General features: G+C 67.9%; 56 protein-coding genes (2 of these 56 only partly in view). 16 read left to right on the top strand and 40 right to left on the bottom strand.

The genetic code is table 11. The features are described from left to right. The 3 genes in view from hemF to AC57B8_RS24070 are tightly spaced (at most 43 nt apart) and all read right to left on the bottom strand, a layout consistent with a single transcriptional unit that may run on beyond the window. Positions 1 to 796 carry the 5' portion of an oxygen-dependent coproporphyrinogen oxidase gene (hemF, locus tag AC57B8_RS24080; RefSeq protein WP_496480959.1) on the bottom strand. It extends 125 nt beyond the left edge of the window, so the window shows 796 of its 921 coding nt (coding positions 1-796); it begins with the start codon at positions 794 to 796; its stop codon lies beyond the left edge, outside the window. Continuing rightward, positions 796 to 2094 (bottom strand): phosphoribosylamine--glycine ligase, encoded by a 1299-nt coding sequence (purD, locus tag AC57B8_RS24075; protein ID WP_496480958.1) that lies wholly within the window; start codon positions 2092 to 2094, stop codon positions 796 to 798. The genes hemF and purD overlap by 1 nt, the downstream gene beginning before the upstream one ends. A 43-nt stretch (positions 2095 to 2137) precedes the next feature. Then, entirely contained in the window at positions 2138 to 2863 is a 726-nt protein-coding gene (locus tag AC57B8_RS24070) for a YebC/PmpR family DNA-binding transcriptional regulator (RefSeq protein WP_056580425.1), read from the bottom strand. A gap of 118 nt (positions 2864 to 2981) precedes the next feature. Here AC57B8_RS24070 and AC57B8_RS24065 point away from each other — a divergent pair, with 118 nt between their 5' ends. The 4 genes from AC57B8_RS24065 to AC57B8_RS24050 are packed head-to-tail and all read left to right on the top strand — an operon-like array spanning position 2982 to position 6402. After that, entirely contained in the window at positions 2982 to 3773 is a 792-nt protein-coding gene (locus AC57B8_RS24065; protein ID WP_062470103.1) for a class I SAM-dependent methyltransferase, read from the top strand. A gap of 2 nt (positions 3774 to 3775) precedes the next feature. Then, entirely contained in the window at positions 3776 to 4825 is a 1050-nt protein-coding gene (locus AC57B8_RS24060) for a chorismate transformation FkbO/Hyg5 family protein (RefSeq protein ID WP_492734657.1), read from the top strand. Between the two features lie 36 nt (positions 4826 to 4861). Next, positions 4862 to 5659: a lysophospholipid acyltransferase family protein gene (locus AC57B8_RS24055; protein WP_070060819.1), complete on the top strand. Its 798-nt coding sequence runs from the start codon at positions 4862 to 4864 to the stop codon at positions 5657 to 5659. Then, positions 5623 to 6402 (top strand): glycosyltransferase family 2 protein, encoded by a 780-nt coding sequence (locus AC57B8_RS24050; RefSeq protein WP_062470093.1) that lies wholly within the window; start codon positions 5623 to 5625, stop codon positions 6400 to 6402. The genes AC57B8_RS24055 and AC57B8_RS24050 overlap by 37 nt, the downstream gene beginning before the upstream one ends. Before the next feature lie 235 nt (positions 6403 to 6637). On the opposite strand, the gene AC57B8_RS24045 is transcribed toward AC57B8_RS24050, so the two are convergent. The 11 genes from AC57B8_RS24045 to AC57B8_RS23995 form a co-directional block, all read right to left on the bottom strand. Further along, positions 6638 to 8026, bottom strand: a complete 1389-nt coding sequence (locus AC57B8_RS24045; protein ID WP_496480957.1) for an efflux transporter outer membrane subunit — start codon at positions 8024 to 8026, stop codon at positions 6638 to 6640. Next, positions 8019 to 10001 (bottom strand): macrolide ABC transporter ATP-binding protein/permease MacB, encoded by a 1983-nt coding sequence (gene macB, locus AC57B8_RS24040; protein WP_496480956.1) that lies wholly within the window; start codon positions 9999 to 10001, stop codon positions 8019 to 8021. The genes AC57B8_RS24045 and macB overlap by 8 nt, the downstream gene beginning before the upstream one ends. After that, positions 9998 to 11158: a macrolide transporter subunit MacA gene (macA, locus tag AC57B8_RS24035; RefSeq protein WP_496480955.1), complete on the bottom strand. Its 1161-nt coding sequence runs from the start codon at positions 11156 to 11158 to the stop codon at positions 9998 to 10000. The genes macB and macA overlap by 4 nt, the downstream gene beginning before the upstream one ends. Positions 11159 to 11358: 200 nt before the next feature. Next, complete coding sequence (locus AC57B8_RS24030; protein ID WP_496480954.1) at positions 11359 to 11862, bottom strand: disulfide bond formation protein B; 504 nt, start codon at positions 11860 to 11862, stop codon at positions 11359 to 11361. Next, positions 11859 to 12956 carry a sulfate/molybdate ABC transporter ATP-binding protein gene (locus AC57B8_RS24025; RefSeq protein ID WP_062470081.1) on the bottom strand — a complete coding sequence of 366 codons (1098 nt, stop codon included), beginning with the start codon at positions 12954 to 12956 and terminating at the stop codon, positions 11859 to 11861. Before AC57B8_RS24025 ends, AC57B8_RS24030 begins: the two co-directional genes overlap by 4 nt. A 20-nt stretch (positions 12957 to 12976) precedes the next feature. After that, positions 12977 to 13879, bottom strand: a complete 903-nt coding sequence (gene cysW, locus AC57B8_RS24020; protein ID WP_062470078.1) for a sulfate ABC transporter permease subunit CysW — start codon at positions 13877 to 13879, stop codon at positions 12977 to 12979. Position 13880: 1 nt separating this feature from the next. Continuing rightward, complete coding sequence (gene cysT, locus AC57B8_RS24015; protein ID WP_062470075.1) at positions 13881 to 14768, bottom strand: sulfate ABC transporter permease subunit CysT; 888 nt, start codon at positions 14766 to 14768, stop codon at positions 13881 to 13883. Continuing rightward, a complete protein-coding gene (locus AC57B8_RS24010; RefSeq protein ID WP_062470072.1) occupies positions 14769 to 15785 on the bottom strand; it encodes a sulfate ABC transporter substrate-binding protein in 1017 nt (338 codons plus the stop codon). After that, a complete protein-coding gene (locus AC57B8_RS24005) occupies positions 15782 to 16357 on the bottom strand; it encodes an RBBP9/YdeN family alpha/beta hydrolase (RefSeq protein WP_496480953.1) in 576 nt (191 codons plus the stop codon). Before AC57B8_RS24005 ends, AC57B8_RS24010 begins: the two co-directional genes overlap by 4 nt. A 22-nt stretch (positions 16358 to 16379) precedes the next feature. Then, complete coding sequence (locus AC57B8_RS24000) at positions 16380 to 17021, bottom strand: peroxiredoxin (protein ID WP_062470070.1); 642 nt, start codon at positions 17019 to 17021, stop codon at positions 16380 to 16382. A gap of 148 nt (positions 17022 to 17169) precedes the next feature. Next, positions 17170 to 18084 (bottom strand): LysR substrate-binding domain-containing protein, encoded by a 915-nt coding sequence (locus AC57B8_RS23995; RefSeq protein WP_492697077.1) that lies wholly within the window; start codon positions 18082 to 18084, stop codon positions 17170 to 17172. Positions 18085 to 18219: 135 nt separating this feature from the next. Between AC57B8_RS23995 and AC57B8_RS23990 the strand changes: the two genes are divergently transcribed. Continuing rightward, positions 18220 to 18867, top strand: coding sequence for an FMN-dependent NADH-azoreductase (locus tag AC57B8_RS23990; RefSeq protein WP_070060825.1), 648 nt, complete (start codon positions 18220 to 18222; stop codon positions 18865 to 18867). 164 nt (positions 18868 to 19031) lie between these two features. On the opposite strand, the gene AC57B8_RS23985 is transcribed toward AC57B8_RS23990, so the two are convergent. Next, positions 19032 to 19985, bottom strand: coding sequence for a GlxA family transcriptional regulator (locus AC57B8_RS23985; RefSeq protein ID WP_095747618.1), 954 nt, complete (start codon positions 19983 to 19985; stop codon positions 19032 to 19034). Positions 19986 to 20207: 222 nt separating this feature from the next. Between AC57B8_RS23985 and AC57B8_RS23980 the strand changes: the two genes are divergently transcribed. From AC57B8_RS23980 to AC57B8_RS23970, 3 genes are read left to right on the top strand one after another with little or no spacing between them, the layout of a single operon-like run. After that, positions 20208 to 21203: an SLAC1 anion channel family protein gene (locus AC57B8_RS23980; protein ID WP_496480952.1), complete on the top strand. Its 996-nt coding sequence runs from the start codon at positions 20208 to 20210 to the stop codon at positions 21201 to 21203. Position 21204: 1 nt separating this feature from the next. Continuing rightward, positions 21205 to 21804, top strand: coding sequence for a DUF3501 family protein (locus tag AC57B8_RS23975; protein ID WP_496480951.1), 600 nt, complete (start codon positions 21205 to 21207; stop codon positions 21802 to 21804). After that, entirely contained in the window at positions 21801 to 22127 is a 327-nt protein-coding gene (locus AC57B8_RS23970) for an SMR family transporter (RefSeq protein ID WP_492727031.1), read from the top strand. The genes AC57B8_RS23975 and AC57B8_RS23970 overlap by 4 nt, the downstream gene beginning before the upstream one ends. A 122-nt stretch (positions 22128 to 22249) precedes the next feature. On the opposite strand, the gene AC57B8_RS23965 is transcribed toward AC57B8_RS23970, so the two are convergent. The 4 genes from AC57B8_RS23965 to AC57B8_RS23950 are packed head-to-tail and all read right to left on the bottom strand — an operon-like array spanning position 22250 to position 25178. Continuing rightward, positions 22250 to 22807, bottom strand: a complete 558-nt coding sequence (locus tag AC57B8_RS23965; protein WP_492683892.1) for an NAD(P)H-dependent oxidoreductase — start codon at positions 22805 to 22807, stop codon at positions 22250 to 22252. 49 nt (positions 22808 to 22856) lie between these two features. Next, complete coding sequence (locus tag AC57B8_RS23960) at positions 22857 to 23591, bottom strand: amino acid ABC transporter permease (RefSeq protein WP_159276803.1); 735 nt, start codon at positions 23589 to 23591, stop codon at positions 22857 to 22859. Continuing rightward, positions 23588 to 24304, bottom strand: coding sequence for an amino acid ABC transporter permease (locus AC57B8_RS23955; RefSeq protein WP_496480950.1), 717 nt, complete (start codon positions 24302 to 24304; stop codon positions 23588 to 23590). The genes AC57B8_RS23960 and AC57B8_RS23955 overlap by 4 nt, the downstream gene beginning before the upstream one ends. Before the next feature lie 31 nt (positions 24305 to 24335). Next, the gene (locus tag AC57B8_RS23950) at positions 24336 to 25178 is read right to left on the bottom strand and encodes a transporter substrate-binding domain-containing protein (protein ID WP_492742119.1); all 843 of its coding nucleotides are present in this window, start codon (positions 25176 to 25178) and stop codon (positions 24336 to 24338) included. A 226-nt stretch (positions 25179 to 25404) separates the two neighbouring features. On the opposite strand from AC57B8_RS23950, the gene AC57B8_RS23945 reads away from it, so the two are divergent. From AC57B8_RS23945 to AC57B8_RS23930, 4 genes are all read left to right on the top strand, one after another. After that, complete coding sequence (locus AC57B8_RS23945; protein ID WP_496480949.1) at positions 25405 to 26388, top strand: aliphatic sulfonate ABC transporter substrate-binding protein; 984 nt, start codon at positions 25405 to 25407, stop codon at positions 26386 to 26388. A gap of 19 nt (positions 26389 to 26407) precedes the next feature. Next, positions 26408 to 27634, top strand: a complete 1227-nt coding sequence (solA, locus tag AC57B8_RS23940) for an N-methyl-L-tryptophan oxidase (protein ID WP_496480948.1) — start codon at positions 26408 to 26410, stop codon at positions 27632 to 27634. 65 nt (positions 27635 to 27699) lie between these two features. After that, positions 27700 to 28632 (top strand): 2-dehydropantoate 2-reductase, encoded by a 933-nt coding sequence (gene panE, locus AC57B8_RS23935; protein WP_307692921.1) that lies wholly within the window; start codon positions 27700 to 27702, stop codon positions 28630 to 28632. 14 nt (positions 28633 to 28646) lie between these two features. Continuing rightward, entirely contained in the window at positions 28647 to 29348 is a 702-nt protein-coding gene (locus tag AC57B8_RS23930) for an aspartate/glutamate racemase family protein (protein WP_496480947.1), read from the top strand. A gap of 31 nt (positions 29349 to 29379) precedes the next feature. On the opposite strand, the gene AC57B8_RS23925 is transcribed toward AC57B8_RS23930, so the two are convergent. Then, entirely contained in the window at positions 29380 to 30741 is a 1362-nt protein-coding gene (locus AC57B8_RS23925) for an NAD(P)/FAD-dependent oxidoreductase (RefSeq protein WP_496480946.1), read from the bottom strand. Positions 30742 to 30873: 132 nt separating this feature from the next. Here AC57B8_RS23925 and AC57B8_RS23920 point away from each other — a divergent pair, with 132 nt between their 5' ends. Then, positions 30874 to 31842 (top strand): alpha/beta hydrolase family protein, encoded by a 969-nt coding sequence (locus tag AC57B8_RS23920; RefSeq protein WP_496480945.1) that lies wholly within the window; start codon positions 30874 to 30876, stop codon positions 31840 to 31842. 6 nt (positions 31843 to 31848) lie between these two features. Here AC57B8_RS23920 and AC57B8_RS23915 read toward each other — a convergent pair whose 3' ends face one another. From AC57B8_RS23915 to AC57B8_RS23840, 16 genes are all read right to left on the bottom strand, one after another. Next, positions 31849 to 33687, bottom strand: coding sequence for a family 2A encapsulin nanocompartment cargo protein cysteine desulfurase (locus AC57B8_RS23915; RefSeq protein ID WP_496482239.1), 1839 nt, complete (start codon positions 33685 to 33687; stop codon positions 31849 to 31851). 66 nt (positions 33688 to 33753) lie between these two features. Then, positions 33754 to 34686, bottom strand: a complete 933-nt coding sequence (locus AC57B8_RS23910; RefSeq protein ID WP_042579703.1) for a family 2A encapsulin nanocompartment shell protein — start codon at positions 34684 to 34686, stop codon at positions 33754 to 33756. 64 nt (positions 34687 to 34750) lie between these two features. Beyond that, positions 34751 to 35020: a helix-turn-helix domain-containing protein gene (locus AC57B8_RS23905; RefSeq protein ID WP_062470032.1), complete on the bottom strand. Its 270-nt coding sequence runs from the start codon at positions 35018 to 35020 to the stop codon at positions 34751 to 34753. After that, a complete protein-coding gene (epsC, locus tag AC57B8_RS23900; RefSeq protein WP_095745455.1) occupies positions 35017 to 35937 on the bottom strand; it encodes a serine O-acetyltransferase EpsC in 921 nt (306 codons plus the stop codon). Before epsC ends, AC57B8_RS23905 begins: the two co-directional genes overlap by 4 nt. 44 nt (positions 35938 to 35981) lie before the next feature. Further along, positions 35982 to 36464 carry a rhodanese-like domain-containing protein gene (locus AC57B8_RS23895; RefSeq protein WP_496480944.1) on the bottom strand — a complete coding sequence of 161 codons (483 nt, stop codon included), beginning with the start codon at positions 36462 to 36464 and terminating at the stop codon, positions 35982 to 35984. Positions 36465 to 36931: 467 nt separating this feature from the next. Further along, on the bottom strand, positions 36932 to 37147 hold the full coding sequence (locus tag AC57B8_RS23890) for a TOBE domain-containing protein (RefSeq protein ID WP_007829250.1): 216 nt from the start codon (positions 37145 to 37147) through the stop codon (positions 36932 to 36934). A gap of 52 nt (positions 37148 to 37199) precedes the next feature. Further along, the gene (locus AC57B8_RS23885) at positions 37200 to 37796 is read right to left on the bottom strand and encodes a malonic semialdehyde reductase (protein WP_095948670.1); all 597 of its coding nucleotides are present in this window, start codon (positions 37794 to 37796) and stop codon (positions 37200 to 37202) included. Between the two features lie 16 nt (positions 37797 to 37812). After that, complete coding sequence (locus AC57B8_RS23880) at positions 37813 to 39102, bottom strand: O-acetylhomoserine aminocarboxypropyltransferase/cysteine synthase family protein (RefSeq protein WP_496480943.1); 1290 nt, start codon at positions 39100 to 39102, stop codon at positions 37813 to 37815. Positions 39103 to 39138: 36 nt separating this feature from the next. Continuing rightward, the gene (locus AC57B8_RS23875; RefSeq protein WP_095745458.1) at positions 39139 to 39969 is read right to left on the bottom strand and encodes an ATP-binding cassette domain-containing protein; all 831 of its coding nucleotides are present in this window, start codon (positions 39967 to 39969) and stop codon (positions 39139 to 39141) included. A gap of 4 nt (positions 39970 to 39973) precedes the next feature. Further along, positions 39974 to 40933 (bottom strand): aliphatic sulfonate ABC transporter substrate-binding protein, encoded by a 960-nt coding sequence (locus AC57B8_RS23870; protein WP_496480942.1) that lies wholly within the window; start codon positions 40931 to 40933, stop codon positions 39974 to 39976. Between the two features lie 11 nt (positions 40934 to 40944). Next, the gene (ssuC, locus tag AC57B8_RS23865; RefSeq protein ID WP_095948673.1) at positions 40945 to 41805 is read right to left on the bottom strand and encodes an aliphatic sulfonate ABC transporter permease SsuC; all 861 of its coding nucleotides are present in this window, start codon (positions 41803 to 41805) and stop codon (positions 40945 to 40947) included. 8 nt (positions 41806 to 41813) lie between these two features. Then, positions 41814 to 42983, bottom strand: a complete 1170-nt coding sequence (gene ssuD / locus AC57B8_RS23860) for an FMNH2-dependent alkanesulfonate monooxygenase (protein WP_070060840.1) — start codon at positions 42981 to 42983, stop codon at positions 41814 to 41816. Positions 42984 to 43135: 152 nt separating this feature from the next. After that, entirely contained in the window at positions 43136 to 44095 is a 960-nt protein-coding gene (locus AC57B8_RS23855) for an aliphatic sulfonate ABC transporter substrate-binding protein (protein ID WP_492676899.1), read from the bottom strand. 23 nt (positions 44096 to 44118) lie between these two features. Next, the gene (locus AC57B8_RS23850) at positions 44119 to 45150 is read right to left on the bottom strand and encodes a sulfonate ABC transporter substrate-binding protein (protein ID WP_496480941.1); all 1032 of its coding nucleotides are present in this window, start codon (positions 45148 to 45150) and stop codon (positions 44119 to 44121) included. 122 nt (positions 45151 to 45272) lie between these two features. After that, on the bottom strand, positions 45273 to 45857 hold the full coding sequence (gene ssuE, locus AC57B8_RS23845; protein WP_070060842.1) for an NADPH-dependent FMN reductase: 585 nt from the start codon (positions 45855 to 45857) through the stop codon (positions 45273 to 45275). A gap of 99 nt (positions 45858 to 45956) precedes the next feature. Next, positions 45957 to 47006, bottom strand: coding sequence for a sulfate ABC transporter substrate-binding protein (locus tag AC57B8_RS23840; RefSeq protein WP_070060843.1), 1050 nt, complete (start codon positions 47004 to 47006; stop codon positions 45957 to 45959). A 138-nt stretch (positions 47007 to 47144) separates the two neighbouring features. Here AC57B8_RS23840 and AC57B8_RS23835 point away from each other — a divergent pair, with 138 nt between their 5' ends. Genes AC57B8_RS23835 through AC57B8_RS23825 form a run of 3 tightly spaced genes read left to right on the top strand, consistent with a single transcriptional unit; the run spans position 47145 to position 50208 of the window. Further along, positions 47145 to 47420 (top strand): oxidative damage protection protein, encoded by a 276-nt coding sequence (locus AC57B8_RS23835; RefSeq protein WP_013541095.1) that lies wholly within the window; start codon positions 47145 to 47147, stop codon positions 47418 to 47420. 7 nt (positions 47421 to 47427) lie between these two features. Then, entirely contained in the window at positions 47428 to 49236 is a 1809-nt protein-coding gene (mnmC1, locus tag AC57B8_RS23830) for an FAD-dependent 5-carboxymethylaminomethyl-2-thiouridine(34) oxidoreductase MnmC1 (RefSeq protein ID WP_496480940.1), read from the top strand. Between the two features lie 60 nt (positions 49237 to 49296). After that, on the top strand, positions 49297 to 50208 hold the full coding sequence (locus AC57B8_RS23825; RefSeq protein ID WP_223301327.1) for a transglutaminase family protein: 912 nt from the start codon (positions 49297 to 49299) through the stop codon (positions 50206 to 50208). A 30-nt stretch (positions 50209 to 50238) separates the two neighbouring features. On the opposite strand, the gene AC57B8_RS23820 is transcribed toward AC57B8_RS23825, so the two are convergent. The 4 genes from AC57B8_RS23820 to AC57B8_RS23805 form a co-directional block, all read right to left on the bottom strand. Continuing rightward, complete coding sequence (locus AC57B8_RS23820; protein ID WP_496480939.1) at positions 50239 to 51456, bottom strand: glycerophosphodiester phosphodiesterase; 1218 nt, start codon at positions 51454 to 51456, stop codon at positions 50239 to 50241. A gap of 146 nt (positions 51457 to 51602) precedes the next feature. After that, complete coding sequence (locus AC57B8_RS23815) at positions 51603 to 52526, bottom strand: crotonase/enoyl-CoA hydratase family protein (RefSeq protein ID WP_062472565.1); 924 nt, start codon at positions 52524 to 52526, stop codon at positions 51603 to 51605. A gap of 100 nt (positions 52527 to 52626) precedes the next feature. Beyond that, positions 52627 to 54105: a sensor histidine kinase gene (locus AC57B8_RS23810; RefSeq protein ID WP_496480938.1), complete on the bottom strand. Its 1479-nt coding sequence runs from the start codon at positions 54103 to 54105 to the stop codon at positions 52627 to 52629. Then, a protein-coding gene (locus AC57B8_RS23805) for a response regulator transcription factor (protein ID WP_496480937.1) crosses the window boundary here: on the bottom strand, positions 54102 to 54707 show its 3' portion. It continues 126 nt past the right edge of the window; only the last 606 of its 732 coding nucleotides appear in the window; its start codon lies off the right edge, out of view — the gene reads right to left on this strand; it ends in the stop codon at positions 54102 to 54104. Before AC57B8_RS23805 ends, AC57B8_RS23810 begins: the two co-directional genes overlap by 4 nt.

The raw sequence follows: 54707 nt of genomic DNA, 5'->3' as shown, positions 1-54707 counted from the left end.
GCCCACCCGACTGCAGGCCGAAGTGCGTGCCGCGGTCCCACACGAGGTTGAACTCGACATAGCGCCCGCGCCGGTACAGCTGGAATTCGCGTTCGCGCTCGCCGTACGGCATGCCGCGGCGGCGTTCGACGATCGGCAGGTAGGCTTGCAGGAAGGCATCGCCGACCGAACGGATGAGCGCAAAGCCGTTCTCGATGCCGCCCTCGGCGAAGTCGTCGAAGAAGATGCCGCCGATACCGCGCTGCTCGTTGCGGTGCTTGAGGAAGAAGTACTCGTCGCACCAGGTCTTGAAGCGCGGGTACTTGTCGGCGCCGAAGGGTACGAGCGCATCGCGGCACACGGTGTGGAAGTGCACCGCGTCTTCTTCGAAGCCATAGCACGGCGTGAGGTCCATGCCGCCGCCGAACCAGCACACGGGTTCGCCGCCGCCCGCAGGCTGCGCGGCCAGCATGCGCACGTTCATGTGGACGATCGGCACGTAGGGGTTGCGCGGGTGGAACACCAGCGACACGCCCATGGCCTCGAACGGTGCGCCCGAAAGCTCGGGGCGGTTCTGCGTGGCTGAGGGCGGCAGCTTGGCGCCGCGCACCTGCGAGAAGCCGACACCGGCGCGCTCGAACAGCGCGCCGCCTTCGAGGATGCAGGTCAGGCCGCTGCCCTGCAGCGGCTCGCCGGGCTCTTTCTGCCAGGCGTCGCGCACCGCGCTGCCGCCGTCCGCCGCCTCGACCGCCGAGATGATCGATTGCTGCAGTCCGCGCAGGTAGTCGCCGACCGCCTTCGGCTGGGTGGCTGGCATCAGGCGTGGGGCGTGTTGCGCGCGTTGACGGCGCGGTAGCCGATGTCCTTGCGGTACTGCGCACCGTCGAACTGCACGCGCGCCGCGACCTCGTAGGCCCGCTGCTGCGCCTGCTTGACGCTGTCGGCCAGCACGGTCACGCAGAGGACGCGGCCGCCGCTGGTCTTGAGCTCGCCGTTCTCGAGCGTGGTGCCCGCGTGGAACACGACGGCATCGGGCGCCTCGGCCGGGATGCCGCTGATGCGGTCGCCCTTGCGCGGCGACAGCGGGTAGCCGTGCGCGGCCATCACCACGCCCAGCGCCACGCGCCGGTCCCACTGCAGCTCGACCTGGTCGAGCGTGCCGTCGGTGGCGTGCCAGAACACCTCGAACAGGTCGGACTTCAGGCGCATCATGATCGGCTGCGTCTCGGGGTCGCCCATGCGGCAGTTGAATTCGAGCGTCTTGGGCTGGCCGGCCGCGTCGATCATGAGACCGGCATAGAGGAAGCCGGTGAACGGAATGCCGTCCTTTTCCATGCCGCGGATGGTCGGCAGGATGATCTCGCGCATGGCGCGCGCATGCACCTCGGCCGTGACCACCGGTGCGGGCGAGTACGCGCCCATGCCGCCGGTATTCGGGCCTTCGTCGCCATCGAGCAGGCGCTTGTGGTCCTGGCTGGTGGCCAGCGCGGCGACGTTCTTGCCGTCGCACATCACGATGAAGCTGGCTTCTTCGCCTTGCAGAAATTCTTCGATGACGACGCGTGCGCCGCCTTCGTTGTGCGACACGCCGAACTTGTTGTCGACCAGCATGAAGTCGACGGCCTCATGGGCTTCCTGCGCCGTCATGGCAACCACCACGCCCTTGCCGGCGGCCAGGCCATCGGCCTTGACGACGATCGGCGCGCCCTTGGCGTCGATGTACGCATGAGCGGCAGCGGCGTCGGCGAAGGCCTCGTATTCGGCCGTCGGGATCTTGTGGCGCTTCATGAAGGCCTTCGAGAAGGCCTTGGAGCTTTCGAGCTGCGCAGCCGCCTGCGTCGGGCCGAAGATGCGCAGGCCGTGCGCGCGGAACTCGTCCACCACGCCGGCCGCCAGTGGCCCCTCGGGGCCGACCACGGTCAGCGCGATTTTCTCGGCCATCGCCCACTCGCGCAGCGCGGCGGGTTCGGTGATGTCGATGCAGTCGTAGCGTTCGTCGCTCACAGTGCCGCCGTTGCCGGGCGCCACGTAGACGCGGCTGACCCGGTTGCCCTGCGCCAGCCGCCACGCCAATGCGTGCTCGCGGCCCCCTCCTCCAATCACCAGTACCTTCATTCGCGGGCTTTCGTTTGTCGCTGTGGATCCATCATTCATTCGTTCAGTCGGACAGTGCGGCGTTGTGATAAACGTCCTGCACGTCGTCCAGGTCCTCGAGCACGTCGAGGAGCTTCTGCATCCTGGCGGCGTCTTCGCCGGTCACGTCCACGGTGTTCTCGGCGCGCATCGTGATCTCGGCGGCGTCGGGCTTCAGGCCCGCGGCTTCGAGCGCGTTCTTCACGGCCTCGAAGTCGCCGATGGCGGTGAGCACCTCGATGGCGCCGTCGTCGTCGGTGATCACGTCCTCGGCGCCGGCTTCGAGGGCCACTTCCATGACCTTGTCCTCGCTGGTGCCGGGCGCGAAGATGATCTGGCCGCAGTGCTTGAACTGGAAGGCCACCGAGCCTTCGGTGCCCATGTTGCCGCCGTGCTTGGAGAAGGCGTGGCGCACTTCGGCCACGGTACGCACGCGGTTGTCGGTCATGGTGTCGACGATGATCGCCGCGCCGCCGATGCCGTACCCTTCGTAACGAATTTCTTCGTAATTGACGCCTTCGAGGTTGCCCGTGGCCTTGTCGATGTTGCGCTTGACGGTGTCGATGGGCAGGTTGACCGCCTTGGCCTTTTCGACCGCCAGCCGCAGCCGGGGGTTGGCGCTGAGGTCTGCGCCGCCGGCGCGTGCCGCCACCGTGATTTCACGGATGGCGCGGGTCCAGAGCTTGCCCCGTTTCTCATCCTGGCGGCCCTTGCGGTGCTGAATATTTGCCCACTTGCTATGTCCGGCCATGGCTTTCTCTCTCGCTGTCGTGTGTTTTCAAAGCAAGTGTGGAGTTTACTGTCCGGCGCACACAACGCTCCCCCGGCGCCCGGGATTTCGGCCCGGACCTTTTGGTGATAATTGTTCGATGACGCCATCGCCCATTGCCGGTACGGGAAATCCCGACGCCCTGCCGCCGCACGCCCCGCTGCCGCTGTACTACAACACCGAAGCGGAGCACCAGGCGTTCCTGCGGCGCATCTTCGACAGCACGGCCGCGGACTACGACCGCATCGAAGCCGTGCTGGCCTTCGGCACCGGCCCCTCGTACCGGCGCGATGCACTGAAGCAGGCCGGACTCACGGCGGGCGCCCAGGTGCTCGACGTGGGCATCGGCACCGGGCTCGTCGCCCGCGAAGCCCTGAAGCTCATCGGCTCCACCGGCAAGCTCACCGGCGTCGACCCCAGCGTGGGCATGATGGGCCAGGTCCGGCTGCCCGGCGTCGAGCTCATTCAAGGCGTGGCCGAGGCCCTGCCCCGGCCCGACGCCAGCTGCGATTTCGTGAGCATGGGTTACGCCATGCGCCACATCAGCGACGTGGCCGCCGCCTTTTCCGAATTCCATCGCGTGTTGCGCCCCGGCGGGCGCGTGGTGGTGCTCGAGATCACCAAGCCCGAAGGCCGCATCGCCACCGCGCTGCTCAAGGGCTACATGCGCGCCGTGGTGCCGCTGATCGCCCGCGTGGTCGGCCGCCGCAGCGACACCTCGGAGCTGTGGCGCTATTACTGGGACACCATCGAGGCCTGCATCCCGCCCGAGCGCGTCATGCAGGCACTGGGCGCCGCCGGCTTCAGCGACGTGCGCCGGCATGCGAGCCTCGGGGTCTTCTCGGCCTATACCGGCCGCAAACCCGAATCCACCGCCGACGAGGTTCGCTGAACGTGCGCCCCCAGGACGACCGCCTTCATTCCCCCCTGCGCGTGGAGCGCCTCTCGCTGCCGGACAGCCTCGCGCTGGCCACGCACAGCCATGCGCCCTTCGCCGCGCTCGGCTACGGCACGCCGCACGGTGTCGCCTGGATGCCCACGGTCAACGCGCGCGTGCTGTCGCCGCAAGGCGCGATGGCCGATGTGTGGCACGTGGGGCATGCGGGTGACGGCACCCAGGTCCGGTCGGGCACCACCGGCATCGCGCGCTGGCGCACCGATGGGCACTGGCTGCTCGGCGCCATCGACCTCGATGAAGCTGTCGAAGGCCAGGGCCTAACCGAACTCGCGCAGCGCGCCTACCGCGACCTGTTCCGCACGCTCGAGCAGGCCGGCACGCCGCACCTGCAGCGCATCTGGAACTACCTGCCGCGCATCAACGCGGATGGCGGCGGGCTGGAGCGCTACCGTCAGTTCAACCTCGGCCGGCAGGAAGCCTTCTTCGAGGCCGGCCGCGCCGCCTTCGAAGGTGCCCCGGCCGCCTGCGCGCTGGGCATCCGCCAGGGCGCGTTGTCGATCCGTTTTCTCGCGGGACGTGCCGCACCACTGCCGGTCGAGAACCCGCGGCAGGTGTCGGCCTACCGCTATCCCGAAACCTACGGCCCGCGCTCGCCGACCTTCTCGCGCGCCGCGCTCGCGGACATCGGCGACGGCCAGGTCGCGCTCTTCATTTCGGGCACAGCGAGCATCGTCGGGCACGAGACGGTGCACCACGGCGACGTGCGTGAGCAGGCCCGCGAAACGCTGCGCAACCTCGAGGCCGTGATCGCCTCCGCCCATGCGCAGACCACGGCGCGCTTCTCGCTCGATGCGCTCGACTGCGTGGTGTACGTGCGGCATCCGTCGGACACCGACGCCGTTCGCGAGGTGATCGAAGCCGCGCTCGGCGCCCAGTCGCCGATGGCTCGCCATGCGGTGTACCTGGAAGCCGACATCTGCCGCAGCGATCTGCTGGTCGAGATCGAGGCCCATACGGTCGCCGCCGGCAGGCTGCAGGCCGCCTGAGCGGCCCGCCGTTCGCCTGCTCGACCGACACCACCCATGAACGTGCTGCGTCTTCTCACGTCGATCCCGCTCGCGCTGATGCTCTATGCGCTGCTGCTGTTCCTCGGCCTGATCTCGCTGGTCTGGAACTTCGTCGCCATGCTGCTGTACCCGGTGATGCCGGCTGCGCCGGCGCGCGCGCTGGGCCGCATGACCATCGCCTTTGCCTACCGGATGTTCTGGTGGCTCGCCTCGGTCACCGGCATGATGCGCATCGACGCCTCGTGCCTGGACCCGATGCGCAACGAACCCGGCGTGATCTTCGTGGCCAACCACCCGACCATGCTCGATGCGCTGCTGCTGGTGGCGCGGCTGCCGCGCAGCGCCTGCATCATGAAGGCCGAGCTGATGGGCAACATCTTCCTCGGCGCCGGGGCCCGGCTGGCGCGCTACATCAGCAACAAGTCGGCCCGCACGATGGTGCGCCTGGCGGTCAACGACCTGCGCCAGGGCGGCCAGCTCGTGATCTTTCCCGAAGGCACGCGCACGGTGACGCCGCCGCTGAACCCCTTCCGCCCCGGCACCACGCTGATCGCCAAGCTGGCGCAGGCGCCGATCCAGACCGTGTTCATCGACACCGACTCGCCCTACCTCGGCAAGGGCTGGCCGCTGTGGCGCGTGCCGCCGCTGCCCATCGTCTTCACGCTGCGGCTGGGCAAGCGCTTTGCGCCGACGCAGGACAGCGATGCGTTGCAGGTCGAGCTGGAGCACTATTTCCGTCAACACATGGAGCAGCGCGCCACCGACGCGTCCCCCGAATGCCAGCAGACGCCTCGCGCACCCACCTTGTCCTGATCCCCAGCTACAACACGGGCGAGCGCCTGTTCTCGACGGTCGCGGCCGCGCGGGCCCAATGGAACCCGGTGTGGGTGGTGATCGACGGCAGCGACGACGGCACGGGCGAGCGGCTGCAGCAGATGGCGGCCAGCGATCCGGGGCTGCGCGTGTGGGTGCTGCCGCAGAACCAGGGCAAGGGCTCGGCGGTGCTGCACGGCTTGCGGGCCGCGAAGGACGCCGGCTTCACGCACGCGCTCACGATGGATTCCGACGGGCAGCATCCGGCGGACCTGATCCCCTCTTTCATGAACGCCTCGCTGGCGCGGCCCGAGACGATGGTGCTGGGCCGGCCGGTGTTCGACGCCAGCGCGCCGCTGCTGCGGGTGCGTGGGCGGCGAGTGTCCAACGGCTGGACGCAGCTCGAGACGCTGTTCGCGGGGGTTGGAGATTCGCTCTACGGTTTTCGCGTGTACCCGGTGGTCGACCTGATCGCTGTGATGGCGCGGCAACCGTGGATGCGACGCTTCGACTTCGATACCGAGGCGGTCGTGCGGCTGGCCTGGCGCGGGGTCAAGCCGGTGAACATCGATGCGCCTGTGAAATACCTGACGGCTGAAGAAGGCGGGGTGTCGCACTTTCGCTATGGGCGGGACAACGTCCTGCTGACTTGGATGCACACGCGGTTGATGGTGGAGTTTGTTTTGCGGCTGCCTGGGTTGCTCTTTCGCAAGCTGCGGGGGGCGCCGCCGTTTCAGGCTTAGGCCTCTTTTGAGGGGCGCCCGGCAAGCGGTACGGCGCGGTCGGCCCCACTGCGCCGGCCGCTTCGCGGCTGCCCTGCGGTGCTCGCGTTTCGCGGGGTCTCGCAGAACTCGCTTCGCTCAAACAGCTGCGAGCCCTGATCCGCGAAACGCTGCGCTCCTCGGCGGCACAGAGGGGCCGCCCACACCGCACCGCCTGCCGGGCACCTGCTGTGGTGTGAGAGCTCTTCCTCTCTTCCTACTCGACGATGGCCGCGCCGCCCAACGCCTTGTACAGCGTCATCGTGGCGTTGAGCTGGTTCAACCGGTTCTGCGCCACCGACACCTCCGCGGCGCGTCGCTTGTCCTTGGCGTCGAGCACCGGCTGCAGCGCGGTGGCACCGGCGCGGTAACGCACTTCCGACAAGGCCTCGGCGCGTTGCGCCTGTTGCAGCGCCAGGGCCAGCTTCACGCTTTCGTCTTGCAACTGCGTTCGTGACGACAGCGTGTTCTCGACCTCGGACAGCGCGGTGTACAGCGACTGGCGGAAACCGACGACCGCTTCTTCATACTGCGTCTGCGACACGGCGACGGTCAGCCGCGCGGTGTTCCATTGCAGGAAGGGCAACACCAGACCGGCGCCCAGCGTGGCGATCGGGTTCTTCAGCACCTCGCCCAGGGCATTGCTCCCCGCGCCCAGCGAACCCGTGAGGCTCAGCACCGGATAGAAGCTGGTGCGCGTGGCATCGACGTTCGCCAGCGCGGACCGCAGGCGCTGCTCCGCGGCGCGCAGGTCGGGCCGGCGGCCCAGCAGGTTGGCGGGCAGTCCGGCATCGATCACGGGCAAGGCGGTGTCAGGCAGCTGCGACGGTTCTTCCCTGGGGGTGTCGGGCGGCATGTCGAACAGGATGGCCAGCGCGTTGCGCGCCTCGACACGCTGCTGCAGCAGCTGCGTGTGGGCCGCCTCCTGACTCGCGAGGTTCTGGCCGGCCTGCGCGACGTCGAGCCCGGACACGGCGCCTGCCGCGTACTTGGCGCGCACCAGCGCCTGGATGCGCCGTGCATCGGCCATGCCGGCTTCGCTCAGCGCGATGCGGTGGTTCAGGTAGCCGGTCTGCCAATACAGCCCGGCCGTGGTGCCCACCAGCGCCAGCGCCGTGGCCTCGCGGTCGGACTGGGTGGCCTGCAGCTCCCAGTCGGCGACGCTGCGCTGCGCCGACAGGCGACCCCACAGGTCGACTTCGTAGCTCAGGCTCAGCAAGGAGCTCGCGCTCGATGCGGCCACGCCGCCGCGCTTCAGGTCGAAGCTGCGTTGGGTGCCCAGTTGCCCCGTCACGCCCGGCGTGAGGTTGGTGTTCGCCAGGCCGGCCTGCAGCTGCGCCCGCTGCACGCGGATGCCGGCGGCGGCGAGGTTGTTGTTGGTGCGCAGGGCGCTGTCGATCAGGGTGTCGAGCCGCGCATCGTGGAAGGCGGTCCACCAGCGGGCCTGCGGCACGGCTGCTGCGTTCTGCGGCAGGGGCTGTTGCTGCTGCCAGGCCTGCGGCACGCCGAGCGGCCGCTGTTCGCGCCGCTCCGGTTGGAACAGCGTGCAGCCGCTAAGCGCCAGCGCGATAGCGAGCGTCCCCAGGGTCAGGCGCGCGCTACTCACGGGCCAGTGCCTCGATGGGGTCGAGCCGCGCGGCGTTGCGCGCCGGCAGGTACCCGAACAGCACGCCGATGAGCGACGCGCACAAAAAGGCCGACACCACGGCCCCGAGCGAAAAGATCATTTGCCATTGCTTCACGAACAGCGAGAACACAAAGCTGATGCCGTACGACAGCATCACGCCGATGAAACCGCCGACCAGGCACACGAGCACGGCCTCGGTCAGGAACTGCTGCAGCACGTCGCTCTGGCGCGCGCCCACGGCCATGCGGATGCCGATCTCGCGGGTGCGCTCGGTCACCGACACCAGCATGATGTTCATCACGCCGATGCCGCCCACCACGAGCGAGATCACCGCGATCAGCGACAGCAGCAGCGTGAGCGACTGGCTCGTGCGCTCGGCCGTCTTCACGATGCTGTCCATGTTGAAGGTGAAGAAGTCCTTGCCGCCGTGGCGCAGCGTGAGCAGCCGCACGATGCTCTCTTCGGCCGCCTTGGTGGGCTGGTCGTCGCGGATGCGCACGGTGATGCTGTCGAAGTGCTGCTGGCCGAAGAGGCGGCTCGCGCCGGTGCTGTAGGGCAGCCAGATGTTGAGCGACTTGTTCTCGCCGAACATGCTCTTCTTTTCCTGCGCCACGCCGATCACGGTGCATGGCAGGCTGCCCACCAGGATGATCTTGCCGACCGGATCGGTGCCGTCGGGAAAGAGCTTGCGCCGCGTGTTCTGGTCGATCACCACCACCTGCGACTGGTGCCGCACGTCGTTGGCGTCGAAGTCCGTGCCGCTGGCCATCTGGATGTCGCGCACGCTGAAGAAGTTGTCGCTGACGCCGTTCACGTTGCCGTTGACGTCCGCGCTGCGGTAGCGCAGGCGCAGGCTGCGCATGGTGGTGGGCGTGACGCTGTGCACGTAGGGCTGCGCGGCAATCGCCTGCAGGTCGGCCGGCAACAGCGTGCGGATGCTCGCGGCCTTGTCGTCCCCGAAGTCGTGGCCCGGGTAGATGTCGAGGGTATTGGTGCCGATGGCCTTGATGTCGGCCAGCACGAAGCGCTTGGCGCCCTCCCCGATGGCCACGATCGACACCACCGAGGTGATGCCGATGATGATGCCCAGCATGGTCAGCGCCGTGCGCATGCGGTGCGCCATCATCGAGCGCCAGGCCATGCGGAAGGCTTCGGAGAAACGCGCCCAGCCGGTGCTGAAGCGCGCGATGCCCAGCGTGGGGCGGGTCATCGCGGGCGGCGTGGGGGCGTCGTCGCCGACCGTCTGCGCGGGCGCAGCCACGGTCGGCACGTTCGGCCGGTCGCCCACGATCGCGCCGTCGGCGATCTCGATGATGCGTTCGGTGCAGCGTGCCACCTGCATGTCGTGCGTCACGATGATGATCGTGTGCCCCTGCGCATGCAGCTCGCGCAGGATGCCGATGACCTCCTGGCCGCTCTTGCTGTCGAGCGCGCCGGTGGGCTCGTCGGCCAGGATGACCTGCCCGCCGTTCATGAGCGCGCGCGCGATGCTCACGCGCTGCTGCTGGCCGCCCGAGAGCTGGCTCGGCCGGTGCTCGGTGCGGTCTTCCAGGCCCAGGCGCGCGAGCAGTTGCCGCGCCCGCGCGTCGCGCGCCGAGCCCTCGGTGCCGGCATACACGGCGGGCACCTCGACGTTGCCGGTGGCCGTAAGGTGCTGCATGAGGTGGTAGCGCTGGAAGATGAAGCCGAAGTGCTCGCGCCGCAGCGCGGCGAGCGCGTCGCTGTCGAGCGTGCCGATGTCCTGGCCCGACACGGTGTAGGTGCCGGTGCTCGGCCGGTCGAGGCAGCCGAGGATGTTCATGAGCGTCGACTTGCCCGAGCCCGAGGCGCCGACGATGGCCAGCATTTCGCCGTGGCTGACGTCCAGGTCGACGTCCTTCAGCACCTGGACCTCCTGCTCGCCCGAGGGAAAGCTGCGGCCGATGCCGCGCAGGGTCAGTAGCGGCTGCGTCACTGGCGCGGCCTCCGGCTGCCGCTGTCATTGCCGTCGGTTTTCTCCAGCGCCGAGGCGTCGCCGGTGATGACGCTGTCGCCCTCCTTCAGGCCTTCGAGCACCTGGGCCTGGAAGTTGTTGCTGATGCCCACGCGCACCTGCCGCTTTTCCACGCGCTGGTCGGGCAGGAGCACGCGCACTTCGTGGCGGCCATCCTTGTCGCGCGTGCCGAGCGCGGTGAGCGGCACGGTCAGCGCCTGCTTGGCCTCGCCCAGCAGGATGGCGACCTGCGCCGTCATGTCGACGCGCAGCGTGCGCTCGGGGTTGGGCACGTCGAACAGCGCGTTGAAGAAGACGGCGTTGTTGATCTTCTCGGGCGAAGGCTGCACCGCGCGCAGCGTGCCGTGGTAGCGCGTGTCGGGGTCGCCCAGGATGGTGAAGTACACCGGCTGGCCCGCCTTCACGCGCACCACGTCGGCCTCGGACACCTGGGCCTTCACGGTCATGGTCGACAGGTCGGCCAGCTTCATGAGCGTGGGCACCTGGAACGAGGCCACCACGGTCTGGCCTTCGAGCGTGCTGATGGACACCACGTCGCCGTCGATGGGCGCGACGATGCGCGTGTACGACAGGTTGGTCTGCGCCGAGGCCAGGGCCAGCTTCTGCTGGCGGATCTGCGCGTCGAGCGAGACGGCGTCAGCGCGCAGCGCGCGCAGCTCGGTGTCGGCGCCTTCCAGGTCCTGGCGCGCGGCAGCGTCCTGTGCCAGCATCTCGCGCTGTCGCGCCCAGGTGAGCTCGGCCTGCTTCACGCGCACTTCCTTGGCGAGCTTCTGGGCCTGCAGGTTCTCCAACTTGGCCTGCTCCTGCGCGAGCGTGTTCTGCGAGATGACGGGGTCGATCTCGGCCAGCCAGTCGCCCTTCTTCACCGTCTGGCCGAGCACCACCTTCAGCGACTTGAGCTGGCCCGACACCTGCGCGCCCACTTCGACCTGCTTGAGGGCCTGCAGCACGCCGGTGGCGAGCACCGCGTTCTCCAGGTCGCTGCGCTGCACGGTGGCGGTCAGGTAGTCGCTTTTCTTCGGCGGGCTCAGCCAGAAGACGGCCGCGATGGCCAGCACGACGAGCAAGGCCAGGCCGACAAGGAGCTTGCGCGATCGTCGCGAAGGAGTGGTGGGCATGCAGTGAAGAAGTGGGATGAAACGGGCGGCGAGGCCCGGGAAGGGATGCGGTTCATCCTAGCCCCGGTTGCTGAAGGCCTGCTAAAGCATGCGTTTTGACGGGTTTTTTGCACGGGCCTGCGCAGCGACCCGCGAAAACGGCGTGGCCCGCTGCCCTCGAAGGACAGCGGGCCACGCCGCAACAACTACTGAAAAAGAACTCAGCGCACGGTGCGCCGGCGCAAGAGCAAGGTGAGGAGCAACAGCGCCAGCACCGTGAACGCGATGAACGACCAGTTCGCCAGCGTCAGGCCGAACAGCGACCAGTCGATCTTGGAACAGTCGCCGCCGCCGCGGAAGATCATCGGCAGCGCGCGCTTGAGCGGGAAGGTCTCGATCATTCCGTACAGGTCGCGCCCGCACGAGACGACTTCGGGCGGATACCACTGCAGCCAGCTCTGCTGCGCCGCCGTGTAGGCACCGCCCACCGCCGCCGCCAGTGCCAGCACCCCGCCCGTCACCTGCAGGCCGCGGCTGTTGAACAGCGCCGCCAGGCCGGTGAACAGCGCCACCAGCATCAGCGCATAGCGCTGCACGATGCACATCGGGCAGGGTTCGAGCCCGACCACGTGCTGCAGATACAGCCCGAAGGCCAGCATGAGGACACAGGCCAGGCAGATCAGCCCGAGCGCGCGGCGCGGCGCGCCGAAGTACCAATGGATCAAGGAGATACCCAATCTTCTTCTACGAACACCCTGGCCTTGCGGGGGTTGGCGACGACGGTGTCGCCTTCCTTCAAGCCCAGGTCGCGGAACTGTTGCGCAGGGAGTTGCGCTTCGATGATGGTTCCGGAGCCCGGATTATCTGGATTCGTTTCGGTGGGCTCAAGTTCCAGCCGCGCGATCGGTCCGACCACGATCGCGCGCGACAGCGTGGCGACGATGCCGGTGGCGCCTGACACGTAGCGTGTCACATCCAGGTCATGCGGGCGCACGTAGGCCAGCGCCTTGGCGTCGCGCGCGCTGCTGTGCTCGGGCGAGTCGATGCGCATACCGTCCAGTTGCACGGCGCCGTTGTCGGCCCGGCCGTGGAACAGGTTCACGTCGCCCAGGAAGCCGTACACGAACGGGCTCGCGGGCTTGTCCCACACGTCCTGCGGCGAGCCGACCTGCTCGATGCGGCCCTTGTTGATGACGACCACGCGGTCGGCCACTTCAAGCGCTTCTTCCTGGTCGTGCGTGACGAAGATCGAGGTGACGTGCAGCTCGTCGTGCAGCCGGCGCAGCCAGCGGCGCAGCTCCTTGCGCACCTTGGCGTCGAGTGCGCCGAAGGGTTCGTCCAGCAGCAGCACCTTGGGCTCCACCGCCAGCGCGCGGGCCAGCGCAATGCGCTGGCGCTGGCCGCCGGACAGCTGCGACGGGTAGCGGTCGGCCAGCCAGTCGAGCTGCACCAGCTTGAGCAGGTCGGTCACCTTGGCCTTGATCTGCGCGTCGCTCGGGCGCTCCTTGCGCGGCTTCACGCGCAGGCCGAAGGCCACGTTCTCGAACACGGTCATGTGGCGGAACAGCGCGTAGTGCTGGAACACGAAGCCGACCTGGCGTTCGCGCACATGCACGTCGGTCGTGTCTTCGCCCGAGAAATGGATGCTGCCGGTGTCGGCCGTTTCCAGGCCCGCGATGATGCGCAGCAGCGTGGTCTTGCCGCAGCCCGAGGGGCCGAGCAGCGCGACCAGTTCGCCCGACTCGACGTCGAGGTTCACGTTGTTCAGCGCGCGGAAGTCGCCGAACTGCTTGCTGATGTTGCGGATTTCGATGCTCATGGTCTTGTTCTCTCGTCTTCTCAGGCCGCCGAAGGCTCGGGGGGACGCTCGGGCGGCAGCTCGGCGATGGCTTTCATTTCGCGCTCATGGCGCCACTCGATGACCGACTTGATCACCAGGGTGACCAGCGCCAGGATCGCCAGCAGCGAGGCCACCGCAAAGGCGGCCACCGACTGGTATTCGTTGTAGAGCACCTCGACGTGCAGTGGCATCGTGTTGGTCTGGCCACGGATGTGGCCCGACACCACCGACACCGCGCCGAACTCGCCCATGGCGCGCGCGTTGCACAGGATCACGCCGTACAGCAGGCCCCACTTGATGTTAGGCAAGGTCACGCGCCGGAAGGTCTGCCAGCCGGTCGCACCGAGCACGATGGCGGCCTGCTCCTCGTCGGTGCCCTGCGCCTGCATCAGCGGAATGAGTTCGCGCGCAATGAAGGGAAAGGTCACGAACACGGTGGCCAGCACGATGCCGGGCACGGCGAAGATGATCTTGATGTCGTGCTCCGCCAGCCATGGGCCGAACCAGCCCTGCGCGCCGAACACCAGCACGTAGATCAGGCCCGCCACCACCGGCGACACCGCGAACGGCAGGTCGATCAGCGTCGTGAGAAAGGCCTTGCCGCGGAACTCGAACTTGGCGATGGCCCACGCTGCGGCCACGCCGAAGACGAGGTTCATCGGCACCGCGATGGCGGCGGTGATCAGCGTGAGGCGGATCGCGCTCCACGCATCGGGCTCCTTCAGCGCCTCGAGGTAGGCATTGAGGCCCTTGCGCAGCGCCTCGACCGCCACGGCCGCCAGCGGCAGCACGAGGAACAGGAACATGAACGCCAGGGCGATGCCGATCAGCGTCCAGCGGACCCAGGCCGACTCGGTGGTGCCGGCCTGCGCGCGGCGGATGATTTTGGAAGGTGCGCTCATGTCAGGCTCCTGCGCGCTTGCGTTGCCAGGCTTGCAGGCCGTTGATGACCAGCAGCAGGATGAACGACAGCACCAGCATCACCAGCGCGACCGCCGTGGCGCCCGTGTAGTCGTACTGCTCCAGCTTGCCGATGATGATGAGCGGCGTGATCTCGGAAATCATCGGCATGTTGCCGGCGATGAAGATCACGGAGCCGTACTCGCCGATGGCGCGTGCGAAGGCCATCGCAAAGCCCGTCAGCAACGCGGGCGCGATCGACGGAAAGATCACCTTGGTGAAGGTCTGCAGGCGCGTGGCGCCCAGCGAGGTGGCGGCTTCTTCGAGTTCCTTCTCGGCGTCTTCAAGCACCGGCTGCACCGTGCGCACCACGAAGGGCAGCCCGATGAAGATCAGCGCGATCACGATGCCCGCCGGCGTGAACGCCAGCTTGATGCCGTGCGGCTCGAGCAGCTGACCGATCCAGCCGTTGCCCGCCAGCAGCGCCGTGAGAGAGATGCCGGCCACGGCCGTGGGCAGCGCGAACGGCAGGTCGACCAGCGCATCGACGATGCGCTTGCCCGGGAACTTGTAGCGCACCAACACCCAGGCCACGAGCAGGCCGAACACCGCGTTCACCATGGCGGCAATCAGCGAGGCGCCGAAGGTCAGGCGGTACGAGGCCATCACGCGCGGCGCGGTCACCGACACCCAGAAGTGCTCCCAGGTCATCGTGAAGGTCTTGAAGACCAGCGCCGACAGCGGGATCAGCACGATCAGGCACAGATAGAAGACCGTGAAGCCGAGCGTGATGTGGAAACCGGGCAGCACGCGCTTGGCGCCCCCTGCCCGGTTGGCACGTGAAAAAGGCGCTCCCGCTGCCGGGAGCGCCGAAGAAGCAGCGCCGCTCATTTACTTCGCGCCAGGGGTGTACAACTTGTCGAACTGGCCGCCGTCGTTGAAGTGCACCTTCTGCGCTTCGCTCAGGCTGCCGAACAGTTCCTGCACCGTGAACAGCTGCAGCGGCTTGAAGGTCGAGGCGTACTTCTTGAGCACGGTCTGCGAACGCGGGCGCAGCGCATGCTTGGCGGCGATTTCCTGCGCTTCTTCGGAGTACAGCCAGTCGAGGTAGGCCTTGGCCAGCTCGCCCGTGCCCTTCTTCTTGACGGTGCGCTCGACGATGGCGACCGGGTTCTCGGCCACGATGGAGATCGACGGATACACCGAGTCGACCTTGCCGGTGCCGAATTCGCGGTCGATCGAGACCACTTCGGATTCGAAGGTGATCAGCGCGTCGCCGATGTTGCGTTGCAGGAAGGCGGTGGTCGCATCGCGGCCGCCGCGTGCCAGCACCGGCACGTTCTTGAACAGCTTGCCGACGAACTCGGCAGCCTGGGCGTCGGTGCCGCCCTTCTTCTTGATGTAGCCCCAGGCGGCCAGGTAGGCGTAGCGGCCGTTGCCGCCGGTCTTGGGGTTGACGATCACGACCTGCACGCCGGGCTTGACCAGGTCGTCCCAGTCCTTGATGCCCTTGGGGTTGCCGTTGCGCACCAGCAGCAGCATGGTCGAGGTGGTGGGCGATGCGTTCTCGGGGAACTTCTTGTTCCAGTCCTTGGCGACCACGCCGGCGTTGGCCAGGAAGTCGATGTCGGTCGAGGTGTTCATGGTCACCACGTCGGCATCGAGGCCGTCGGCCACGGCGCGCGCCTGGGCGCTGGAGCCGCCGTGCGACTGGTCGATCTTGACGTCCTTGCCCGTGGCCTTCTTGTAGTTCGCCACGAAGGCCGCGTTGTAGTCCTTGTAGAACTCGCGCGCCACGTCGTACGAAGCGTTCAGCAGCCCCGTGCCTTGTGCGAAGGCGGTGCTGCCGGCGAGTGCGGAGGACGCCAGCGCGAGCACGGCGACGAAGGTCTTGATTCTGGAAGTCATGTGGTTGCCAGGTTTTCTGAAAATTCACGTCCCGCCGACCAGGCGGCGGGTTCGTCGGTCAACGATTGCAGCAGGGCCAGGCCGAGCGGCCAGTCTCCGTGCCCCGAATCGATGTTGATGTGCCCCGCATTCTGCATGCGCACGAACTCGCTGCCCCAGGCGCGCGAATAGGCGCCCGCCAGGCGGATCGGGCAATAGGGATCGTTGCTGCTCGCCACCACGATGCTGCGGTACGGCAGCGCCGCGTAGGGCACGGGCGCGAAGTCGGATAGCACCGCGCGGCGCTCGGGGTCGGCCGGCGCCACCAGCAGCGCGCCCTGGATGCGGGCGGCGGCCTCCGGCGGCAGGTGCGCCGTGGCGATGCAGCCCAGGCTGTGCGCCGCGATGACCACCGGGCCTTCGCTTTCGAGCACCAGCTTGGCCAGCGCAGGCACCCAGACGTCGCGCTTGGGCGAAGCCCAGTCGTCCTGCGCCACCCGCGCCGCGCCCGGAATGCGTTCTTCCCACAGGCTCTGCCAATGGCCGGGCCCGGAGTCGCGCCAACCGGGCACGATGACGACACGAGTCTGCATGACGGCGCGGTCCTGCGGCTTCTTACTTGTTGGGCTGCGGCGTGATGCGCAGGTAAGGCTTGACGGCCTTGAAGCCCTTGGGGAAGCGCTCGGCCAGCTCGGCCGGGTCCTGGATGCTCGGCACGATGACGACGTCATCGCCGTCCTTCCAGTTCACAGGCGTGGCGACCTTGTGGCTGTCGGTGAGCTGCAGCGAGTCGATCACGCGCAGGATCTCGTCGAAGTTGCGGCCGGTCGACGCCGGGTAGGTGATGGTGGTGCGGATGACCTTCTTGGGGTCGATGATGTAGACGCTGCGCACCGTGGCCGTGGTCGAGGCGTTCGGGTGGATCAGGTCGTACAGGTCGGCCACCTTGCGGTCGGCGTCCGCAATGATGGGGAAGTTGACGGTGGTGTTCTGCGTCTCGTTGATGTCGCCGATCCACTCCTTGTGCTTGGTGGCCGGGTCGACGCTCAGCGCGATGGGCTTGACGCCGCGCTTGGCGAACTCACCCGACAGCGCCGCCGTCTTGCCGAGTTCGGTGGTGCACACGGGCGTGAAATCGGCCGGGTGCGAGAAGAACACGATCCACGAATCGCCGGCCCACTGGTAGAAGTCGATCGGGCCTTCGCTGGAGTCCTGGGTGAAATTGGGGGCGGTGTCGCCGAGTCGCAGGGTTGCCATGGTCGCTCCAAGGAGGGGGTGAAGCCCTGGATTGTGCGAACCGCTGCTTCAATGGCAAACGAATATCTGTTTGTTTGGATATGACGTTTTTCGCATATAGAACCTGCGCAGGCCCACTATGACGCTATCTTTTAGATAGCAATCTGCCTCAAAACATCCGCATCTGCTCGCTTTGCAGGTGTTCGGACAGGAAGTCGATCAGCCGCCGCACCGCCGGCACCAGCGCCCGCCGCGCCGGAAACACCATGTGCGCCACCACCGGCGACGGCCCCCAGCCGGGCAGCACCCGCACCAGCCGGCCCGCCTCGATGTCGGCGCTGCACATGTAGTCGGGCAGCAGGGTCACGCCGACGCCGCCCAGCGCGCCGAACTGCAGCGTCGCGAGGTCGTCGGCCACGTAGCGCGGCGTGTGCACATGCACGTGGCTGCGGCCTTCCGGGCCTTCGAGGCGCCACTCCGAGCGCCCTTCCCCGTTGACCGACATGGCCGCCGTGGGCAGCTTCGCGAGGTCGGCGGGCGTGTCGACCGGGCCCTGGCTGGCCAGCAGCGTCGGGCTCGCGACCAGCACGCCGCGGCTGTGGCCGAAGGTCTTGGCCACCAGCACCGTGCTGTCCTCGATGGTCGGGCGCACGCGCAGCGCGATGTCGATGCCCTCCTCGATCAGGTCCACCGGCCGGTTGATGACGCGCATGTCGACGCGCACCGCCGGGTGGCGCGCCATGAACACCGGCATCAGCTGCGCCAGCCCGCTGTGCGAGATGGTGACCGGGCAGGTCAGCCGCACCAGCCCGCTCGGCTCGGTCTGCACCTGCGCCACCGCCTCGGCCGCCGCTTGGGCCGCGTCGCGCATCGCCGAGGCATGCCGCAGGTAGATCTCGCCGGCCGGCGTGAGCGACAGGCGGCGCGTGCTGCGTTGCATCAGCTGCACGCCCAGCCGCTCCTCGAGCTCGGCCACGCGCCGAGACAGCCGCGATTTGGGAATGCCCAGCGCCCGGCTGGCGGCGGCAAAGCCGCCCCGCTCGGCCACCTCGGCGAAGAACACCATGTCATTGAGGTCTTGCATGGCTTTATTGTCCTACCAACAGAACGATCTGATCAAATTTTGGCTACTTATCAGCCACTCACATCAAAAATAGAATTCTCCCAACGCCGGCCACTTCTCAGCGCCGACACCTTGCACAGAAAGTGATTGACTGACATGAAGCTGCTCCACATCGACTCCAGCATCCTCGCCGCCGGCTCCACCTCGCGCCAGCTGACCGCCGAAACCGTCGCCGCATGGCGCGCCGCCCACCCCGACACCCAGGTCGAGTACCTCGACCTCGCCGTGGACGCGCCCTCGCACTTCGGCGTCGACGCCCTCGGCATCAAGACCGGCGTGCAGGCCCAGCCGACCGAAGCGCAGTTGCGCGAGAACGCCCTGTCCGAAAAGCTGGTGAGCCAGTTCCTGGCCGCCGACGTCGTCGTGCTCGGCGCCCCGCTGTACAACTTCACCATCCCGACCCAGCTCAAGGCCTGGATCGACCGCCTCGCGCAAGCCGGCCGCACCTTCAAGTACACCGAGAAGGGCCCCGTCGGCCTGGCCGGTGGCAAGACCGTGATCGTGGCTTCGAGCCGCGGCGGCATCTACTCGACCTCCGAAGGCGGCCAGGCGGCCGAGCACCAGGAGAGCTACCTGAAGGTGATCTTCGGCTTCTTCGGCATCACCGACGTGCGCTTCGTGCGCGCCGAAGGCATCGCGATGGGTGACGCGCCCAAGGCCGCCGCCCTGGCCGCCGCCCGCGCCGACATCCTCGTGGCCACGACCGAAGCTGCGAACCAGAAGACCGTCGCGCAAGCCGCCTGAAGCTTCCGCGGCCGGAACGGACTTGTCTGGCTGATGCAAAAGCCAACAGAACCAGTCGCTTAAGAAGCTGGATGTCATTGCCGCTTGGTTGAGCCCATGCAGCGTAGAGCTGTCTGGGCCAATCGAGCGTTCACTGTGCGCTACCTTCTGCAGACCCAAGAGCTTCAGCTGGAGAATCTTTTGCGGTAGTCCGCAGGTCCGACCCCGAGCCGCCGGTGAAACGCCCGGCGAAGACCGTCCCCATTGGCATAGCCTACTTCGTCGGCCAAACCCTTCAACGAAACGTTTGACTCCTCGATGCGCCTGCGCGCTGCGTCGATTCGAACGCTCTCGACATAGTCTGCAGGCGTCATGCCAGCCTCAAGTCGAAAAATCCGCGCAAAGTTCCGCTCACTCATCTTTGCTTGCAGGGCGAGCGCAGGCACGCTGAGGTCGGCCCGGAGGTTGCCCAGGACAAAGTCTTGAATCTCACGAATTGCGGAACGCTCGGCGGTCTGGGCCGCGAGGTGCGCACTGAACTGGGACTGGCCCCCGGGGCGCTTCAGAAACATCACCATCTCGCGAGCCACGCGAAGTGCCAGATCGCGCCCATGATCTTCCTCGACCAGAGCGAGCGCGAGATCCATTCCAGCAGATACGCCCGCCGATGTGTAGAGATTCCCATCTCTCACGAATATTGCGTCAGCGTCAACGTCTGTAGTTGGATAGTCCGCGGCAAGTCGGTCTGCTGCATTCCAGTGCGTGGCCACCTTCTTTCCGCTCAGAAGACCGGCTGCTGCCAACACAAAGGCACCGCTGCAAACCGACCCGATGCGTCGCACCCTCCCACATTGCTGCCGAAGCCACGTCTTGAGCGCTTCGTTGCCCGTCACGCTGTGCACATCTGGACTGCCCGCAACCAGCAACGTGTCGATCGCACCTCGATGGCTGGCAATCGTGGCATCGATCATCAGACGCAGCCCGCTGCTGCTCTTGAGTGCCCCTTCATCTGGGGCGATGACCTGCACGCGGTACGCGCGCGGATCTCCCAGCTGCCTCGAAGCCTCGGCAAAGATGTCAGCCGGGCCGACAACATCAAGCAGCTGAACACGTGGGAAAGCAAGGATGGCGATACGCATCGGGGTGGCTCCGTCATGCGCGCCATGGGCGCGCCGTGCCGGAAGTTTGGCGGGATCTCACGGGATTGGCAATTCAAGCCACGGGGTCTGACCATGATGTAACGAGGTCGGCTGTATCTGCTTGAACATTGGCAGAAAAGAACGGAGGACTGCAGCCCGCGCCCTCGACTGTTGGCGGAAACTTTCGCACATGGCACTTTCCGCCAACATACGGAGCAACAAATGACCGCCGATCTCCTCTCTGCTGAACAGCAGTCCCGCCCTGCAGTAACTGGTTCCATCCGAAATCTTCCTGTCAACCTTTTCGGAGCTGTCATGGGCCTCTCAGGCCTTGCACTGGGTTGGCGCCTGGCCACCCGGTCTCTGGGCTTTGGCGTGCAAGTCGCGGATGCCCTGAGCATCTTTTCCAGCCTCGTTTTTCTGGCCATCACGGTCGCGTATCTTTTCAAGCTGGTGAAGCATCCCGACGCTGTCCTGGCCGAGTTCCGCCACCCCATCGCTGGCAACTTCTTCGGAACAATCACCATCTCGCTGTTGCTGCAGTCGGCCGTACTGGGCCACTACTTCGGGCAGGTGGGACTGGTGTTGTGGATCATTGGCACCGTCACGACACTCCTGGTGAGCTACGTCGTCGTTTCCCGGCTGCTATCCGGCGGGGGTGACCCCTCGCACGCCGTGCCTGCCTGGTTGATTCCCGGTGTTGCCGCGCTGGACATTGCCGTGACCTTCGCCTACACCGATCTACCGGGCTCCGCCGAGACTTTGCGTGTCGCTGCCGGCATTGGCACGGCCCTCGCCTTGGTGATGTTCACGATGATCGTTGTGAGACTCGTGCAGCGAGAGCCGCTCGCTGCGGCCATGACGCCTTCTCTGATGATTCTCGTGGCTCCGTTTGAGGTTGGCTTCCTCGCCTACACCAATCTCACAGGCGAAGTCGACGCCTTCGCCGCAATGCTCTTTTACTTCGGCCTCTTCCTGTTCCTGGTTCTGGCGCCCAAAGTGTTTCGGCCGGGCATTGCATTCGGTCCCGCTTGGTGGGCGATCAGCTTCCCCCTTGCCGCGCTCGTCAACGCTGCACTCAAATATGCGTCCGTGCAGTCATCACAGCCCCTGACGTGGCTTGCGTGGGGCTTGCTGATCCTGCTCACCGCGGCTCTGTCGCTACTGACTGTGCGGACCTTCCATATCGTCTTCAACGGCAAGCTCCTTGCGAACTGAAGTGACCGAAACTCAGCGCTCACCAAGAGGGTCGCAGCCCCTGTCACGCAGGCAGTTTGAGCAGGCACGCGGTACGCACAGCCAACGGCTTCTTGATCTCCGAGCCGCTCGCAGCTTGCCGACAAGGCCGCCATACGCCGTCAGCTTCGAAACCAAGGAGTCGCTTTGGCTGCAGGGCCAGGAAGCCTTGCATGCACAAGGACTCCGAGGAGAAGCGATCGAGAATGAAATCAGCAACTACGTTGCGATGGCTCCTGCACGCAACGAACTGATGGCGCGCATCACATTCGATCCCACGACCGGTCAACAAGAAGTTTCCTCAGCGTCTCGACGTGCCCAACAAACCGATGCCGAGCAGGCAACGGATCTGGTTTTCTGTGGGCATGCTGTAAGAGGCCAACTCAGTAAACGCGCGTTTGAGCACGGCACAGCATCTGAGCTCGTCTTGTATGTCGGATTTCACTTGACGGACCAACAGGCCGCTCACTTCTGCCTGTTCAGCAGCAAGGTGTCCTTTCACGTTGGTCGCTCAAAGCATCGTGTTGCTTCTGTGCCTTTGATCTTGCGCATGCGACTCGCAGCCGAATGGGCCCGATCATGAATGCGATGACCGCATGGGTAGCGCTTTTTGCTGCTGGGGGACTCGAAATCCTATTTGCCGTCGGGCTGAAATCGGCCACGAGATTCGACCGCCCTTGGGTGTTGGCAGGCACGATCGCTTCGCTTCTCGGCAGCCTGTCACTGCTCACCTTCTCGCTGAGGCATTTGCCAGTCGGTTCTGCCTACGCCGTGTGGACAGGCATCGGTGCGGTCGGAACAGCGATTGTGGGCATGGTTCTCCTGGGAGAGTCGGCTTCGGCACTCCGGCTGCTTTGCATTGGGCTGATTGTCATGGGCGTGGTCGGGCTTAAATCGCTCCACTAGCGGTCCCGAAGAAACCCCTCGTTCTGAGGGGCGAGGAATCTTGTGCAACAGCTAGATAGCTCCGACACCGGAACGAAAAAGCCGCCCTTGGGGCGGCTTTTTCATTGGCGCTTGCTCTGCGTTCAGGCTGCAGCGTGCGCCTTGACCCACGCCACGTACTTGTCCATCCAGCCCTGCAGGAATTTCTGCGTGCCTTCGTTGCCGATGTGGCCCTTGTCGTCGAACAGGCCTTCCTTGGCCTGCAGGAACACCTCGGGGCCGCCCATCGTGGGCGCGTCGAGGTACGCCAGGATGTTGCGCAGGTGCTGCTGCGCCAGCGCGGTGCCGATGGCGCCCACCGAAATGCCGAGCACGCCGGTCGGCTTGCCGGCCCAGACGCTCTGGCCATAGGGGCGCGAGGCGTGGTCGATGGCGTTCTTCAGCACGCCGGGGATCGAGCGGTTGTATTCGGGCGTGACGAACAGCACGCCCTGCGCGGCGGCCACTTCGCTCTTCAGGCGCTTCACCTGCGCGGCCTGGTTGCCGTCGTCGTCCTGGTTGTACAGCGGCAGGTCGTCGATGCGCAGGGTTTCGAACGTGAAGTCCGACGGCGCGAGATGCGCCAGCGCCAGGGCCAGCTTGTGGTTGAACGAATCCTTGCGCAGGCTGCCGACGATGACGGCGATCCGGGTCTGTGCCATGAGGTGGAACTCCTTGAAATGGAAAAGGCTGTCGGAATGACCGGGACGATTATGCGAAGCGCTCAAGACCTTTTCCAGAAAAGTTCATGACAACCGGCGCACCCGCCTGCGCGCGGCGCACGACCCCGTGGGCCAGTCGGTCCAGCCCGGTGCACAGCAGCCAGTAGATCGCGCCCACCAGCACGAAGATCTCCGCCGGATAGACCATGGTGCGCGCGTTCACCTGCGAGGCCACGAACGACAGCTCGCCCACGCCCACCACGTACGCCAGCGAGCTGTCCTTCACGAGCGTGACCCACTGGTTGACGAACGACGGCAGCATCATCCGCAGCGCCTGCGGCAGCACGACGTGGCGCAGCGTGCCCCAGCGCGTGAGCCCGAGCGACAGCCCCGCCGCCCACTGCCCCGCACCGATGCCGCGGATGCCCGCATGCACCGCGTGCGCCAGGTAGGCGCCGCCCACCAGCGACAGCGCGCACATCACCGACAGCACGCCCGGCACGCTCACGCCGAGCGCGAACGGCAGCAGGAAGTAGGTCCAGAAGATCAGCATCAGCACCGGGATCGCGCGCAGGAACGCCAGCCCCAGCGTCAGCACGCGCTTGAGCGGCCCCCGCGCCATGGCCAGCCCGATGCCCCACGCCAACCCGAGCACCGCCGAGGCGATGCCCGAGCCGGCGCTGAGCAGCACCGTGAGCGCCGCACCGCCCAGCTCGCCCTGCGGAAAGGCGCCCCACAACAGGTACGGCAGGCTGTCCCACAGCATGTGCAGCGCATCGCTCATGCCGTCGCCCTCCCCGGCAGCTGCGATTGCCGGCGCGCAGCCCACGCCGCCAGCAGCTCGATCAACCCGATGGTCACGATGTAGAGCAACGTCGCCACGCCGAAGGCCTGGAAGGTCTTGAAGGTTTCCGCCTCGACCTGGCGCGAGGCGTACGACAGCTCGACCAGCCCCACGGCCATCGCGAGCGAGGTGTTCTTGACGATGTTCATGTACTGCCCCAGCAGCGGCGGCAATGCGATGCGCAGCGCCTGCGGCAGCACCACCTGCGCCAGCACCTGCGCGCGCGTGAAGCCCAGCGCCTGCGCCGCCAGCGTCTGCCCCTCAGGCACGCCGCGGATGCCCGAGCGGATGTCCTCGCCCACGTAGGCCGCCGCATACAGCGTGAGGCCGAGCAGCGCCGACAGAAGTTCGAAGGAAATGAAACGCCCCGCCAGCAGCCCTTCGCGCAGCGCCTCGGGCAGCAAACTGGGCGCGCCGAAGTACCAGAAGAAGAGCTGCACCAGCAGCGGCGTGTTGCGAAACAGCGAGACGTACGCCCCGCTCGCGCGCAGCCACGCGGGCCGGCTCGACGAGCGCCCCGCCGCCACGACGACACCCAGCAGCGTGGCGCCCGCCGCCACCAGCAGCGAAGCGCCCACGGTCACGAGCCAGCCGTCGAGCAGCCAGCCGAGGTAATGGGGCGCGAGCAGGTGCTCGCGCAGGAAATCGCTCAAGGCCGCATCGATCCGGTCGTTGCGTGCCTCATCAGTTGGCGGCCACGCGCTGGTCGCCGATCTTCAGCAGGCGCGGCAGCGGCGCCTTGCTGTTCGGGCCGAACCAGGTGTCGTAGATCGCCACGGCGCGGCCGTTCTTCTCGCTGTCGACCAGCCAGGCGTTGAGCGTTTCGAGCAGGCGCGTCTCGCCCTTGGCCACGGCCGCGCCGAGGTACTCCTTCGACACCGTGATCGCCGGGATCTCGTACTTCTCCTTGTCGGGAATCGCGTTCCACTGCGCCGTGAGCTTCACGCCGTCGTTGGTGATGGCCTGCACGTTGCCGTTGCGCAGCGCGGCCAGCGCAAAGGGCGAATCGTCGTAGAGCACGACCTTGGCGTCGGGGTAGTTCTTGCGCAGGTTCGACTCCATCGTCGTGCCCTTCTCGGTGCCGATGCGGATGTCCTTGATCTGCGCGGCCTCCTTCAGCACGCCCTTCTTCGCCAGGAACTGCTGGCCGACCAGGAAATACGGCGTGGTGAAGTCCACCGCCTTGGCGCGCTCGTCGGTGATGGTGAAGCTGGCAAACACCACGTCGGCCTTGCCCGAGGTGAGCAGTGGAATGCGGTTGGCCGGGTTGGTCGGCACCAGTTCGATCTTCACGCCCAGGCTTTTCGCGAACTCGGTCGCCAGGTCGATGTCGTGGCCGACCTGCTTCTTGCTGGCCGGGTCGATGTAGCCGAAGGGCGGGTTGCCGTCGAACGCGGCCACGCGCAGCACACCGGCCTTGCGGATGTCGTCGAGCTTGTCGGCCCAGGCGATGTTGCCCAGGGTGGTGAAGGCGCCGAGGGCCAGGGCCAGGCTGGTCACGGTGAAAGAGTGGGTGTTGCGGGTCATGCCTGCGCTTCGCTGGAAGTGGAAAAAGAGAGCGCGACTCTAGGCAGCGCCGCGTGCGGCGCCAACGAAGCAATTTCCTCTTGCATATGCAGCGATGAGTTGCGCATGAACAAATGACAAAAGCTTCGTGGCGCACGAAGGCGTCGATCCCTAGAGTGGCCAGCCTCTGCCTTCCGCCTGACTGCTTTTTTCTTCTTCGGCCGCGTGATGCGGCCCCGCTCTTCCCATGCACTTCCCAAGCACTTCCTCGCCCGCCGTCTCCCGGCGCCTTCTGCTTCGCGCCGGTGTCGGTGCCGCCGCCGTGGCCGCCTCGGCTCCGCTGTTCGCCCAGACGCGCGCCCGCACGCTGCGCATCGGCTACCAGAAGTTCAACACGCTCAACATCCTCAAGGGCACGGGCCAGCTCGAGAAGGCGCTGGCGCCGGCCGGCGTGAACGTCGAGTGGCGCGAGTTCCTCGGCGGCAGCCAGCTGTCGGAAGCGCTGGCCGCCGGCGCCATCGACTTCGGCCATGCCTCCGACGGCATCGGCGTGTTCCAGCAGGCCAGCGGCAAGGGCCTGGCCTACCTCGCGGCCGAAAGCCCCTACCCCGGCGGCGTCGGCTTCCTGGTGCCGCGCGACTCGCCGATCCGCAGCGTGCGCGACCTCAAGGGCAAGAAGGTCGTCACCGGCCGCGGCTACAACACGCAGTACGTGCTGATCCGCGCACTCGAAGCGGCCGGCCTGCGCTACGAAGACATCGAGCCGGTCTACATCGTCACGGCCTCCGACACCGTGGCCGCCTACCAGTCGGGCAGCGTCGCGGCCATCGGCCTGTGGGACCCGTTCCTGGCCGGCGCGCAGGTGGCGACCGAGTCGCGCCTGCTGTTCGACGGCACCGGCCTGAGCGGCAACCGCACCTACCACTTCGCGCAGCCCGCCTTCGCGCGCGCCAACGCCGACACGCTGCGCACCGTGTTCGCCGAGCTGCGCAAGGCCAACGACTGGGCCCAGGCCCACCCCGGCGAGGTGGTGGCCACGCTCGCGCCGCAGCTGAAGGTCGAGCCCAAGGTGCTGGCGCTGGCGACCGAACGGCGGCACTATGGCGTCGTGGCGCTCACGCCCGCCATCGCCCGCGAACAGCAGGGCCTGGCCGACGTGTTCGCGCAGCTGAAGCTCATTCCCCAGCCCATCGCGGTGAAGGATGCGTTTCTGGACCTGAACCTTGTGTGACGACGAAACCTCTCGCCCCGTGACCCGTTCTCCTACCCACTACGACGCGATCGTCATCGGCCTGGGCGCCCTCGGCGCGGCCTCCCTCTACCAACTCTCGCAACGCGGTGCGCGCGTGCTCGGCATCGACCAGTTCGCACCGCCGCACGACCGCGGCTCCTCGCACGGCGATTCGCGCATCACGCGGCTGGCCGTCGGCGAAGGCGACGAGTACGTGCCGCTGGTGCACCGCTCGCACGCCATCTGGCGCGCGCTCGAGGCGCGCACCGGCCGCCCGCTGATGACCACCACCGGCGGCCTCATCCTCGCGCCGCGCGACCGCGTGGCCGAGCACCATGGCAAGTCCGACTTCGTGCGCCGCACCATCGCCTGCGCCGAGCGCTTCGACATCGCGCACGAGGTGCTCGACGCGGCCGGCATCCGCGCGCGCTACCCGCAGTTCCACCTGCAGGGCGACGAGATCGGGTACCTCGAACGCGACGCCGGCTTCGTGCGCCCCGAAGACGCCATCGCCGCCCAGCTCGCCGTGGCCCGTGCCGACGGCGCACAGACCCGCACCGGCGAGCGCGTGCTGGGCGTCGAGCCCGTGGGCAACGGCGACACCGTGCGCGTGCGCACCGAGACCGCGAGCTTCACCGCCGACCAGGTGGTGGTCGCAGCCGGCGCCTGGCTGCCCGAGTTCCTTGGCCGGCAGGCGCGCACCGACTGGCAGGCCCACTTCTCGGTGCACCGTCAGGTGATGCACTGGTTCGACACCGGCCCCGCCGCCGCGGCCGACTTCGCGCCCGGGCGCTTCCCGATCTTCATCTGGATGTTCGGCGACGCGGAAGAAGACTACATGTACGGCTTTCCGGCCTCCGACGCGTCGCAGCCCGCGCTGAAGGTCGCCACCGAGCAGTACGTCGACGCCACCACGCCCGACGCGCTCGACCGCGAGGTGAGCGCCGAAGAAAGCGCCGCGATGTACCGCGACCGCGTGGCCGGGCGCTTTCCGCAGATCGCGGGGCATGCGCTCAAGGCCCGCGCCTGCATGTACACCGTCACGCCCGACCGCCGCTTCGTGATCGACGCGCTCGACGGTCTGCCGAACGTGCTGATCGTCTCGGCCTGCTCCGGCCACGGCTTCAAGCACTCGGCCGGGCTGGGCGACGCCATCGCCGACCGGGTGCTGGGCCGCGAGAGCGCGCACGGCCTCGACCTGCGGCCCTTCGCCCGCGAGCGGCTGGCGACCTCGCAACACCCCTGAGGCGCCCGCGCGCGATCCGGGGCATCATCGCTTCCGATCTTCAGTTTCTTCGGAGGCAGCGCGCGATGCGATTCCTGATGGTGGGTGCGGGAGCACTCGGTGGTTACTTCGGCGCACGCCTGCTCGCGGCAGGCCGCGATGTGACCTTTCTACTGCGTCCCGGCCGCGCGGCCCAGCTGGCCACGACCGGGCTCGTGGTGCGCAGCCCCTTCGGCGACCTCGACCTGCCCACGCCGAAGCACGTGCTGGCCGAGCAGATCGGCGGCCCGTACGACGTGGTCGTGGTCGGCTGCAAGGCCTACGACCTCGACGCCACCATGGATTCGTTCGCGCCCGCCGTCGGGCCCGACACCGTCATCCTCCCGCTGCTCAACGGCCTGGGCCACATCGACCGGCTGGTCGCGCGCTTCGGCGAGGCGCGCGTGCTCGGCGGCCTGTGCATGATCTCCGCCACGCTCGACGACGAGGGCCGCGTGCAGCACCTGAACGACATGCACAGCCTGAGCTACGGTGAACGCGCGGGCGGGCGCTCGCCGCGCATCGACGCCATCGCGGCCCAGTTCGCCGGCGCGAACTTCACCGCCACAGCGAGCGAGACCATCGCGCAGGACATGTGGGAGAAGTGGGTCTTCATCGCCTCGGCCGCGGGCCTCACGAGCCTGATGCACGCCTCCATCGGCGACATCGTGGCGGCCGGCGGCGAGGACGTGGCGCTCGCGATCTTCGACGAGTGCTGCGCCATCGCCGCCCACAACGGCTTTGCCCCGCGGCCCGGCGCCCTCACGCGCGGCCGCGCAGTGGTCACGACCGCCGGCTCGCCCATGACCGCCTCCATGTACAAGGACATGGCCCGCGGCGCGCGCGTCGAGGCCGACCACATCCTGGGCGACCTGCTGGCCCGCGCGCCGCGCAGCGCATCGGCCACGCCGTCGGTGCTGCGCACGGCGTACGTGCACCTCAAGGCCTACGAGTTCCGTCGCGCCCGCGAGGCCGGTTGAACGACGGCAACACCATGGCCGACACGCTCGCCTTCCTCCATACCGCGCAGGTGCATGTGCAGACCTTCGGCAGCCTGGCCCGCGAGATCGCGCCCGAGCTGCGCGTGCAGCACCTGGTGATGGAAGAGCTGCTCGCCGATGCGCGCACGCTGGGCGTCGACCACGCCGGCCTGGTGACGCGCGTGCACGAGGCCATGCGCGACGCCGCCTCCGACGGCGCCTCCGTCGTCGTGTGCACCTGCTCGACCATCGGTGGCATCGCCGAAAAGACCGCCACCGGCGGCGCCTTTGCCGCCCTGCGCATCGACCGCGCCATGGCCGACCGCGCCGTGCGCAACGGCCCGCGCGTGCTGATCGTCGGCGCCGTCGAGAGCACCATCGACCCGACCCTGTCGCTCGTGTTGTCCGCGGCCCGGCAGGCCGGCGTCGGCATCCGCGCCAGCACACTGCTGGTCGAAGACGCCTGGGTCCATTTCCAGTCGGGTGACACCGCGCGCTACATCGCCACGCTGGCCGAATCGATCCGCGCCGCAGCCGAGGGCACCGACGTGATCGTGCTGGCGCAGGCGTCGATGGCGCCGGTGACGGGGTTGCTGGCGGATTTGGGGGTCGATGTACTCAGCAGTCCACAGTTGGGGGTGGCGCATGCGGTGGCCACGCTGCGGGCTTCGAGCAAGGCCTGGGCATCCGGCAGTACCGGCATGTCCGGCTGGTAGCCCTGCCGCAGGAACCCGGCGCTCGGGTCGCCTAGTCCGACTTCTGAATCGTCTCCCCCTTCAACGCCCCCATGTCGCGGATGTTGAAGCGGTGCTGCTTCCACCCCGCCATGGTGCGGCGGAAGTTGGCCAGGGAGATGCCGTAGTACAGCACCTTGAACATGCGCAGCGCGCCCCACATTGGCGTGCCCTTGTAGATGTCGCCGGCCAGCAGCGACATCAGCGCTTCCTTCACTCGGAACGGGTTGCCGGGGTACATGAACATATCGCGGATGGTGGGGTTGGTCACGCGGTAGATGAACCACGAGTACTCGCGCGGGCCCTTGCGCATCATGGCCTCGAAGCCTTCGCGGGCGCGGGCCAGCTCGGCCGGCTGGTCGAGTGCAGTGGCCACCAGCTCGGCGCCGTCGAAGGCGCTGTGCATCGCCAGGTACACGCCCGAGGAGAACATCGGGTCGATGAAGGTGAAGGCGTCGCCCAGCAGCAGGTAGTTGTCGCCGGTGGCGTGCGTGCTCGAGTACGAGAAGTTGCCGGTGGCGTGCACGGCGCCGTCGACCAGCGTGGCGTTCTTCAGGCGATCGGCCAGCACCGGGCACAGGGCGATGGTGTCGTAGAAGAATTCCTTCAACGATTTTTCGCGCGTCTTCAGGTAGTAGGGCCAGCACACCGCGCCCACGCTGGTCGTGCCGTCGGCCAGCGGAATGAACCAGAACCAGCCGTGCGGAAACCAGCAGATGCTGATGTTGCCTTCCTTCTTGCCCTCGAGCCGCTCGGCATTGGTGAAGTGGCCGAACAGCGCGGTGCTGTTGTGGTCGGGGTTCTTCTGCTTGCAGCGGAATTTGTTGGCCAGCAGCGTGTCGCGGCCCGTGGCGTCGATCACGAAGCGCGCGCGCCAGCTGCGCTTGGCGCCATCGTCCATCACGGCCTGCACGGTCGCGCCGTCGGCGTCGAAGGCCACGTCGCGCACCTTGCAGCCTTCGAAGGCCTGGGCGCCGCGCGTGGCGGCGTTGCGAAACAGCAGCTCGTCGAGCTCGGAACGGCGCACCTGCCAGGCGGAGTCGAGCGACTTGTCCCAGCCTTCGGCGAACTCCACGTAGCTGCGGTGCTCATGCTCGGGCGAGACGAACTCGATGCCGAACTTCGGCATGCCGATCTTCTCGACCTGGTCGCGCACGCCGAGCTTGTCGAACAGCTCGACGTTCGCGGGCAGCAGCGATTCGCCGATGTGAAAACGCGGGTGGTGCTCTTTCTCGACCAGCACCACCCTGCGCCCCTGCTGCGCCAGCAGCGCCGCGACGGTCGAGCCCGCGGGGCCGCCGCCGATCACGAACACATCGCAGGAATCGCTGGCAGAAGAAGGAGCACCGGAAGAAGAAACCTGAGGCTGGGACATGCGAAGACAAGCAGCGTGATGGACAGCGACAGAGCATAGCGCGCCCGCATCGCACGACGCAAAACGGGCTGGCGGCGCGGGGCCGGAGGCGGCACACTGGCGGCCTTCTCGGCCCCCTACCCCTTGCGCGCCATGACCCTGCATCGCCTTGCCCTGCTCGCCGCCCTCTGCCTGTCTGCCGCATGGAGCCATGCCGCGGGCTTCAGCTTCATCGAGGTGCCGGCCGACAAGGACGGGCCGGCCTTGCGCGGCGCGGTGTGGACGCCTTGCGAGGCAGCCCCCGGCGAGATCGCGTTCGGCCTGATCGCCATTTCGGCCACCAAGGACTGCCCCGTCGCCGGCACGGGCCTGCCGCTGGTGCTGATGTCGCACGGCTCGGGCGGCTCGTTCCTCGGGCACCACGACACGGCGGCGGCGCTGGCCGACGCGGGCTTCGTGGTCGCCGCCATCAACCATCCGAACGACAACTTCCAGGACATGGAACGCCGGGGCCATCTCTCGACATTTGCCGCGCGGCCCGTCGACATGCGGCGGCTGGCGGATCACATGCTCAAGGCGTGGCCCAACCACGCGAAGCTCGCTGCCGACCAGGTCGGCTTCTTCGGTTTCTCCAGAGGCAGCTACACCGGCCTCGTGGCGACGGGCGCGGTGCCCGACTTCAAGCTCGGCCTGCGCTTTTGCACGCCGGCATCGAAGATTCCGTTCTGCGGCCAGATCCAGCGCCAGGAACTGCCTGCGCCGCCGGTGCGCGATGCGCGCATCAAGGCGGCGGTGATCGTCGATCCGTTGAGCTTTTTCGATGCCAAGGGGCTGAAGCAAGTCACGGTGCCCGTCCAGCTCTGGGCTTCCGCGCGCGGCGGCGACGGGGTGACGCTGGACGACGTCGAAGCGGTTCGCCGCAACCTGCCTTCCGCGCCGGACTGGTACGTGCCCGCGAACACCGCGCACTTCGCCTTCCTGGCGCCCTGCGCGCCGGCCATGGCCAAGGCCTTGCCGGAGATCTGCAGCGATGCGGGCGGCTTCGACCGCGTCGCCTTCCACGCCGACTTCAATGCCAAGGTGCTCGCCTTCTTCAGGCAGCACCTGGCATCGAAGCCCTGACCCGGCTCAGCGCGTGCGCCGCTGGCCGGCGAGCCGCCGCACCACCGTCACCAGCCGGTCGATCTCGTCGAAGGTGTTGTAGAACGCCAGCGACGGCCGCACCGTGGTCTCGACGCCGAAGCGCCGCAGGATCGGCTGCGCGCAGTGGTGGCCCGTGCGCACCGCGATGCCTTCGTCGTTGAGCGCGTGGCCCACCTCCTCGGTGGTGTAGCCGTCGAGCACGAAGGACATCACGCTCGCCTTGTCGGCCGCCGTGCCGATCAGCCGCACACCGGGAATCGCGCCCAGTTGCGCCATGCCGTACACCAGCAGGTCGTGCTCGTAGCGCGCGATGTTCTCGATGCCGACCTTGTTCACGTAGTCGATGGCCGCGCCCAGGCCCACGGCATCGGCGATGTTGCCGGTGCCGGCCTCGAACTTGTTCGGGATCGGCTGGAACACGGTCTTCTCGAAGGTCACGTCGGCAATCATGTTGCCGCCGCCCTGCCACGGGGGCATGTCTTCGAGCACCTCGCGCTTGCCCCACACCACGCCGATGCCGGTCGGGCCGAACACCTTGTGGCCGGAGAACACGAAGAAGTCGGCGCCCAGGTCCTGCACGTCGACGCGCATGTGCGAGACCGACTGAGCGCCATCGACCAGCGCCTTCGCGCCCGCGCGGTGCGCCAGCTCGACGATCTCCTTCACCGGCACCACGGTGCCCAGTGCGTTCGAGACCTGCGTGACGGCGACGATCTTCGTGCGGTCATTCAGCAGCTTGCGGTATTCGTCGAGCAGCACCTGGCCCGAGTCGTCCACCGGGATCACGCGCAGCTTCGCGCCCTTGGCGGCGGCGAGCTGCTGCCACGGCACGATGTTCGCGTGGTGCTCCAGGTTCGAGACGACGATCTCGTCGCCCTCGCCCACGTGCTGGCCGCCCCAGCTCTTGGCCACGAGGTTGATGGCCTCGGTGGTGCCGCGCACGAAGATCACCTCGTCGACTTCGGGTGCGTTGATGAACTTGCGCACGCGCTCGCGTGCGCCTTCGTAGGCATCGGTCGCACGCGCAGCGAGTTCGTGCGCCGCGCGGTGGATGTTCGAGTTCTCGTGCTCGTAGAAGTACGCGATGCGGTCGATGACCGACTGCGGCTTGTGCGTGGTGGCGGCGTTGTCGAACCACACGAGCTGCTTGCCGTTCACCCGCTCCTGCAGGATCGGGAAGTCGCGTCGCACGGCGTGCACGTCGAACGGCGGATGCTGGCCGCTGCCGGCCAGCGGCACCGCGTCGGGGCCGCGCGGATCGGGCTTGGCCGGCGTGACGAAGCCGTTGGGCAGGCGCACCGCATCGACGAAGTAGAACTGCGCGTCGCGTCCGGCCGGTGCCGAAGGCGGGCCCAGTGGCAATGCAGGCAGCGCCGTCGGCGCGGCAAGACCCGCGAACGGATCGTGGATCGCAAAGCCATCTCCGGCGGTGCCTGCCGTCGGATGCCCGTAGCTGTGGTTCAAGAAGTAGAACGGCGATGCGGAGGCGGCCTGCGGCGACACAGGCGCCCCCACCTGCTGCGGCACGCCCTGCACCACGCCGCCCGAACGCGGCTCGAAGGCCGGCGCCACCGACAGCACCGTGTCAGGCACGCCGTTGCCCGCCACCGCATGCGGCAGCAGCGCCGGCGCGCGGTTCGCGAGCGACGGCAGCTGCGTGGGCGATGCGGGCAGCACATTGGCGCCCGGAACCTGTCCCTGCGGGATCGGCGTGCCCGGCACGCTCGGCCCGAAGCCGGCGGGGCTCACCAGCGGCGAGCCCGGCGGTGCGACGTTGGCGGGAAACTGCGCGCCCGGCGGCGCGGAGAACATGGCGCTGGCCATGCGCGCGAGAACGGCCGGATCGAACGGCGCCTCGCCCGGGAACGTGGGTGTGCTGCTCACCGCGGCTTACTTGTAGGTGTCGGGATAGTCGTGGTACTTGCCGATCTCGACGTCGTCGAGCACGGCCAGCGCGTCGGTGGTCAGCACCGCGAGCGAGCAGTACAGCGAGATCAGGTACGACGCGATCGCGTGGTTGTTGATGCCCATGAAGCGCACCGACAGCCCCGGGCTCTGCTCGCCCGACAGGCCCGGCTGGAACAGGCCCACCACGCCCTGGCGCTTGTCGCCCACGCGCAGCAGCAGGATCTTGCTCTTGCCGTCGGCCACCGGCACCTTGTTCGACGGAATCAGCGGAATGCCGCGCCAGGTGATGAACTGCGAACCGAACAGGCTCACCGTGGGCGGCGGCGTGCCGCGGCGCGTGGCTTCGCGTCCGAACGCGGCAATGGCCAGCGGGTGCGTGAGGAAGAACGCGGGCTCCTTCCACACCTTGGTCAGCAGCTCGTCCAGGTCGTCGGGCGTGGGCGCGCCGGTCAGCGGGAAGATGCGCTGCTCTTCGCTCACCTGGGCCAGCAGGCCGTAGTCGGGGTTGTTGATGAGCTCGCTCTCCTGGTTCTCCTTGATCGTCTCGATCGTGAGGCGCAGCTGCTCCTTGATCTGGTCGTGCGGGCTGCTGTACAGGTCGGAGATGCGGGTGTGCACGTCGAGCACGGTGCTCACGGCATTGAGGTAGTGCTCGCGCGGGTTCTCTTCGTAGTCGACGAAGGTGCGCGGCAGCTGGTTCTCTTCTTCGCGCGAGGTGCAGGTGACCTTGATCGACTCGGGGTTCTTGACCTTGTTGACGCGGTAGATGCCCGCTTCCACCGGCACCCATTGCAGCAGGTGCGTCAGCCAGCGCGGGCTGATGGTCTCGAGTTGGGGAACGGTCTTGGTGGCGTTGGCTAGCTGGCGGGCGGCGTTGTCGCCAAGGGCGGTGGTACCACCGACTGTTGCACTCATGGATCAAGGCTCCGTGGGTTGAGGAAAAAGTGATCGCCAGTGTCTGGCGACCACGGGTTTCCCCTCAACAGGCTATAGCCGCCAAGTTGATCCGCCGTGCAAGGCGCGACTGCTCCAGTTGCTCGCAACGCGCGAGCAGGTTGACGATGTTGATGCCCAGCGCGGTGGCCAGCTTCTGCGCCGTGACGATCGACGGAATCACGCGCCCGCGCTCGATCTCGCCCACGTACGAGCGGTTCAGATCGGAACGCTCTGCCAGCTCTTCCTGTGACCAGCCCTGCCCTTCGCGCAGCTGACGAACGGTGACGCCGAAGTCTTCGACAAAGGCTTTCATACGCTGCCCGCCTTCGGTGCGCTGTTGTTCTGCAGGCTGGCCTGCGTGACGCTGGCACCGGGCTTCACGTCGTCGGTGATCCACACGTTGCCGCCGATGACCGCGCCCTTGCCGAGCGTGACGCGACCCAGGATGGTGGCGCCCGCGTAGATGACCACGTCGTCCTCCACCACCGGGTGGCGCGGCAGGCCCTTCTGCAGGTTCCCTTCGGCGTCGGTGGGGAAGCGCTTGGCGCCGAGCGTGACGGCCTGGTACAGCCGCACGCGCTTGCCGATGACGGCCGTCTCGCCGATCACGACGCCGGTGCCGTGGTCCATGAAGAAGCCCGCGTCGATCGTCGCGCCCGGGTGGATGTCGATGCCGGTCTGCGCATGCGCCAGCTCGGCGACGATGCGCGCGAGCAGCGGCAGGCCGAGCTCGTAGAGCCGGTGCGCGAGGCGGTGATGGATCATCGCGAGCACGCCCGGGTAGCACAGCAGCACCTCGTCGACGCTGCGCGCGGCCGGGTCGCCCTGGTAGGCCGCAAGCACGTCGCTGTCGAGCAGCCGACGCAGGCCCGGCAGCGCGTTCGCGAACTGGCGCACCGCTTCGGTGGCCGCGGCGTCGATCTCGCTCGCGGGGCGCGGTGCCAGCCGCGCATTGAAGTTCAGCTCGAGCCGCGCCTGCACCAGCAGCGCCTGCAAGGCGGCGTCGAGCGTGTGGCCCACGTAGAAATCCTCGCTCTCGTGGCGCAGGTCCGGCGGGCCCAGCCGCATCGGAAAGAGCGCGCCCTTGAGCGATTCGACGATCTGCGCCAGCGCATCGCGCGACGGAAACTCGCGCGCACCGGGCTCGCGCGAACGGCGCTGCGAATCGCGCCACTCGTCGCGCACCTCGTGCAGTGCGCGCACGATGTCGCCTACTTCGAATTGAGCCATGTGTGTTTTCCTCCCGTGTGTTTCTGTCGATATGGATTCGGGGTTCAGTCCTGCACCCACGGCAGGCCATGGAAACGCCAGCCGTCGGACCCGCCGCGATGCTGCTGCACATCGATCTCGCCCTCGAAGCCTTCGAGCACGTTGAACACCTGCGTGAAGCCGGCCTTGGCCGCGGCTTCGGCCGCCAGCGCGGAGCGCTTGCCGCTGCGGCACAGCAGCAGCACCACGGCCTCCTTGCCGCCGTCCTTGGCCAGCTTGGCTTCGAGTTCTCGCACGAAGCGCGGGTTGCGGGTGAGCGCGGTGCCCGTGGCCCAGGCCACGTGCAGGCTGTCGGGCACGTGGCCGACGAACTTGCGTTCTTCGCCGGAGCGCACGTCCACGAGCAGGGCCTGACCGCCCTGCACCAGCTGCCAGGCCACCGGGGGCGTCACGCCGCCGGCGTAGGGCCAGTTCTTTTCGATGGCTTGCGCGCGCGCCTGTTCGAGGGCGGGCGGCAAGGCGATGACGTCTTCAACTTCCACGGACATGCGGTTCGGCTCCTGTTGTACGTTGGTCATTCCATCTTCCTTGATGGCGATAACCACCACTGTAGGAGTGCGAAGGCCAAGGTCAAACGACTCAAAAGTCGATTCTTAACAACCTTGTGATCTATGGGGTGCTGGGTCTGGGTGCTTCAGGGCAACGCTCCCGCCGACGGGGTACCTTGCTCCGCGAATGTCCCCCGGGGCTTCGCCCCTCCTCCTTGATTTCGCTGCGCAAGGCACCCCATCGACGTGAGCGTGTTCAGAGCAGTTGTTGATCGGCTGCACACCCACAGCGTGCCCTGTGCCCAGGCCACTGGGTGCTTCCCGCAGCGAAATCAAGGAGGAGCCGAAGGCGGGGGACATTCGCGGAGGGAAGTACCCGGTGGCCTGGGCACACGCCCCGAACCACCAGACGTGAAAAACCCCGGCACCAAAAACAGCACCGGGGAATCGCAAAGCCCGAGGGTCCGTCAGAGCTTGGCGATCGAAACTTCGGTCGACTTCACGAGTGCGACCACGTCGGAGCCCACCTTCAGCTGCAGCTCGTCGACCGAGCGCGTGGTGATGACGGAGGTGACGATGCCCCAGGCGGTTTCGACATCGACTTCGGAGACGACGTCGCCGCGGATGATCTCGCGGACCTTGCCCTTGAACTGGTTGCGGACGTTGATGGCTTGGATGGACATGGTGATTTCTCTTTCAGGGTTGACAGGGGTTGTGAGTGAAAACGGCCGGCGCTCAGACGATCTCGGCCACGTCGTCGAACGCCAGCCGGGGCCCGCGTTCGAAGGTGCCGGCGTGGTCGGCCACGCCGAGGTTGACGAGGAAGTTCGCGCGATAGCGGCCATCGGGGAAGAAGGCCTTGTCGACCAGGTCGGCGTTGAAGCCCGACTGCGGGCCCGCGTCGAGCCCGAGCGAACGCGCCGCCAGGATCAGGTAGGCGCCCTGCAGGCTGCTGTTGCGAAAGGCCGTGGCCTGCGCGGCGTCGGCGCTCTTCTCGAAGAAGGGCTTGGCGTCGTAGGCCGGGAACTGCGTGGGCAGGTGCTCGTAGAAACGCGTGTCGTGCGCCACGATCACCGTCACGCCGGCCTGCAGCGTCTGCGCGGTGTTGCCCGCCGACACGGCCGGCTTGAGCTTCGCCTTGGCCTCCTCGCTGCGCACGAACACGTAGCGCGCGGGCTGGGCGTTGTAGGCGGTCGGGCCCCACTTCACGAGGTCGTAGAGCTGGTGGATCAGCGCGTCGGTCACGGGCACCGGCTTGAAGGCATGCACGGTGCGCGCCTTGCGAAACAGCTGGTCCAGCGCGGCGTCAGGAATGGCTTGCAATGTGGTCATGTCTTGGAACGCTGTGTCAGTTCGATGCGGCGGCCAGGGCCTGGTCGAGGTCGGCGATCAGGTCGTCGATGTGCTCGATGCCCACCGACAGGCGCACCGTGTCTTCCGTGACGCCGGCCCGGGCCAGCTCTTCGGGCGACAGCTGGCGGTGCGTGGTCGATGCAGGGTGCGTGGCCAGAGAGCGCACGTCGCCGATGTTCACCAGGCGCGTGAAGAGCTTCAGCGCATCGAGGAACTTCGCCCCACCCTCGCGACCCGCGCCGATGCCGAAGGTCAGCACGCCGCTGGACTTGCCGCCGAAGTACTTCTTCGCCAACGGGTAGTCGGCATGGTCTTCGAGCGCGGCGTAGTTCACCCAGTTGACGGCCTTGCTCTGCTTCAGGTGCTGCGCCACCGCCAGCGCATTGCTGCTGATGCGGTCCATGCGCAGCGCCAGCGTCTCGATGCCCTGCAGGATCAGGAAGGCGTTGAACGGCGAGATGGCCGCGCCCGTGTTGCGCAGCGGCACCACGCGCGCACGGCCGATGTAGGCGGCCGGGCCCAGCGCCTCGGTGTAGACCACGCCGTGGTAGCTCACGTCGGGCTCGTTCAGGCGCTTGAAGCGCTCCTTGTGCTCGGCCCACGGGAACTTGCCCGAATCGACGATGGCGCCACCGATGCTGGTGCCGTGGCCGCCCAGGTACTTGGTGAGCGAGTGCACCACGATGTCGGCGCCGTGCTCGATGGGCCGGCTCAGGTACGGCGAGGGCACGGTGTTGTCGACGATGAGCGGCACGCCGTGGCGGTGCGCGATTTCGGCGATGGCCGCGATGTCGGTCACGTTGCCCGCCGGGTTGCCCAGCGACTCGACGAACACCGCCTTGGTGCGCTCGTCGAACAGCGTCTCGAAACTGCTCGGGTCGCGGTGGTCCGCGAAGCGCGTGGTGATGCCAAACTGCGGCAGCGTGTGGGCGAACAGGTTGTAGGTGCCGCCGTACAGCGCCGTGCTGCTGATGATGTTGTCACCGGCCTCGGCGATGGTCTGGATCGCATAGGTCACCGCCGCCTGGCCCGAGGCCAGCGCCAGCGCCGCAATGCCGCCTTCGAGCGCGGCCACGCGCTGCTCCAGCACGTCCTGCGTCGGGTTGTTGATGCGGGTGTAGATGTTGCCCGGCACCTTCAGGTCGAACAGGTCGGCGCCGTGCTGCGCGCTGTCGAAGGCGTAGGCGACGGTCTGGTAGATCGGCGGCGCGACCGCGCGGGTGGTCGGGTCGGGCGAATAGCCGGCGTGGACCGACAGGGTTTCGAATTTCCAGTTCTGCGACATGCGACTGCCTTTCAAAGTTGGAATGGATGAAACGACTCAGATCGCCCAGCGCAGGGCGTGGGCCTGGGGCGTGAGCCAGCTGGCATCGGTGCTTTCCACATCGGTCTCTTCGGACTTCTGCAGCACCCGGTCGAGGATTCGTTTTTCGATGGCGGCAAAGGCGGGGTCGCCCTGCGAGCGCGGACGGGCCAGCGCGATGTTCTCGTCGAGCGCGATGCGGCCGTCCTCGATGAGGATCACGCGGTCGGCCAGCGCTACGGCTTCCTGCACGTCGTGCGTCACCAGCAGCGCGGTGAAGCGGTGGCGCTGCCACAGGTTCTCGATGAGGCGGTGCATCTCGATGCGCGTGAGCGCGTCGAGCGCGCCCAGCGGCTCGTCGAGCAGCAGCAGGCGCGGGTGGTGCACCAGCGCACGCGCCAGGGCCACGCGCTGGCGCTGCCCGCCCGACAGGCGCGCCGGCCATTCGTTCTCGCGGTCGGCCAGGCCGACCTGCGCCAGCACTTCCTTGCCGCGCGCCTTGGCATCGTTCGGCAGGCCCAGCGTCACGTTGTCGAGCACGCGGCGCCAGGGCAACAGGCGTGCTTCCTGGAACATGATGCGCGTGTCGTCGTGCAGGCCGCTCACGGCCTTGCCGTCGGTGTACAGGCCACCGGAAGTGGCTTCTTCGAGGCCTGCGATGAGCCGCAGCAGCGTGCTCTTTCCGCAACCGCTGCGTCCCACGATGGCGATGAACTGGCCCGGCTCGATGGTGAGCTGCGTGTTGCGCAGCACCTCGCGCGCGCCATAGCGCTTGTGCAGGCCGCGCGCCTCGAGGCGCACGCCGCCGGCAATGGCTTGGGGTTGGATGTCTTTGAGAACGGCACTCATGAATTCAGGCCCCGGGGTTGAACAGCGCCACGTTCAGCGCATCGATTTTTCTGGGCAGCAGCTTCTCGGCGAAGAAGGCATCGGCGATGCGCTGCTGTTCGACCAGCCCGCCGGCCACCACCGGCCGCACGGCGTAGCTGCGGCGGCTGTTGGCCTGCTCGATGGTCGGGGCGTCGAGCCCCCACACGGGCGCGAGCAAGGCCGCGGCCTCCTTCGGGTGCTGCTTGACCCACTTGCCGGTCTTCTCGAGCTCGGTGTAGACCACGCGCAGCACGTCGGGCCGTGCCTTCGCGAACTTGGTGCTCGCCAGGTAGTAGCGCTGGTACGACGCGATGCCCGCGCCGTCGGCCAGGATGCGCACCTTCGACTGGCGCTGGGCGGCGGCCAGGAACGGGTCCCACACCACCCAGGCGTCGATGGCGCCGCGCTCGAAAGCAGCGCGGCCGTCGGCCGGTGTGAGGTAGGCGGGCTCGATGTCCTTGAACGACAGGCCGGCCTTTTCCAGCGCAGCGATCAGCAGGTAGTGCGCGCCGGCCGCCTTCGCGAAACCGACTTTCTTTCCCTTGAGATCGGCCACGGTCTTGAGCGGCGACTCGTCGCGCACGACGATGGCCTGCGCGGCCGGCGACGGTGCTTCCTGCGCCAGAAAGGTCAGGTCGGCGCCGGCGGCTTGTGCGAACACGGGCACGGTGTCGGCCACGTCGGCGCTGATGTCCAGGTTGTCGAGGTTCAGCGCCTCGAGCAGCGGCAGGCCGCTGGTGAACTCGTGCCAGCTCAGCGAAACGTTGAGCGGTGCGAGCTGCTTCTCGAGCGTGCCCTGCACCTTCAGCAGTGCGATCAGCGTGGACGACTTCTGGTAGCCGAAGCGCACGGTGGCGGGCCGTTGCTGCTGCGCCAGAACGGCACCTGCGCTGAGCGCACCCAGCGTCGCAATGGCGGTACGGCGATTGATGAAGTGGTTCATGTGCCCTGCCCTCATTTCGCCGGCTTCTTCTGGTAGCCCGGGTGCCAGCGCAGCCACCATTGCTCCAGGCCGCGCGCAAACAGGTCGGCCAGCTTGCCGAGCAGCGCGTACAGCAGGATGCCCACGAGCACGATGTCGGTCTGCAGGAACTCGCGGGCGTTCATCGTGAGGTAGCCGATGCCGGCCTGCGCCGAGATGGTCTCCGCCACGATGAGGATCACCCACATCAGGCCCAGCGAGAAACGCAGGCCCACCAGGATCGACGACAGCGCGCCCGGCAGGATCACCTCGCGGTACAGCTGCCAGCGCGACAGGCCGTAGGTGCGGCCCATCTCGATGAGCTGCGGATCGACGTTGCGAATGCCGTGGAAGGTGTTCAAGTAGATCGGGAAGAACACCGACACCGAGATCAGGAACAGCTTGGCCGATTCGTCGATGCCGAACCACAGGATCACCAGCGGAATGAGCGCCAGCGCCGGGATGTTGCGCACCATCTGGATGGTGGAGTCGAGCAGCGTCTCGAAGAACTTCACCGAGCCCGTGAGCAGGCCCAGCGCGAGCCCTGCGCCGCCGCCGATGGCGAGCCCCGCGAGCGCACGGCCCGCGCTCACCTTCACGTGCGTCCAGAGCTCGCCGGACACGGTGAGCGACCACGCGGCCTTGACCACGTCCAGCGGCGCCGGCAGCACGCGCGTCGAAAGCCAGCCCAGCGACGAGGCGATCTGCCAGACGACGATCAGCCCCACCGGCACCAGCCACGGGATGAGCCGCTTCGCGACATTGAGGCCGAAGCCTCGCAGCGCGCTGCCTGCGTCCCCTGCGGCGTTCGATGCCGGCGCCACCGCCGGCAGTTCCTGTACTTGTTCGGTCATGCGTGTCCTCAGCTTTGGGAGACGAGGCGCGAGGGCGCGTCGAGGTTGGCGACGACTTCGCCGAAGGGACCGCTCAACGAGCCGCCCGCGAGCTGCGTCTTCGCCTTGCGCGAGAGCAGCGGAAACACCAGCTCGGCGAAGCGGTAGGCCTCTTCGAGGTGCGGGTAGCCCGAGAAGATGAACTTGTCGATGCCCAGCGCCGCGTACTCCTCGATGCGCGCCGCCACGGTCTTGGCGTCGCCGACCAGCGCCGTGCCCGCGCCACCGCGCACCAGGCCCACGCCGGCCCAGAGGTTGGGCGCAATCTCCAGGTCGGCGCGCCCACGCTTGGCGCCGCCGGCGTGCAGCGCGGCCATGCGGCGCTGGCCTTCGGAATCCATGCGCGCAAAGGCGGCCTGAGCACGTGCAACGGTTTCGTCGTCGACACGGCTGATGAGTTCTTCGGCGGCCTTCCAGGCGGCGTCTTCGGTCTCGCGCACGATCACGTGCAGGCGGATACCGAACTGCACGCTGCGGCCCTGGCGTTCGGCGCGTGCGCGCACGTCGGCGATCTTCTTGGACACCTCCGCGGGCGGCTCGCCCCAGGTCAGGTAGGCGTCGACCTGCTCGGCCGCGAGGTCATGCGCTGCGGCCGACGAGCCGCCGAACCACACGGGCGGATACGGTTTCTGCACCGGCGGAAACAGCAGCCGCGCGCCCTTCACGCTCAGGTGCTTGCCTTCGTAGTCGTAGGTGCCGGTCTCGTGGCTGCGCGCAATGATCTCGCGCCAGATGCGGATGAACTCGGCCGACTGCTCGTAGCGCGCCGCATGGTCGAGGTACACGCCGTCGCCTTCCAGCTCGGCCTGGTCGCCGCCGGTGACGAGGTTCACGAGCAGGCGCCCGCCCGAGAGCCGGTCGAAGGTCGCGGCCATGCGCGCGGCCAGGCTGGGCTGGTGCAGGCCCGGCCGCACCGCCACCAGGAACTTGAGCTTCTTCGTCGCGCCGATCAGGCTGGAGGCGATCACCCACGGGTCTTCGCAGGAGCGGCCGGTGGGAATCAGCACGCCTTCATAGCCGAGGTGGTCGGCCGCGCCGGCGATCTGCTGCAGGTACGGCAGGTCGACGGCGCGTGCGCCTTCGCTCGTGCCGAGGTAACGGCTGTCGCCGTGCGTGGGGAGGAACCAGAAGATCTGCATCGGAAACTCTCGATCGTTCGTTGGCTTGCCCGTTCAGACGGCAAGCAGGAAAGGAAGGCGGCGCGCCGCGGACACGACACCCCAGGCGCGCGCCGTGATGGCCAGCACCTGGCCGGCGCGTTCGTGCAGCGCAGTCGACAACACGGCGGCCATCACGCGATCCCCGCGCCGGCGGCTTCGAGCACGTTGATCTTTCTGGGGATCAGCTTTAGCGCGAAGAAGGTGTCGGCGATCTGCTGCTGCTCGGCCAGGATGGCCTTGGTGATCGGGCCGGTGCCGTAGGCGGTGCGGCCCTGCGACAGGTCGGCCACGGCCTTGGGCAGGCCCCAGATGGCCGACAGCTCGGTCGCCAGTTCGTTGCGGTGGGCGGCGCCCCACTGGTCGATCTTGTTGACCTCTTCGATCGCAACGGCCAGCACGTCGGCGTTCTTCGCCACGTAGTCGAGCGACGAGAAGTAGTAGGCGCGGTTGCCGACCACGCCCACGGCGTCGGCCAGGATGCGTGCGTCGAGCGACTGCTGCGCGGCGGCCAGGAACGGGTCCCAGATCACCCAGGCGTCGACCGAGCCTTTTTCGAAGGCGGCGCGCGCGTCGGCCGGCGGCAGGTAGACCAGGTTCAGGTCGCTGTACGCCAGGCCGTGCTTCTCGAACAGCTTGACGATGAAGTAGTGGACGTTCGAGCCCTTGTTGAGCGCGATCTTCTTGCCCTTGAGGTCGGCCACGGTCTGGATGGCGGAGCCCTTGGGCACCAGCACCGCCTCGGTCTTCGGGCGCGGCACCGTGGCGCCCACGTAGGCCAGCGGCGCGCCGGCGGCCTGCGCGAAGATGGGCGGCGCCTCGCCCACGTCACCGAAGTCGATCGAGCCGACGTTCAGCGCCTCGAGCTGCACCGGGCCGGCCGTGAACTCGGTCCACTTCACGGTGGCGCCCAACGGCGCGAGCCGCTTCTCGAGCGTGCCGCGGGCCTTGAGCACGCTCAGGTAGCCCTTCTGGTGGCCGATGCGCAACTGGCGCGCGGGGCTCTGCGCCAGGGCGGCGAACGACGACGGCAGCGCGAGCGCGGCGGCTGCGCCCTGCAACAGGCGGCGTCGGGGAATGGCAATGCGGGTCATGGAATGGGGTCCTTCGAAACTGTTCAGGGCTGGGCCGTGACGACCGCGTCGCTGACCTTGATGGGCTTGGGAATGAGCTTCAGCGCGTAGAAGGTGTCGGCGATCTGCTGCTGGTCGGCCGCGACGGCGGCGGTGATCGGCTTCACGTTGAACTCGTAGCGGCGCAGCGCCAGCTCGACCACGTCCACGGGCAGGCCCTGCAGCGGCGCGACCAGCTCGGCGGCCTGGCGCAGGTTCTTCTTGAGCCAGATGCCCTGCTCGACCGAGTCGGCGAACAGCGCGTCGATCACCTGCGGGTGCTTCTTCACGAAGCCGCGCTCGCCCAGGTAGTACTGGTAGTTGTTGACCACGTCCGGCGCACCATCGGCCAGCACGCGGGCGCCGGTGGCTTTTTCGGCGGCGGCCTGGAACGGGTCCCAGATCACCCAGGCGTCGACGTTCTTGCTCTCGAAGGCGGCGCGGCCATCGGCGGGTGCGAGGTACACGGGCTGGATGTCGGACAGCTTCAGGCCGTTCTTCTCGAGCTGCTTCACGAGCAGGTAGTGCACGTTGCTGCCCTTGTTGAGCGCGACCTTCTTGCCCTTGAGGTCGGCCACGGAGCGAATGGGCGAATCCTTGGTGACGAGGATGGCCTCGGCGCGCGGTGCGGCCGGGTCGTAGCCGAAGTAGACGAACTTGGCCCCTGCGGCCTGCGCGAAGATGGGCGGCGCCTCGCCGACATAGCCCACGTCGACCGCGCCCACGTTCAGCCCTTCGAGCAGCTGCGGGCCGGCCGGGAACTCGACCCACTTCACGCCGAAGCCCAGCGGCGAGAGCTTCTTCTCGAGCGTGCCCTGCGCTTTCTGCAGCACGAACAGGCTGGCCGACTTCTGGTAGCCGATGCGCAGCTCGCCCTTGGGCTTGCCTTGCGCATGCGCCGAGGCGGCAGAGATGAAGCTCACGATGAGCGCGATGGCGGTGACGACGATGGCGCTGATGGCCAGATCGCGCAGCGCCTGCCAGAAGGAGCGCGGCGCGACTTCGAACACGGAGTCTTCGGGAGCGACGGGGTTCATGCGGAATTCCTTGGTGCAAAAACGTGAGGCAAAGCGATCCCCCGGCCGCGCGCAGGCGGCTTCGAAAAACGGGGAACGGAAAGAGGTCTGGCGGGGGCCGGGTTCAGCTCGGAACCCGGTCGTCAGACGCTACATCGCACACGGGAAAATGGCACCGGCTCGAAGCCATGGGTCGCCGGCAGCTTCAGGCCTTCGGTTGCGAGCACCTCGACGGCCTCGTTCAGGCGCTCCGCCAGGTCGTGGTGCACCTGGTAGGCGTTCTCGGGCGTCAACGCGATCTGCGAATCGCTCGCGTAGACGCCCGGCAGAATGTGGCGCGCCGACAGCGACTGCAGCACAGGCCGCAGTGCGTAGTCGAGCGCGAGCATGTGGTGCGGGCTGCCGCCGGTGGCCAGTGGCAGCACCGTCTTGCCCTTGAGCGCGTTCTGCGAGAGCAGATCGAGAAAGACCTTCAGCACGCCGCTGTAGGCCGCCTTGTAGACCGGCGTGGCCACCACGATCACGCGGGCCGCCGCCACCTGGGCAATGGCTCGCTCGATGGCCGGATGCGCCCACTCGGCCAGCAGCAGCGCTTGCGCCGGCAGGTCGCGGATCGCGAGCCGCTCGATGCGCGCATGGCGTTGGGCCAGCCGCTCGCCCACCGCGTCGAGCAAGGCGGTGGAGCGGGACGGGGCCGAGGGGCTGCCGGCAATCAGGAGAACGGACACGAGAAACTTTCGTTGGGCTTCAGGAGAAATTCAGGGCGAAGCGATCCCCGGCGCCCTCCCACGGGGTGCCACCAGCGATCGATTCCGGAACAGCTGCGCTTACTTCTGCTTGGGCGCGTAGATCTGGTCGAAGGAGCCGCCGTCGGCGAAATGCTCCTTGTCGGCCTTCGCCCAGCCACCGAAGGCCTGGTCGATGGTCACCAGCGTGAGCTTGGGGAACTGCTTGTCGTACTTGGCCTTGGCCTTGTCCGAGGTCGGGCGGTAGAAGTTGCGGCCCGCGATGTCCTGGCCTTCGTCGGAGTACAGGTACTTCAGGTACTCCTCGGCCACGGCGCGCGTGCCCTTCTTGTCGACCACCTTGTCGACCACCGCCACGCTGGGCTCGGCCAGGATGGAAATCGACGGCACGACGATCTCGAACTTCTCGGGGCCGAATTCCTTCAGCGCCAGGAAGGCTTCGTTTTCCCAGGCCAGCAGCACATCGCCCACGCCGCGCTGCACGAAGGTGATGGTCGAGCCGCGCGCGCCGGTGTCGAGCACGGGCACGTTCTTGTACAGGTTGCCGACGAATTCCTTGGCCTTGGCGTCACCGCCGTACTTGCGCTTGGCGAATTCCCAGGCCGCGAGGTAGTTCCAGCGGGCGCCGCCCGAGGTCTTGGGGTTGGGGGTGATCACCTGCACGCCGGGCTTGACCAGGTCGTCCCAGTCCTTCAGGCCCTTGGGGTTGCCCTTCTTCACCAGGAACACGATGGTCGAGGTGTAGGGGGCCGAGTTGTGCGGCAGGCGCTTTTGCCAGTCGGCCTTGACGAGGCCGCCGTGCGTGGCCAGGGCGTCGATGTCGCCGCCCAACGCCAGCGTGGCCACGTCGGAATCGATGCCGTCGATGATCGAACGGGCCTGCTTGCCCGAGCCGCCGTGCGACTGCTTGACACTCACGTCCTGGCCGGTCTTGGCCTTCCAGTACTTGGCGAAGGCCTGGTTGTAGTCCACGTACAGCTCGCGGGTCGGGTCGTACGACACGTTCAGCAGCGTCACGGGGCCCTTGGCACCCGCCGCACCCTGCGAAAACGACGGCAATGCCGACAGGGCCAAGGCACCGGCCACGCCGGCACCCAGGGAAAGCTTGATAAAGTCGCGGCGAAGGCTCATGGTGTCTTGCTCTTAAAAAGGCATATCAATGAAGCCACGTATTCTGAATACGACATATAGGAACTGGAACGACCAAGTTTTCAGTTCTTAATAGCCAAATCAACTAAGCAACCGCTTTCCCCCACAAGAGGCAATCAAATGGCACGCATGGTTCAGTGCATCAAGCTCGGCAAAGAGGCCGAAGGACTCGACTTTCCGCCGTACCCCGGCGACCTGGGCAAGCGCCTGTGGGAAAACGTCAGCAAGGAAGCCTGGGCCGCCTGGCTCAAGCAACAGACCATGCTGGTCAATGAAAACCGGCTGAACCTGGCCGACCTGCGCGCCCGCCAGTACCTGGCGCGCCAGATGGAAAAGCACTTCTTCGGCGAAGGCGCCGACGTGGCGCAAGGCTACGTTCCCCCTCCCGCGGCCTGAGTCCGGCGTGGCCGCCGACGGCACCCCGCTCGGCGCGCGCTCCGGCGACACCCCTCCCCTCGACAACGACACACCGGCGCTTTCGCGCCGTGTGTTTTTGGACGGCTGCGGCCTGCCCGCCGCCTGGTCCGGGCGCCCGCAATGGCGGATTCTCGAAACCGGCTTCGGGCCGGGCCTTCATTTCCTGACAACCTGGCAGGCCTGGCGCGCCGATCCGCACCGGCCGCGCCTGCTGCACTACGTCGCGGTCGACGCCCATCCGGCGCCGGCCGGCGATCTGCTGCGCGCGGCTGAAGCCGACCCGGCTCTGGTGCCACTCGCCGAGGAACTGGCCCGCCAATGGAGCGGGCTGCTGCCGGGCTTCCACCGGCTGGCCTTCGACGACGGCCGCGTGCTGCTCACGTTGTGCGTGGGCGAGCTGCCGCCGATGCTGCGCGCGCAACGCTTCGAGGCCGACAGCCTCTTCCTCGACGGTTTCGGCTCGGCGATGGCCTCGCCCGACACGCTCAAGGCGGTGTCGCGCTTTGCCCGCCAGGGTACCGGCCTCGCGGCCCGCACCGACGACGACGGGGTGCGCCATGCGCTGGCGCAGAACGGCTTCCAGCTCGACCCGGGCCCCGGCAGCTTGCGCGGCGTGTTCGCGCCCGCCTGGACGGTGCGGCGCCGCCAGCCGGTGCGCGAAGGCGTCGAAGCGCCCGGCCATTGCGCGGTGATCGGCGCCGGGCTCGCGGGTGCGGCTGTGGCGGCCAGCCTTGCGCGGCGCGGCTGGCGGGTCACGGTGCTCGACGCGGCCGACGCGCCGGCCTCGGGCGCCTCGGGCCTGCCGGTCGGGCTGCTGGCGCCGCATGTGTCGTCCGACGACGCCTTGCTGTCGCGGCTCACGCGCGCCGGCATCCGCACCACCTGGGCCGAGCTGACGCAACGGCTTGAGAACGGTCGCGACTGGGGCGCCCACGGGTCGCTCGAGCGCCGGCCCGACGGCGACGTGCGCGTGCCGCCCGGCTGGAGCGCTCAGGGCCCGAACGAATCCTGGCCCGTACAGCCCGACCAGCTCGCAGCAGCCGGCCTGCCGCCCGACACGCCGGCGCTCTGGCATGCGCGCGCGGCCTGGGTGCGGCCGCACCGGCTGATCGCCGCGTGGCTGGGCCAACCGGGCGTCGAATTCCGAGGCAACTGCCACGTGGCGCGTCTCGCACGCACGGACGGCGGCTGGCAGCTGTTCGACGATGCCGGCGCCCTGCTCGCCGAAGCCGACCGTGTCGTCGTGGCCGCAGGCTTCGCATCGCACCACTTCGCGCCCGACCTGCCGCTGCAACCCGTGCGCGGCCAGGTCGCCTGGGGCCGCGCGGACCCCGCCGCCCTGCCCGTCACCCCCATCAACGGCGACGGCCACCTGATCGCCGGCGTGCCCGACGGCCAGGCACCGCAGCCGCTGTGGCTGATCGGCGCCACCTTCGACCGCGACAGCACCGACCTCGCCCCCACCGACGCAGACAGCCTCGCCAACCGCGACCGGCTGGCGCGCCTGCACCCCGGCGCCGCTGCCGCGCTGGCGCCCGCCTTCGAACGCGGAGACACCCACGCCTGGGTCGGCGTGCGCTGCGCCTCGGGCGACCGCCGGCCGCTCGTCGGCCCGCTGGCCCCGGGGGCCGACGAGGGCCTGTGGGCCTGCACCGCGCTGGGCTCGCGCGGCCTGAGCTTTGCGACGCTGTGCGCCGAGCTGCTGGCGGCGCAGTGGCATGGCGAACCGCTGCCCTTGCCCGCGACCCTCGCCAAGGCGCTGGGCACGCAGCGGCTCTGGCCCGGATCGGACTGAATCGGCCCGTACGGGCTTCCCGGCTCCCCGGCGCCACGCGCGCACCGCACAATGCGCGCCATGGCCATCCAGTACGACATCACCCACACCACCGTCTACCGCTACAACAAGCCGGTGACCTTCGGCTTGCACCGCGTGATGTTCCGTCCGCGCGACAGCCACGACCTGCGGGTGCTCGCCACCGACCTGCAGGTGAGCCCGCAGGCCCTCACGCGGCTCATTCAAGACCCGTACTCGAACTCCGTCGCGCTGGTGCAGCCGCTGGGCGAGGCGACCGAGCTGCGCATCGTCTGTTCCTTCACCATCGAGCACGTGCCGCCGTCGCAGCGCGACCTGCTCACGCTCGACCCGTCGGCCGAGTTCCTGCCCTTTGCCTATTCGGTGCAGGAGCGCCTGGACCTGGAGCACTACCTGCGCCCGCACCACAACGACGATGCCAACGGCACGCTGATCCGCTGGGCGCACCAGTTCCTGCACACCGACCAGCCCAACAGCACGCGCGACGTGCTCACGCGCATGAACGCGCACATCGGCCAGAGCTTCGAATACAAGGCGCGCGACGAGGAAGGCACGCAGACGCCGCTGGAGACGCTGGCGCTGGGCAGCGGCAGCTGCCGCGACTACGCGCTGCTGATGATGGAGGCCACGCGCCGTCTCGGCATCGCGACGCGTTTTGTCTCGGGTTACCTCTACGACGCGTCGCTCGACAACGACGCCACCGGGCAGGCGCCCGGCGAATCGGTCACTGGCGCCGGCAGCACGCACGCGTGGCTGCAGGCCTACCTGCCCGGCGCGGGCTGGCTGGCCTTCGACCCGACCAACAACCTCATGGGCAGCGGCCAGCTGATCCGCGTGGGCGTGGCGCGCGACCCCGCGCTGGCGGCGCCCATCTCGGGCAGCTGGTACGGCGACGCCGAGGCCTACGAAGGCCTCGAGGCCACGGTGGTCGTGAAGCGGCGCAAGGGCGGCTGAGCGCCCCCTTCCTTTCCGGATTCGACTCGCTTACTTCGGCTGCGCCGCGCGGTACGCCTTCACCGCGGGCACGGCCGTGGCCGCGCTGTCGGCAAAGAAGCCGTCGATGCCCGCATCCAGGAACGCCTTGATCTCGCCGGCGGTGTCGCCGTACACGATCGGGTCGGTCTTCGGTACCTTCTTCAGGCTGTCGGGCAGGAAGTTGTTCTCGGGCCGCACCGTGAAGATGTGGACCAGCAGCTTCTTGTCGTGCGCGTCCTTCACGAGCGTGGTCGGCGTGCCGAGCTTGCCGTCGACCACCGGGATCACGCGCGCCTTGGCCGGGCCGATGCCGTTCGCGTAGGTCGCGATCTCGGCCAGACCTTCGGGTTTCACGAGGTCGGCGTAGGTGCGCTTGTCGTTCAGCGCCACGAGGTCGTAGGGCGCGCCCTGCGCGTCGATGAGCTGGACGATCTTCACCGTGCTCTTCAGGCGGATGTCCTTCAGGTTGCCGGTTTCGAAGGACTGCACGAACACCGGCGCGTCGGCCTTGTCGAGGTCGTACTTGCGCAGCGTGTCGAGCAGCTTCTTCTCGAGCGGCAGGCCGATCGAGCGGAAGTAGGTCGGGTGCTTGGTCTCGGGATAGATGCCGATCACGCGGCCCTTGATGACCGACTGCGCCTTGGCGAGCTGAATCACTTCGTCGAGCGTGGGCACCTGGAACTCGTTGTCGAAGGACCGGTTGGCCGGGCGCAGCGCGGGGATGCGTTCGCGCGCCCTCAGCTCCTTGAGCTCGGCGAGCGTGAAGTCTTCGGTAAACCAGCCGATGACCTGGCGGCCGTCGATGACCTTGGTGGCCTTGCGGTCGGCGAACTTCGGCACTTCGGCCACGTTCGTCGTGGCTTCGAGCACCTCACCGGCCGCATTGACGATGGCGATGGCGTTCTCGTGGCGCGCGACCAGCTCGCCGTCCTTGGTGGGCACGAGGTCGGGCTCGATGAAGTCGGCGCCGTCGTCGATGGCCTGCTGGTACGAGGCCAGCGTGTGCTCGGGCCGCAGCGCAGGCGCGCCACGGTGGCCGATGACGAGCACGGGGGCGGCTTCGGCGGGTGCGGGTGCCGGGGCGGGCGCAGGCGCGGGGGCCGGAGGCGAGACCGGCACGATGGGCCACATCGGCACGCCACCGCCGCCATTGCCGCCACCGCAGGCGGCCATGAATGCGCAGGCACAGGCCGCGAGGGCCGTGCGCGAGAAATTGAACAACTGCATTGAAATCCTCCCCTTTTGTATCCATCGAAATGGATGCGCCATCTTTCCGCCGTCAACGCGACAAACGGCAGGCGCGGCGGATCATCGAGGGGAGATATGTCGGTCGCGTGACATGGGCGCCAGCATGGCGCCACGCGACCGTGTGCTCAGCCGCGCGCAGCCAGCTTCGCTTCGAGCTCGGCGATGCGCGCCCTCGCCTCGTCGCCTTCGGGAATCGGCCGGCCGCTGTCGCGCCACTGCACCGCGCTCTTGAAGCCTTCGGCCTCGGCCTGGCGGCGGAACCACATGCCTTCGGGGTTGTGGCGCGTGATGCCGTCGAACACGGTGGCGAACATCTGGGTCTGCTCCAGCCCCATCGAGTGCCAGACCTGGTTGACGACCATCTTGTGCATCATGAGGTGCGAACTGGGCACGCCCGCGATGCGCTGCGCGAGTGCCAGCGTGGCCTCGTCGAGTTGCGCCGCGGGCACCGCGAAGTTGGCCAAGCCCCAGTCGGCCGCCTGCGTGCCGGTGATGGTGTCGCCGGTGAACATGAGCTGCTTGGCGCGCAAGGCGCCGAGGCGGTAGGTCCACATCGCGGTGGTCGGGCAGCCCCACACGCGCGTGGGCATGTAGCCGATGCGCGCATCGTCGGCCATGGTGAGCAGGTCGCAGCACAGCGCGATGTCGCTGCCGCCCGCCACCGCGTAGCCGTGCACCTTGGCGATGGTCGGCTTGCGGCAGCGCCACAGCGACATGAAGTCTTCGGTGTTGCGCTTCATGGCGGCGTAGTCGAGCATCGGGTCCCACGGCGTTTTTTCCTGCCGGCAGGGATGGTCGGCCTGGCCTTCGCGGCCGTGGCCTTCGGCGTAGTCGCCCAGGTCGTAGCCGGCGCAGAAGGCGCGGCCCGCGCCCTCGACCACGATCACATGCACCTCGTCGTCGGCCTCGGCCCATTCGACCGCGCGGCGGATGTCGGTCGGCGTGCTGTCGCCGATGGCATTGAGCTTCTCGGGGCGGTTGAGCACGAGGCGTGCGATGCGCGGGTGCTGCGGGTCCTTGTCGATCAGGACGGTCTCGAAAGCGGGCATGGTCGGTGGTCTCCTTCTGTTCTTGGGGGGTGATGCCGCTTCGCTTGTAGCATCGCCCGCCGCCCGCTGGCAAACCCGCCGACCGCCGGCTTCAGCGCCTTCAGCGCGCTGTGGCGCCCCCGAGCCGGAACAGGAACACCGCGCCCTTGCCCGGCTGCGGCACGAGCCGGATGTCGCTGCCGTGCAGCTGCAGGATGCGCTGCACGATCATCAGCCCCAGCCCGCCGCCGCGCGCACCGCCATCGGCAAAGGCCGGCCGCGTGAACAGGCCCTTCTGCAGCTCGCCCGGAATGCCGGGGCCGGTGTCGCTCACCTGCACCGCCACGCCGGCGTCGGACGGGCGCAGGCGCACCTCGATCTCGCCGCCGGCCGGCGTGTGTCGGATGGCGTTGTCCAGCAGGTTGGTCAGCACGCGCTCGATCATGCCGAGGTCGGCCGACACCACGGGCAGGTTCGGCGCGATGTCGGGCTTGAGCTGCTGGCGCCGCGCCTCGGCCGCGAGTTCGAACTTCTGGAACACGTCCTGCACGAGGTCGGCCAGCGCGAAGTTCTCTTTCTCGGGCTTGACCACGCCGTACTCGAGCCGCGCCAGCTCGAACACCTCCTGCGCGAGCCGGCCCACCTTGCGGCTCTGGCCAAGCGCGATCTCCAGGTAGCGGCGGCGCTCTTCCTCGCTGAGCGTGCCGGCCTTGAGCAGCAGCGTCTCGAGGTAGCCGTGCAGCGAGGTGAGCGGCGTGCGCAGGTCGTGCGAGATGTTGGCGAAGAGCTCACGGCGCTGGCGGTCCTGCAGGCTCAGTTCGCGCCACTGCTCGGCAATGCGGCGCGTCATCTGCGCAAAGGCCTGCTGCAGCTGCGCGATCTCGTCGTCGGCGTGGCGCAGCGGCGCGGGCATGGGCGCTTCGCGCTCCAGCGCCGCGATGCCCTCGGCCTCGAAGCGGCGCACCGCCGCCGTCAGCTCGCGCAGCGGCCGGGTGATGAGGCGAAACGCCACCAGCCCGGCGATGAGCCCCAGCAGCGCCACCAAGGCCATCGACCACAGCGTGGTGCGCAGCACGGTGTCGGCGGAGAGGTTGGCGGCCAGCGCGTCGTGGTCTTCGCCCTGCAGCACCACGTACACATAGCCGGCGTCGCGCCCGCCCATGCGCAGCGGCGCAGCGCTGAAGACCTTGGTGCCATCGAGGCTGCGCGGATCGTCACCCGCGATGGGCAGCCGCTCGCCGGCCAGCAGCCTGCGGATGGGGCCGAGCGCCACCTTGTCGCGCTTGAGGTGGCCGGGCGGCGCGGCCTGGGCCTCGATGCGGCCGTCGGGCCCCAGCACGTAGACCTCGACACTGGGGTTGACGGCCATGAGCTTGTCGAACAGGTCTTTCACCGCCACCGGGTCGAGCCCGCCGGGCTTCATGAGCTCGGTGTTCTGCGCGATGTGGGCCGCGAGCCCCAGCGACAGCCGCTGAGTCACCTCCTGCGCGTGCTGCGCCCCGGCGCGCATCTGCAGCCACGCCGAGGCGCCGCAGCAGGCCAGCAGCAGCACTGCGAAGGCGATCGACAGCCGCCGCGACAGCGTGGCCCAGGCCATCATGGAAGGTCGTCCTTCGGTGCGGCGTCGTCCGCCGCGAGCTTGTAGCCACGCTCCCACACCGTGAGGATGCGCCGCGGCGCGGCCGGGTCGGCTTCGACCTTGGTGCGCAGCCGGTTGATGTGCGTGTTGACCGTGTGCTCGTAGCCGTCGTGCTGGTAGCCCCAGACCTGGTTGAGCAGGTCGAGGCGCGAGAACACCTTGCCGGGGTGGCGCGCAAAGAAATACAGCAGGTCGAACTCGCGCGGCGTGAGCTCGATCGGCTTGCCGTCGACGCGCACCTCGCGCGCCAGCGGCTCGATGTCGAGGTTGCCCAGCGTGAGGCTGCCCGACTCCAGCCGCGCGTTGCGCGCCAGCGCGTCGGTGCGCCGCAGCAGCGCCTTCACGCGCGCCACCAGCTCCAGCACCGAGAAGGGCTTGGCCAGGTAGTCGTCGGCGCCCAGCTCCAGCCCGAGGATGCGGTGCACCTCGCTCGAGCGTGCGCTCACGATGATGATGGGCGTGTAGCGCGCCATGGCGCGGGCGCGGCGGCAGATCTCGAGGCCGTCGATGCCGGGCAGCATGAGGTCGAGCACCAGCGCGTCCCACTGGCCGCGCTCCAGCGC

Source organism: Variovorax sp. BGA-UO-ETr-C22 (genome assembly GCF_059567965.1).
The sequence above is the reverse complement of the archived record's forward strand: the minus strand, read 5'-3'. Positions and strand labels throughout refer to the sequence as shown.

Coding starts and splice junctions, on each gene's coding strand:
- purD (WP_496480958.1), bottom strand. CDS start 2,094: ATGAAGGTACTGGTGATTGGAGGAGGGGGCCGCGAGCACGCATTGGCG.
- AC57B8_RS24070 (WP_056580425.1), bottom strand. CDS start 2,863: ATGGCCGGACATAGCAAGTGGGCAAATATTCAGCACCGCAAGGGCCGC.
- AC57B8_RS24065 (WP_062470103.1), top strand. CDS start 2,982: ATGACGCCATCGCCCATTGCCGGTACGGGAAATCCCGACGCCCTGCCG.
- AC57B8_RS24055 (WP_070060819.1), top strand. CDS start 4,862: ATGAACGTGCTGCGTCTTCTCACGTCGATCCCGCTCGCGCTGATGCTC.
- AC57B8_RS24050 (WP_062470093.1), top strand. CDS start 5,623: ATGCCAGCAGACGCCTCGCGCACCCACCTTGTCCTGATCCCCAGCTAC.
- macA (WP_496480955.1), bottom strand. CDS start 11,158: ATGCCCACCACTCCTTCGCGACGATCGCGCAAGCTCCTTGTCGGCCTG.
- AC57B8_RS24025 (WP_062470081.1), bottom strand. CDS start 12,956: ATGAGCATCGAAATCCGCAACATCAGCAAGCAGTTCGGCGACTTCCGC.
- cysW (WP_062470078.1), bottom strand. CDS start 13,879: ATGAGCGCACCTTCCAAAATCATCCGCCGCGCGCAGGCCGGCACCACC.
- cysT (WP_062470075.1), bottom strand. CDS start 14,768: ATGAGCGGCGCTGCTTCTTCGGCGCTCCCGGCAGCGGGAGCGCCTTTT.
- AC57B8_RS24010 (WP_062470072.1), bottom strand. CDS start 15,785: ATGACTTCCAGAATCAAGACCTTCGTCGCCGTGCTCGCGCTGGCGTCC.
- AC57B8_RS24005 (WP_496480953.1), bottom strand. CDS start 16,357: ATGCAGACTCGTGTCGTCATCGTGCCCGGTTGGCGCGACTCCGGGCCC.
- AC57B8_RS24000 (WP_062470070.1), bottom strand. CDS start 17,021: ATGGCAACCCTGCGACTCGGCGACACCGCCCCCAATTTCACCCAGGAC.
- AC57B8_RS23995 (WP_492697077.1), bottom strand. CDS start 18,084: ATGCAAGACCTCAATGACATGGTGTTCTTCGCCGAGGTGGCCGAGCGG.
- AC57B8_RS23990 (WP_070060825.1), top strand. CDS start 18,220: ATGAAGCTGCTCCACATCGACTCCAGCATCCTCGCCGCCGGCTCCACC.
- AC57B8_RS23985 (WP_095747618.1), bottom strand. CDS start 19,985: ATGCGTATCGCCATCCTTGCTTTCCCACGTGTTCAGCTGCTTGATGTT.
- AC57B8_RS23980 (WP_496480952.1), top strand. CDS start 20,208: ATGACCGCCGATCTCCTCTCTGCTGAACAGCAGTCCCGCCCTGCAGTA.
- AC57B8_RS23970 (WP_492727031.1), top strand. CDS start 21,801: ATGAATGCGATGACCGCATGGGTAGCGCTTTTTGCTGCTGGGGGACTC.
- AC57B8_RS23965 (WP_492683892.1), bottom strand. CDS start 22,807: ATGGCACAGACCCGGATCGCCGTCATCGTCGGCAGCCTGCGCAAGGAT.
- AC57B8_RS23960 (WP_159276803.1), bottom strand. CDS start 23,591: ATGAGCGATGCGCTGCACATGCTGTGGGACAGCCTGCCGTACCTGTTG.
- AC57B8_RS23950 (WP_492742119.1), bottom strand. CDS start 25,178: ATGACCCGCAACACCCACTCTTTCACCGTGACCAGCCTGGCCCTGGCC.
- AC57B8_RS23945 (WP_496480949.1), top strand. CDS start 25,405: ATGCACTTCCCAAGCACTTCCTCGCCCGCCGTCTCCCGGCGCCTTCTG.
- panE (WP_307692921.1), top strand. CDS start 27,700: ATGCGATTCCTGATGGTGGGTGCGGGAGCACTCGGTGGTTACTTCGGC.
- AC57B8_RS23930 (WP_496480947.1), top strand. CDS start 28,647: ATGGCCGACACGCTCGCCTTCCTCCATACCGCGCAGGTGCATGTGCAG.
- AC57B8_RS23925 (WP_496480946.1), bottom strand. CDS start 30,741: ATGTCCCAGCCTCAGGTTTCTTCTTCCGGTGCTCCTTCTTCTGCCAGC.
- AC57B8_RS23920 (WP_496480945.1), top strand. CDS start 30,874: ATGACCCTGCATCGCCTTGCCCTGCTCGCCGCCCTCTGCCTGTCTGCC.
- AC57B8_RS23915 (WP_496482239.1), bottom strand. CDS start 33,687: ATGGCCAGCGCCATGTTCTCCGCGCCGCCGGGCGCGCAGTTTCCCGCC.
- AC57B8_RS23910 (WP_042579703.1), bottom strand. CDS start 34,686: ATGAGTGCAACAGTCGGTGGTACCACCGCCCTTGGCGACAACGCCGCC.
- AC57B8_RS23905 (WP_062470032.1), bottom strand. CDS start 35,020: ATGAAAGCCTTTGTCGAAGACTTCGGCGTCACCGTTCGTCAGCTGCGC.
- epsC (WP_095745455.1), bottom strand. CDS start 35,937: ATGGCTCAATTCGAAGTAGGCGACATCGTGCGCGCACTGCACGAGGTG.
- AC57B8_RS23895 (WP_496480944.1), bottom strand. CDS start 36,464: ATGTCCGTGGAAGTTGAAGACGTCATCGCCTTGCCGCCCGCCCTCGAA.
- AC57B8_RS23890 (WP_007829250.1), bottom strand. CDS start 37,147: ATGTCCATCCAAGCCATCAACGTCCGCAACCAGTTCAAGGGCAAGGTC.
- AC57B8_RS23885 (WP_095948670.1), bottom strand. CDS start 37,796: ATGACCACATTGCAAGCCATTCCTGACGCCGCGCTGGACCAGCTGTTT.
- AC57B8_RS23880 (WP_496480943.1), bottom strand. CDS start 39,102: ATGTCGCAGAACTGGAAATTCGAAACCCTGTCGGTCCACGCCGGCTAT.
- AC57B8_RS23875 (WP_095745458.1), bottom strand. CDS start 39,969: ATGAGTGCCGTTCTCAAAGACATCCAACCCCAAGCCATTGCCGGCGGC.
- AC57B8_RS23870 (WP_496480942.1), bottom strand. CDS start 40,933: ATGAACCACTTCATCAATCGCCGTACCGCCATTGCGACGCTGGGTGCG.
- ssuC (WP_095948673.1), bottom strand. CDS start 41,805: ATGACCGAACAAGTACAGGAACTGCCGGCGGTGGCGCCGGCATCGAAC.
- ssuD (WP_070060840.1), bottom strand. CDS start 42,983: ATGCAGATCTTCTGGTTCCTCCCCACGCACGGCGACAGCCGTTACCTC.
- AC57B8_RS23855 (WP_492676899.1), bottom strand. CDS start 44,095: ATGACCCGCATTGCCATTCCCCGACGCCGCCTGTTGCAGGGCGCAGCC.
- AC57B8_RS23850 (WP_496480941.1), bottom strand. CDS start 45,150: ATGAACCCCGTCGCTCCCGAAGACTCCGTGTTCGAAGTCGCGCCGCGC.
- AC57B8_RS23840 (WP_070060843.1), bottom strand. CDS start 47,006: ATGAGCCTTCGCCGCGACTTTATCAAGCTTTCCCTGGGTGCCGGCGTG.
- AC57B8_RS23835 (WP_013541095.1), top strand. CDS start 47,145: ATGGCACGCATGGTTCAGTGCATCAAGCTCGGCAAAGAGGCCGAAGGA.
- AC57B8_RS23825 (WP_223301327.1), top strand. CDS start 49,297: ATGGCCATCCAGTACGACATCACCCACACCACCGTCTACCGCTACAAC.
- AC57B8_RS23820 (WP_496480939.1), bottom strand. CDS start 51,456: ATGCAGTTGTTCAATTTCTCGCGCACGGCCCTCGCGGCCTGTGCCTGC.
- AC57B8_RS23815 (WP_062472565.1), bottom strand. CDS start 52,526: ATGCCCGCTTTCGAGACCGTCCTGATCGACAAGGACCCGCAGCACCCG.
- AC57B8_RS23810 (WP_496480938.1), bottom strand. CDS start 54,105: ATGATGGCCTGGGCCACGCTGTCGCGGCGGCTGTCGATCGCCTTCGCA.